At 73.0% G+C, this 57,186-nt stretch carries 56 protein-coding genes (2 of these 56 running past the window's edge); 25 read left to right on the forward strand and 31 right to left on the reverse strand.

Features of this window, described 5'->3' with window-relative positions; genetic code table 11:
* The 14 genes from ACFQ46_RS11695 to ACFQ46_RS11760 form a co-directional block, all read left to right on the forward strand.
* Positions 1–926, forward strand: partial view of a zinc-binding dehydrogenase gene (locus tag ACFQ46_RS11695; RefSeq protein WP_380259660.1) — the 3' portion only. 103 nt of this gene lie to the left of the window's left edge; the window shows 926 of its 1,029 coding nt (coding positions 104–1,029); the start codon falls outside the window, past its left edge; it ends in the stop codon at positions 924–926.
* Positions 923–2,452 carry a sugar ABC transporter ATP-binding protein gene (locus ACFQ46_RS11700; protein WP_380259661.1) on the forward strand — a complete coding sequence of 510 codons (1,530 nt, stop codon included), beginning with the start codon at positions 923–925 and terminating at the stop codon, positions 2,450–2,452. The genes ACFQ46_RS11695 and ACFQ46_RS11700 overlap by 4 nt, the downstream gene beginning before the upstream one ends.
* Positions 2,452–3,450, forward strand: coding sequence for an ABC transporter permease (locus tag ACFQ46_RS11705; protein ID WP_380259662.1), 999 nt, complete (start codon positions 2,452–2,454; stop codon positions 3,448–3,450). Before ACFQ46_RS11700 ends, ACFQ46_RS11705 begins: the two co-directional genes overlap by 1 nt.
* A gap of 32 nt (positions 3,451–3,482) precedes the next feature.
* Positions 3,483–4,568, forward strand: coding sequence for a substrate-binding domain-containing protein (locus ACFQ46_RS11710; protein ID WP_380259663.1), 1,086 nt, complete (start codon positions 3,483–3,485; stop codon positions 4,566–4,568).
* 24 nt (positions 4,569–4,592) lie between these two features.
* Positions 4,593–5,678, forward strand: coding sequence for a substrate-binding domain-containing protein (locus tag ACFQ46_RS11715; RefSeq protein ID WP_380259664.1), 1,086 nt, complete (start codon positions 4,593–4,595; stop codon positions 5,676–5,678).
* Between the two features lie 17 nt (positions 5,679–5,695).
* Positions 5,696–6,379: a GolD/DthD family dehydrogenase gene (locus ACFQ46_RS11720; RefSeq protein WP_380259665.1), complete on the forward strand. Its 684-nt coding sequence runs from the start codon at positions 5,696–5,698 to the stop codon at positions 6,377–6,379.
* Positions 6,376–6,972 (forward strand): SIS domain-containing protein, encoded by a 597-nt coding sequence (locus ACFQ46_RS11725; protein WP_380259666.1) that lies wholly within the window; start codon positions 6,376–6,378, stop codon positions 6,970–6,972. Before ACFQ46_RS11720 ends, ACFQ46_RS11725 begins: the two co-directional genes overlap by 4 nt.
* Positions 6,969–7,613, forward strand: coding sequence for a hypothetical protein (locus ACFQ46_RS11730; RefSeq protein ID WP_380259667.1), 645 nt, complete (start codon positions 6,969–6,971; stop codon positions 7,611–7,613). Before ACFQ46_RS11725 ends, ACFQ46_RS11730 begins: the two co-directional genes overlap by 4 nt.
* Positions 7,610–8,650 (forward strand): NAD(P)-dependent alcohol dehydrogenase, encoded by a 1,041-nt coding sequence (locus ACFQ46_RS11735; RefSeq protein WP_380259668.1) that lies wholly within the window; start codon positions 7,610–7,612, stop codon positions 8,648–8,650. The genes ACFQ46_RS11730 and ACFQ46_RS11735 overlap by 4 nt, the downstream gene beginning before the upstream one ends.
* Positions 8,651–8,659: 9 nt before the next feature.
* Positions 8,660–9,430 (forward strand): SDR family NAD(P)-dependent oxidoreductase, encoded by a 771-nt coding sequence (locus ACFQ46_RS11740; RefSeq protein ID WP_380259669.1) that lies wholly within the window; start codon positions 8,660–8,662, stop codon positions 9,428–9,430.
* Between the two features lie 41 nt (positions 9,431–9,471).
* Positions 9,472–11,418 (forward strand): TPM domain-containing protein, encoded by a 1,947-nt coding sequence (locus tag ACFQ46_RS11745; protein ID WP_380259670.1) that lies wholly within the window; start codon positions 9,472–9,474, stop codon positions 11,416–11,418.
* A gap of 66 nt (positions 11,419–11,484) precedes the next feature.
* Positions 11,485–13,413: a 1-deoxy-D-xylulose-5-phosphate synthase gene (gene dxs, locus ACFQ46_RS11750; RefSeq protein WP_380259671.1), complete on the forward strand. Its 1,929-nt coding sequence runs from the start codon at positions 11,485–11,487 to the stop codon at positions 13,411–13,413.
* Positions 13,406–14,131: a PspA/IM30 family protein gene (locus tag ACFQ46_RS11755; protein WP_380259672.1), complete on the forward strand. Its 726-nt coding sequence runs from the start codon at positions 13,406–13,408 to the stop codon at positions 14,129–14,131. Before dxs ends, ACFQ46_RS11755 begins: the two co-directional genes overlap by 8 nt.
* A 52-nt stretch (positions 14,132–14,183) precedes the next feature.
* Positions 14,184–14,414 carry a hypothetical protein gene (locus ACFQ46_RS11760; RefSeq protein WP_380259673.1) on the forward strand — a complete coding sequence of 77 codons (231 nt, stop codon included), beginning with the start codon at positions 14,184–14,186 and terminating at the stop codon, positions 14,412–14,414.
* Positions 14,415–14,433: 19 nt separating this feature from the next.
* Here ACFQ46_RS11760 and truB read toward each other — a convergent pair whose 3' ends face one another.
* Positions 14,434–15,336 carry a tRNA pseudouridine(55) synthase TruB gene (truB, locus tag ACFQ46_RS11765; protein ID WP_380259674.1) on the reverse strand — a complete coding sequence of 301 codons (903 nt, stop codon included), beginning with the start codon at positions 15,334–15,336 and terminating at the stop codon, positions 14,434–14,436.
* On the reverse strand, positions 15,333–15,911 hold the full coding sequence (locus ACFQ46_RS11770) for a TetR/AcrR family transcriptional regulator (protein WP_380259675.1): 579 nt from the start codon (positions 15,909–15,911) through the stop codon (positions 15,333–15,335). Before ACFQ46_RS11770 ends, truB begins: the two co-directional genes overlap by 4 nt.
* Before the next feature lie 66 nt (positions 15,912–15,977).
* Between ACFQ46_RS11770 and ACFQ46_RS11775 the strand changes: the two genes are divergently transcribed.
* The gene (locus tag ACFQ46_RS11775; RefSeq protein ID WP_380259676.1) at positions 15,978–17,423 is read left to right on the forward strand and encodes a DHA2 family efflux MFS transporter permease subunit; all 1,446 of its coding nucleotides are present in this window, start codon (positions 15,978–15,980) and stop codon (positions 17,421–17,423) included.
* Here ACFQ46_RS11775 and ACFQ46_RS11780 read toward each other — a convergent pair.
* The 7 genes from ACFQ46_RS11780 to ACFQ46_RS11810 form a co-directional block, all read right to left on the reverse strand.
* The gene (locus tag ACFQ46_RS11780; protein WP_328292026.1) at positions 17,420–17,929 is read right to left on the reverse strand and encodes a DUF3592 domain-containing protein; all 510 of its coding nucleotides are present in this window, start codon (positions 17,927–17,929) and stop codon (positions 17,420–17,422) included. The genes ACFQ46_RS11775 and ACFQ46_RS11780 overlap by 4 nt on opposite strands.
* A 21-nt stretch (positions 17,930–17,950) precedes the next feature.
* Positions 17,951–18,454, reverse strand: a complete 504-nt coding sequence (gene rbfA, locus ACFQ46_RS11785; protein ID WP_380259677.1) for a 30S ribosome-binding factor RbfA — start codon at positions 18,452–18,454, stop codon at positions 17,951–17,953.
* A gap of 25 nt (positions 18,455–18,479) precedes the next feature.
* Entirely contained in the window at positions 18,480–18,773 is a 294-nt protein-coding gene (locus ACFQ46_RS11790; protein WP_328292028.1) for a DUF503 domain-containing protein, read from the reverse strand.
* A 75-nt stretch (positions 18,774–18,848) separates the two neighbouring features.
* Positions 18,849–22,004, reverse strand: a complete 3,156-nt coding sequence (infB, locus tag ACFQ46_RS11795; RefSeq protein WP_380259678.1) for a translation initiation factor IF-2 — start codon at positions 22,002–22,004, stop codon at positions 18,849–18,851.
* Positions 22,005–22,096: 92 nt separating this feature from the next.
* Positions 22,097–22,396, reverse strand: coding sequence for a YlxR family protein (locus ACFQ46_RS11800; protein WP_380259679.1), 300 nt, complete (start codon positions 22,394–22,396; stop codon positions 22,097–22,099).
* A gap of 101 nt (positions 22,397–22,497) precedes the next feature.
* Positions 22,498–23,520: a transcription termination factor NusA gene (gene nusA / locus ACFQ46_RS11805; protein ID WP_380259680.1), complete on the reverse strand. Its 1,023-nt coding sequence runs from the start codon at positions 23,518–23,520 to the stop codon at positions 22,498–22,500.
* Positions 23,517–24,152, reverse strand: coding sequence for a ribosome maturation factor RimP (locus ACFQ46_RS11810; protein ID WP_380259681.1), 636 nt, complete (start codon positions 24,150–24,152; stop codon positions 23,517–23,519). Before ACFQ46_RS11810 ends, nusA begins: the two co-directional genes overlap by 4 nt.
* Before the next feature lie 126 nt (positions 24,153–24,278).
* Here ACFQ46_RS11810 and ACFQ46_RS11815 point away from each other — a divergent pair, with 126 nt between their 5' ends.
* Together ACFQ46_RS11815 and ACFQ46_RS11820 are read left to right on the forward strand one after the other, a co-directional pair.
* Positions 24,279–25,346, forward strand: coding sequence for a ferritin-like domain-containing protein (locus tag ACFQ46_RS11815; protein ID WP_380259682.1), 1,068 nt, complete (start codon positions 24,279–24,281; stop codon positions 25,344–25,346).
* A 38-nt stretch (positions 25,347–25,384) separates the two neighbouring features.
* Positions 25,385–26,260: an endonuclease/exonuclease/phosphatase family protein gene (locus tag ACFQ46_RS11820; RefSeq protein WP_380259683.1), complete on the forward strand. Its 876-nt coding sequence runs from the start codon at positions 25,385–25,387 to the stop codon at positions 26,258–26,260.
* A 2-nt stretch (positions 26,261–26,262) separates the two neighbouring features.
* On the opposite strand, the gene ACFQ46_RS11825 is transcribed toward ACFQ46_RS11820, so the two are convergent.
* Genes ACFQ46_RS11825 through ACFQ46_RS11835 form a run of 3 tightly spaced genes read right to left on the reverse strand, consistent with a single transcriptional unit; the run spans position 26,263 to position 29,003 of the window.
* Positions 26,263–26,922: an NUDIX domain-containing protein gene (locus ACFQ46_RS11825; RefSeq protein WP_380259684.1), complete on the reverse strand. Its 660-nt coding sequence runs from the start codon at positions 26,920–26,922 to the stop codon at positions 26,263–26,265.
* Positions 26,903–27,664, reverse strand: coding sequence for a GntR family transcriptional regulator (locus tag ACFQ46_RS11830; RefSeq protein WP_380259685.1), 762 nt, complete (start codon positions 27,662–27,664; stop codon positions 26,903–26,905). Before ACFQ46_RS11830 ends, ACFQ46_RS11825 begins: the two co-directional genes overlap by 20 nt.
* Positions 27,665–27,668: 4 nt before the next feature.
* Positions 27,669–29,003 carry an aspartate aminotransferase family protein gene (locus ACFQ46_RS11835; RefSeq protein WP_380259829.1) on the reverse strand — a complete coding sequence of 445 codons (1,335 nt, stop codon included), beginning with the start codon at positions 29,001–29,003 and terminating at the stop codon, positions 27,669–27,671.
* A 276-nt stretch (positions 29,004–29,279) separates the two neighbouring features.
* Here ACFQ46_RS11835 and ACFQ46_RS11840 point away from each other — a divergent pair, with 276 nt between their 5' ends.
* The gene (locus tag ACFQ46_RS11840) at positions 29,280–30,344 is read left to right on the forward strand and encodes a phosphotransferase enzyme family protein (RefSeq protein ID WP_380259686.1); all 1,065 of its coding nucleotides are present in this window, start codon (positions 29,280–29,282) and stop codon (positions 30,342–30,344) included.
* A gap of 35 nt (positions 30,345–30,379) precedes the next feature.
* On the forward strand, positions 30,380–31,186 hold the full coding sequence (locus ACFQ46_RS11845; RefSeq protein WP_380259687.1) for a tryptophan-rich sensory protein: 807 nt from the start codon (positions 30,380–30,382) through the stop codon (positions 31,184–31,186).
* A gap of 48 nt (positions 31,187–31,234) precedes the next feature.
* On the opposite strand, the gene ACFQ46_RS11850 is transcribed toward ACFQ46_RS11845, so the two are convergent.
* The 5 genes from ACFQ46_RS11850 to dxr form a co-directional block, all read right to left on the reverse strand.
* Complete coding sequence (locus ACFQ46_RS11850; protein WP_380259688.1) at positions 31,235–32,995, reverse strand: proline--tRNA ligase; 1,761 nt, start codon at positions 32,993–32,995, stop codon at positions 31,235–31,237.
* A gap of 216 nt (positions 32,996–33,211) precedes the next feature.
* Positions 33,212–34,102, reverse strand: a complete 891-nt coding sequence (locus tag ACFQ46_RS11855) for a GNAT family N-acetyltransferase (protein ID WP_380259689.1) — start codon at positions 34,100–34,102, stop codon at positions 33,212–33,214.
* Between the two features lie 45 nt (positions 34,103–34,147).
* Positions 34,148–35,308 carry a flavodoxin-dependent (E)-4-hydroxy-3-methylbut-2-enyl-diphosphate synthase gene (gene ispG / locus ACFQ46_RS11860; RefSeq protein ID WP_380259690.1) on the reverse strand — a complete coding sequence of 387 codons (1,161 nt, stop codon included), beginning with the start codon at positions 35,306–35,308 and terminating at the stop codon, positions 34,148–34,150.
* Positions 35,309–35,382: 74 nt separating this feature from the next.
* Positions 35,383–36,705, reverse strand: coding sequence for a M50 family metallopeptidase (locus ACFQ46_RS11865; RefSeq protein ID WP_380259691.1), 1,323 nt, complete (start codon positions 36,703–36,705; stop codon positions 35,383–35,385).
* Complete coding sequence (gene dxr / locus ACFQ46_RS11870) at positions 36,702–37,895, reverse strand: 1-deoxy-D-xylulose-5-phosphate reductoisomerase (protein WP_380259692.1); 1,194 nt, start codon at positions 37,893–37,895, stop codon at positions 36,702–36,704. The genes ACFQ46_RS11865 and dxr overlap by 4 nt, the downstream gene beginning before the upstream one ends.
* A 119-nt stretch (positions 37,896–38,014) precedes the next feature.
* Here dxr and ACFQ46_RS11875 point away from each other — a divergent pair, with 119 nt between their 5' ends.
* Positions 38,015–39,091 carry a trypsin-like serine peptidase gene (locus tag ACFQ46_RS11875; protein WP_380259693.1) on the forward strand — a complete coding sequence of 359 codons (1,077 nt, stop codon included), beginning with the start codon at positions 38,015–38,017 and terminating at the stop codon, positions 39,089–39,091.
* Positions 39,092–39,164: 73 nt separating this feature from the next.
* On the opposite strand, the gene ACFQ46_RS11880 is transcribed toward ACFQ46_RS11875, so the two are convergent.
* Positions 39,165–40,631 (reverse strand): NAD-dependent succinate-semialdehyde dehydrogenase, encoded by a 1,467-nt coding sequence (locus tag ACFQ46_RS11880; protein ID WP_380259694.1) that lies wholly within the window; start codon positions 40,629–40,631, stop codon positions 39,165–39,167.
* Between the two features lie 26 nt (positions 40,632–40,657).
* A complete protein-coding gene (gabT, locus tag ACFQ46_RS11885; protein ID WP_380259695.1) occupies positions 40,658–42,013 on the reverse strand; it encodes a 4-aminobutyrate--2-oxoglutarate transaminase in 1,356 nt (451 codons plus the stop codon).
* Positions 42,014–42,098: 85 nt separating this feature from the next.
* Between gabT and ACFQ46_RS11890 the strand changes: the two genes are divergently transcribed.
* Positions 42,099–43,508, forward strand: coding sequence for a PucR family transcriptional regulator (locus ACFQ46_RS11890; protein ID WP_380259696.1), 1,410 nt, complete (start codon positions 42,099–42,101; stop codon positions 43,506–43,508).
* Positions 43,499–43,894 carry a PPOX class F420-dependent oxidoreductase gene (locus tag ACFQ46_RS11895; RefSeq protein WP_380259697.1) on the forward strand — a complete coding sequence of 132 codons (396 nt, stop codon included), beginning with the start codon at positions 43,499–43,501 and terminating at the stop codon, positions 43,892–43,894. Before ACFQ46_RS11890 ends, ACFQ46_RS11895 begins: the two co-directional genes overlap by 10 nt.
* 3 nt (positions 43,895–43,897) lie before the next feature.
* On the opposite strand, the gene ACFQ46_RS11900 is transcribed toward ACFQ46_RS11895, so the two are convergent.
* From ACFQ46_RS11900 to rpsB, 7 genes are all read right to left on the reverse strand, one after another.
* Positions 43,898–44,482, reverse strand: coding sequence for a DivIVA domain-containing protein (locus tag ACFQ46_RS11900; RefSeq protein WP_380259698.1), 585 nt, complete (start codon positions 44,480–44,482; stop codon positions 43,898–43,900).
* Entirely contained in the window at positions 44,479–45,654 is a 1,176-nt protein-coding gene (gene rlmN, locus ACFQ46_RS11905; RefSeq protein ID WP_328292051.1) for a 23S rRNA (adenine(2503)-C(2))-methyltransferase RlmN, read from the reverse strand. The genes ACFQ46_RS11900 and rlmN overlap by 4 nt, the downstream gene beginning before the upstream one ends.
* A 43-nt stretch (positions 45,655–45,697) precedes the next feature.
* On the reverse strand, positions 45,698–46,588 hold the full coding sequence (locus ACFQ46_RS11910; protein WP_380259699.1) for a phosphatidate cytidylyltransferase: 891 nt from the start codon (positions 46,586–46,588) through the stop codon (positions 45,698–45,700).
* Between the two features lie 23 nt (positions 46,589–46,611).
* Positions 46,612–47,169, reverse strand: coding sequence for a ribosome recycling factor (frr, locus tag ACFQ46_RS11915; protein WP_328292053.1), 558 nt, complete (start codon positions 47,167–47,169; stop codon positions 46,612–46,614).
* 70 nt (positions 47,170–47,239) lie between these two features.
* Positions 47,240–48,001, reverse strand: coding sequence for a UMP kinase (gene pyrH / locus ACFQ46_RS11920; RefSeq protein WP_380259700.1), 762 nt, complete (start codon positions 47,999–48,001; stop codon positions 47,240–47,242).
* Positions 48,002–48,187: 186 nt separating this feature from the next.
* Entirely contained in the window at positions 48,188–49,015 is an 828-nt protein-coding gene (gene tsf, locus ACFQ46_RS11925) for a translation elongation factor Ts (protein WP_328292054.1), read from the reverse strand.
* Between the two features lie 113 nt (positions 49,016–49,128).
* Entirely contained in the window at positions 49,129–50,088 is a 960-nt protein-coding gene (rpsB, locus tag ACFQ46_RS11930; RefSeq protein ID WP_380259701.1) for a 30S ribosomal protein S2, read from the reverse strand.
* Positions 50,089–50,341: 253 nt separating this feature from the next.
* Here rpsB and ACFQ46_RS11935 point away from each other — a divergent pair, with 253 nt between their 5' ends.
* The 3 genes from ACFQ46_RS11935 to ACFQ46_RS11945 all read left to right on the forward strand — a co-directional run bounded on the left by ACFQ46_RS11935 (position 50,342) and on the right by ACFQ46_RS11945 (position 52,550).
* Complete coding sequence (locus tag ACFQ46_RS11935; protein WP_380259702.1) at positions 50,342–51,595, forward strand: pyridoxal phosphate-dependent aminotransferase; 1,254 nt, start codon at positions 50,342–50,344, stop codon at positions 51,593–51,595.
* Positions 51,592–51,930 carry a TraR/DksA family transcriptional regulator gene (locus ACFQ46_RS11940; protein ID WP_380259703.1) on the forward strand — a complete coding sequence of 113 codons (339 nt, stop codon included), beginning with the start codon at positions 51,592–51,594 and terminating at the stop codon, positions 51,928–51,930. Before ACFQ46_RS11935 ends, ACFQ46_RS11940 begins: the two co-directional genes overlap by 4 nt.
* A 95-nt stretch (positions 51,931–52,025) precedes the next feature.
* Positions 52,026–52,550, forward strand: coding sequence for a murein hydrolase activator EnvC family protein (locus ACFQ46_RS11945; RefSeq protein WP_380259704.1), 525 nt, complete (start codon positions 52,026–52,028; stop codon positions 52,548–52,550).
* 14 nt (positions 52,551–52,564) lie between these two features.
* On the opposite strand, the gene whiG is transcribed toward ACFQ46_RS11945, so the two are convergent.
* The 5 genes from whiG to ACFQ46_RS11970 all read right to left on the reverse strand — a co-directional run.
* Positions 52,565–53,602: an RNA polymerase sigma factor WhiG gene (gene whiG, locus ACFQ46_RS11950; RefSeq protein ID WP_380259705.1), complete on the reverse strand. Its 1,038-nt coding sequence runs from the start codon at positions 53,600–53,602 to the stop codon at positions 52,565–52,567.
* A 20-nt stretch (positions 53,603–53,622) separates the two neighbouring features.
* Positions 53,623–54,564: a tyrosine recombinase XerC gene (locus tag ACFQ46_RS11955; protein WP_380259706.1), complete on the reverse strand. Its 942-nt coding sequence runs from the start codon at positions 54,562–54,564 to the stop codon at positions 53,623–53,625.
* Between the two features lie 67 nt (positions 54,565–54,631).
* Positions 54,632–55,801 carry an RtcB family protein gene (locus tag ACFQ46_RS11960; RefSeq protein ID WP_380259707.1) on the reverse strand — a complete coding sequence of 390 codons (1,170 nt, stop codon included), beginning with the start codon at positions 55,799–55,801 and terminating at the stop codon, positions 54,632–54,634.
* Between the two features lie 109 nt (positions 55,802–55,910).
* Positions 55,911–57,098: a DNA-processing protein DprA gene (gene dprA / locus ACFQ46_RS11965; protein WP_380259708.1), complete on the reverse strand. Its 1,188-nt coding sequence runs from the start codon at positions 57,096–57,098 to the stop codon at positions 55,911–55,913.
* Positions 57,095–57,186 carry the 3' portion of a YifB family Mg chelatase-like AAA ATPase gene (locus tag ACFQ46_RS11970; protein WP_380259709.1) on the reverse strand. It continues 1,462 nt past the right edge of the window, so 92 of the gene's 1,554 nt are visible here — the last part of the coding sequence; its start codon lies beyond the right edge, outside the window; its stop codon occupies positions 57,095–57,097. Before ACFQ46_RS11970 ends, dprA begins: the two co-directional genes overlap by 4 nt.

Here is a 57,186-nt window from a genome sequence, read left to right on the forward strand (position 1 = left end):
CTCTCGTCGGGATCTGCGGTTCCGACCTGCACGCCGCCCGCGGCGTGCACCCGTTCATCTCCCTGCCCTACCGCCCCGGCCACGAGGTCGTCGGCCGCGTCGCCGAGGTCGGTGCCGGCGTGGACCTCCCGCTGGGTTCCCGGGTCGTCCTCGAACCGAACCTGGCCTGCGGGGAGTGCGCCCCGTGCCGGGAGGGCCGCTACAACATCTGCGACGTCCTCGACGTCATCGGCTGCCAGACCCCCGGCGGCATGACCGACGCGTTCGTGGTCCCGGGCCACCGGCTGCACCTGTTGCCCGACGACCTCGACGACACCGCCGCCGTGCTGGTGGAACCGCTGTCGACACCGTTGCGCGCCGTCCGCCGGGCCGGTGACCTCACCGGCAAGCGGGTCCTGGTCATCGGGGCCGGGCCCATCGGGTTGTTCATCCTGCTGGGTGCGCTGCGGGCCGGCGCCCGGGCGGTCGTCTCCGCCGATCTCGTGGCCACCAAGCGCGACCGGGCCGTGGAGTTCGGTGCGATCGGTGCCGTCGACGCGGGTTCGTCCGACGCGGTGGACCGGGCCCGGGAGCTCCTGGGCGCTCCGGCCGACGTCGTGTTCGACTGCGTCTCCCGCGAGAGCTCGGTGCGCCAGGGGATCGACCTGCTCCGCAAGGGCGGGACGTTCGTGACCGTCGGTGTCGCGGCGGGCCCCACCACGATCCCGCTCGACCTCGTGCAGGACCGCGAGCTCGACCTGCTCGGTTGTCTGATGTTCGTCCGCGAGGACGTGGAGGAGGCCATCACCATGTTGCGCGAGGGCGGCGTCCCCGTCGCCGAGGTCATCACCGCGGAGTTCGCGGTCGAGGACGCGGGGGCGGCCTACGCGGCCTCCGCGGACCCCGAACAGGTCAAGGTCGTCGTGCGCGTCCGGGAGTCCTCGTGAGCGCCGTGCTGGAGTGCCGCGAACTGCGGAAGTCCTTCGGCGGGGTGCCCGTCCTCAAGGGCGTGTCGATCGGCCTCGAACTCGGGACGGTCACCGCTCTGGCCGGTGAGAACGGCGCCGGGAAGTCCACGATGATGAAGATCGCCGCCGGCCAGTACCGCGCCGACGAGGGATCCGTCCTCGTGCGCGGTGAGGAGCTGCAGGCGGGCAGCATCCGAGACTCCCACCGTCTCGGGGTGGCGATCGTCCCGCAGGAACTCGCCTCCATCGCCCACATGACGGTCTACGAGAACCTCTTCGTCGGCCGCGAGCTGAAGACGAAGCTCGGAACCCTGGACCGTCGCCGCATGGCCTCGGAGTCGGCGACGCTGCTCGAGGTGTTCGGCGTCGCGATCGATCCCGGCGCCCGCATGGGCACGCTCCCCGTCGGCCTGCAGCAGATCGTCGAGATCGTCAAGAACTCCAGCCGCGGCGCCGAGGTCGTGCTGTTGGACGAGCCGAGCTCGGCCATCTCCGAGCGCGAGGTCGAGGGCCTCTACCGGGTCGTGCGGCAGCTGCGCGACTCCGGGGTCGCCATCATGTTCACCACCCACAAGATGGCCGAGATCCGCGAACTCGCCGACCGTGTCGTCGTCCTGCGCGACGGTGGTCTCGTCCTCGACGAGGCCATGACCGACGTCTCCGACGACGACATCGTCACGGCGATGATCGGCCGCGAACTGGAGGACCTGTTCCCCCGGGTCCGGACGGTCCCCGCCGAGGCCGAAACCGTCCTCGACGTGCGCGACCTCGCGGTGGTGGGCCAGGCCGGGACGGTCAGCCTCCAGGTGCGGCGCGGGGAGATCCTCGGACTCGCCGGTCTCGTCGGGGCGGGACGCACGGAACTCCTCGAGGGGATCTTCGGGGTCCGGGCCACGACCGCCGGTCACATCTCGGTCGCCGGTCGCGAGGTGAAGCGCAAGAACCCCGCCGCGGCGATCACCGCCGGGATGGCGTTGGTCCCCGAGGACCGCAAGCACGCCGGTGCGGTCATGGGCCTCTCGGTGCTGGACAACGGGACCCTGCCGCGCCTGGCCAAGTTCTCGGTCGCCGGCTGGCTCAAGGGCGCCTCCCGTCGCTCTGCCGTCGGGGAGGCCATGGACTCCGTCCGGTTGCGCAGCCGCGGCCTCTCCCAGGACGTGGGGACCCTCTCCGGAGGGAACCAGCAGAAGGTCGTGCTGGCCCGCTGGCTCACCGAGCACGTCGACGTCCTGCTGCTGGACGAACCGACCCGCGGCGTCGACGTCGGCGCCCGCTCGGAGATCTACCGCATCATCGCCGACCTCGCGGCCGCGGGCATGGCCGTCGTCATGGCCTCCTCGGACATGACGGAGGTGCTCGGGCTCAGCCACCGTGCCCTCGTCCTGCGCGACGGCGGCGTCGTCAGCGAACTCACCCGCGACCAGCTGGACTCCCCCGACGTCCAGGAACTCATCTTCCGGCTCAGCTCCGGACTCGCCCCCCGTGACAACCCGAAGGACCACTGATGGCGACCACCCAGCTCGACCCGACCCCGGCCCCCGTGCAGCGACGACGGTTCTCCCGGGAGTGGATCGTCGCCCAGCTGATCCGCCGCGCGATGCTCATCGTGATGCTGCTGGTCATCGCGTTCTTCAGCTACCGCAGCCTGCGGTTCTCCTCTCCCGAGAACCTGCAGAACATCCTCATCGCCGCGGCGCCGTTCGCGCTCATCGCCCTGGGGCAGACCCTCGTCATCCTCACCGGCGGGATCGACCTCTCCGTCGGTTCGGTCATCGCGGTCGCCGCGATGACCTCGGCCGCGGTGGCCAAGGCCCACCCCGGACAGGTCTGGCTCACGGTCCTCTCCGCCATGGCCGTCGGCCTGCTCGCCGGCACCGTGAACGGACTGCTCGTCTCCCGGGTCGACGTACCACCGTTCATCGCCACCCTCGGCATGCTGACCGCCGGGTCCGGCATCGCCTACGTCATCGGCGGCGGCGCCCCCATCAACGGCCTCCCGGCCGAGTTCGGCAGCATCGCCAACACCAAGGTCCTCGGCCTGCAGATCCCGGTCATCGTCATGATCGTCGGGATCGTCCTGCTCGGGATCGTGATGCGCCGCACCTCCTACGGGATGCGCGTCTACGCCGTGGGCGGCAACCGCGTCGCGGCGGAGATCGCCGGCGTCAACGCCCGACGGACCCTGTTCAGCGTCTACGCCCTCTCCGGCGTGCTCGCCGGGTTGTCCGGGGTCATGCTCGCCTCCCGCGTCATCTCCGGTCCGCCGAACCTCGGTCAGGGCTACGAGCTCGACGCCATCGCCGCCGTGGTCATCGGTGGCGCCAGCCTCATGGGTGGCCGCGGCACGGTCTGGGGTACCGCCCTCGGCCTGCTGCTCATCCAGACCCTCAACAACGGTCTCGACCTGCTGCTCGTCCCCGCCTACTGGCAGGACGTCATCAAGGGCGTCCTCATCGTCGCCGCCGTCGCGGTCGACGTGTGGTCCGTCAAACGCCGCGCCTGACCCGAACCTCTCCCGTTCCCAGGAGGAACCCCGTGACCCAGTCCCCGTTCTCCCGTCGCTCCCTCCTCACCGGGGCCTTCGGCGCCGGCACCCTCGCCCTCGCCCTGACCGCGTGCGGCGCCGGTGACCCCACCGCCGACAGCGGTTCGGACTCCACCGCCTCCGGTGGCGCGAAGAAGCTGCGCATCGGCGTCAGCGTGTACGACATGAGCTCGTTCATCACGGCCGGCAAGGAGGGCATGCAGTCCTACGCCGACGCCAACGACATCGAACTGCTCTGGAACTCCGCCAGCCTCGACGTCAACACCCAGGCCTCCCAGGTCGACCAGTACGTCAACGCCGGCGTCGACGCGATCATCGTCGTCCCCGTCCAGGCCGACTCCCTGCAGCCCCAGGTCGCCGCGGCCAAGGCCGCCGGGATCCCGCTGCTGGCGGTCAACGCGTCCCTGAACTCCACCGACATCGCCGGCAACGTCCAGCCCGACGACGTCGCCGCCGGGGCGCAGGAGATGCAGATGATGGCCGACCACCTCGGCGGCAAGGGCAACATCGTCATCCTGCAGGGCCCCCTCGGCGGGTCCGGGGAGATCAACCGCGGCAAGGGCATCGACCAGGTCCTGGCGAAGTACCCCGAGATCGAGGTGCTGGCCAAGGACACCGCGAACTGGAAGCGCGACGAAGCCGTCAACAAGGTCAAGAACTGGATCTCCGCCTTCGGCGGTGACCTCAACGGCATCGTCTCGCAGAACGACGACATGGGCCTCGGTGCCCTGCAGGCCCTCAAGGAGTCCGGACTCAACCTGCCCGTCGTCGGCATCGACGGCATCGAGGACGGACTGAACGCGGTCAAGAGCGGCGAGTTCATCGGCACCTCGCTGCAGAACGGGACGGTCGAACTGTCCGCCGGTCTGGCCGTCGCGGCCAAGATCGCCCGCAAGGAGGACGTGAAGACCGACCCGGTGTACACCATGCCGGCCATCACCAAGGAGAACGTCGACGTCGCCATCCAGCACGTCGTCACCGACCGGGCCGCGTTCCTCAAGCAGATCCCCGATCTGACGGAGAAGAACCTGAGCTCCGGCGACATCGCAGCCGAAGGCATTCCCGGTCAGAGCTGACCGGCCACCCCCACGGAGGACCCCATGGCACACGAACCAACCCTCGGCCGTCGTCACCTGCTCACCGGCTCCTTCGGGATCACCGCGCTGGGTCTCGCCCTGGCCGCCTGCGGCGCCGGTGACCCGACGGCCGACGACAACGCGTCCGGTGACGCGTCCGGCGGGAAGAAGAAGCTCCGCATCGGCGTCAGCGTCTACGACATGAGCTCGTTCATCACCGCCGGCAAGGAGGGCATGGAGGCCTACGCGAAGGCCGAGGGCATCGAACTCCTCTGGAACTCCGCGAGCCTCGACGTCAACACCCAGGCCTCGCAGGTCGACCAGTACGTCAACGCCGGCGTCGACGCGATCATCGTCGTCCCCGTCCAGGCCGACTCCCTGCAACCGCAGGTCGCCGCGGCCAAGGCGGCGGGGATCCCGATCATCCCCGTCAACGCGGAGCTGAACTCCACCGACATCTCCGGCAACGTGCAGCCGGACGACGTCGCGGCGGGCGAGGCGGAGATGCAGATGATGGCGGACGCGCTGGGCGGGAAGGGTGGCATCGTCGTGCTGCAGGGTCCGCTGGGCCAGTCCGGCGAGCTCTACCGCACCCAGGGCATCGAGAACGTCCTGAAGAAGTACCCCGACATCACGGTCCTGGCCAAGGACACCGCGAACTGGAAGCGCGACGAGGCCGTCAACAAGGTCAAGAACTGGATCTCGGCGTTCGGTTCCCAGTTGACCGGGATCGTGTCCGAGAACGACGACATGGGGCTCGGCGCGCTGCAGGCCCTCAAGGAGGCCGGGATGACCCTGCCCGTCGTCGGGATCGACGGCATCGAGGACGGCCTGAACGCCGTCAAGAGCGGTGAGTTCATCGGGACGATGCTGCAGAACGGGACGGTGGAACTGTCCGCCGGCCTGGCCGTCGCCGCGGCGATCGCGGCGGGGCAGGACGTCGACACGAAACCCGTGTACAACATGCCGAAGATCACCAAGGAGAACGTCGACGTCGCCATCCAGCACGTCGTCACCGACCGGGCGGCGTTCCTGGAGCAGCTCCCGGACATGACGGCGAAGAACCTGGCCTCCGGCGACATCGCGGCCGAGGGGATCCCGGGCCAGTGACCTCCAGAGTGGCGTTGGTGACGGGGGGTGCCAGCGGCATCGGCACGGCGATCGTGGCCGCGTTCGAGGCCGACGGCACCCGGGTCGCCGTCCTCGACCGGGAGGCGACCACGCTCGGGTCGTGGCAGGTGACGGCGGACGTCACCGACCCGACACAGGTGGGTGCGGCGGTGGCCGAGGTGGTGGCCCGCGCCGGGCGGCTCGACGTCCTGGTGAACTGCGCCGGGGTCGCCACCATCGCCCCGGCCCTGGACATCGACCCGGCCGGCTGGAACCGCACCGTCGGGGTGAACCTGACGGGCAGCTTCGTCGTGTCGCAGGCCGTCGCCCGCCACCTCGCCACCCACGGCGGCGGGCGGATCGTCACGATCGCGTCCCAGGCCGCGACCGTGGGGCTGGCGGGTCACGTCGCCTACGCCGCCTCCAAGGCGGGGTTGCTGGGCATGACCCGCACGCTGGCCCTGGAGTGGGGACCCCTGGGGATCACCGTGAACACGGTGTCGCCCACCGTCGTCCTCACCCCGCTGGCCCGGCCGAACTGGGAGAACCCCGCCGGGGACGCGCTGAAGGCGCAGATCCCGGTGGGGCGGTTCGCGGAACCCGAGGAGGTCGCCGCGGCGGTGCTGTTCCTGGCGGGCCCCGGCGCGGCGATGGTCAACGGCCACGACCTCGTCGTCGACGGCGGGTACACGGTCCGGTGACCCCCGAGGAACTCGTCGACGCCGGTCGTCGGCAGATCGACCGCCAGGCGCAGGCGCTGGCGGGGCTGGCGGCCCAGCTCGACACGGGTTTCGCCGACCTCGTGGGCGAGGTGCTCGCGGTGCGGGGCAAGGTCGTCACCACCGGTTCGGGCACGTCGGGCATCGTCGCGGAACGGCTGGCACACCTGCTCTCGGTGTGCGGGACCCCCGCGTTCGCGTTGTCGGCGGCGGACGCCCTGCACGGCCGGGCGGGGGCGGTGACCCCCGACGACCTCGTCCTGGCCTTCTCCAAGGGTGGGCGCTCCGCCGAGCTCACCGAACTCGTCGGCCTGCTGCGCCGGCGCGGGATTCGGGTCGTGGCCGTCACCGAGGCGCCCGACTCACCGTTCGCCACCGCGGCCGACACGGTGGTCGCGATCCGCACCGAACCCGCCGACGCCGACCTCGACGGGCTCGTCGCCACCGGCAGCACCCTCGTCGCCTCCGCCTGGGGGGACGCGCTGACCGCGGTCCTCAAGGACCTGCGGGGCCACTCCGCGGCGGACGTCGTCGCGGTGCACCCCGCGGGCGTCGTCGGGCAGGGGCGAGCGTGACCGGGCCGCTGGACCTGTCCGGGTGGTCCTGGGGCGGTTCCGCCGCAGGCTCGCTCTACGCCGTGCCCGCCGAGGAGCGGCTCGCGGCGGCGCACCAGCTCGACGGCGCGGGGTGGTGGGTCCACGTCGACCTCGTCCTCGACCCGTCCGGGGTCTCGACGGGTGTCTCGGTGGAGACGCTGCAACTGGTCCGCGAGAGCCTGCCGCAGACCCGCCTCGAGGTGCACGTCATCGATCTCGGCCCCGTGCCGACCCCCTTGGACGTCGTCCTCGCGGCGCAGCCGGACCGGGTCGTGCTCTCGGCGGGAAGGTGCCGTCGCGAGGGCGAGGAGGTCAGGGCCGCGGGGGCCCAGGTGTGGGTCGAGCACGCAGGCTCGCCGCTCCCGCCCGACCTCGTCGTCGACGGCGCGCTCGTCATGCTCATCGACCCGGGCACGACCCAGCCGATCGACCTCGCCCGCCTCGACGCGGTCGCGAGTCTGCCCCCCGGGCTCCCGGTGGGCGTCGACGGCGGGGTGGGACGCGCGCACGTCCAGGCCCTCACCGACGCCGGGGTGCAGCACCTCGTGTCCGGACGGGCACTCTTGTCCCAGCAGCACCAGCACATCCGCCCCCGGGCCACTGAGGAGAGTCGACGATGACCAGCGTTCCCACCACCATGCGGGCCAGCGTCCTGCTGAAGCAGGGCGTCATCGAGATGCAGGAACGACCCGTGCCCACCCCCGCCGACGGCGAGGTGCTGGTGAGGGTCGGTTCCGTCGGCGTCTGCGGGTCCGACGTCCACTACTACAAGCACGGCCGCATCGGCGACATGGTCGTCACCGCGCCGATCGTCCTGGGCCACGAGGTCTCCGGGACCGTCGTCGGCCTCGGGCGCGGAGTTCCCGAGGAACGCCTCGGTGACCGGGTCGCGATCGACCCGCAGGTCCCGTGCCGGACGTGCCGGCAGTGCAAGACCGGTCGCTCGAACCTGTGCCCGTTCATGGAGTTCTACGCCACGCCCCCCTTCGACGGGACGTTCTGCGACTACGTGACCGCACCCGCGGACCAGGCCTACACCGTGCCGGACAGCTTGTCGGACGAGTCCGCGGCGCTGCTGGAACCCCTGAGCGTCGGGCTCTGGGCCGCGCACAAGGCGAACGTCGGCCCGGGCGACCAGGTGCTGATCGCCGGGGCCGGCCCGATCGGGGCGATGGCCGCGCAGGCCGTCCGCGCCCGGGGCGCCACCGACGTGGTCGTCACCGACTTCGTCGACTCCCGCCGGGAACGGATCACCGGGTTCGGGGCGACCCGCGCGCTGCACCCCGTCCAGGACGCCGCCGAGATCGCGGAGATCCGCGCCGACGCGTTCATCGACTGCTCGGGGGCGACCCCCGCGGTGATCTCCGGGATCAACAGCACCCGGGGCGGCGGGACCGTCGTCCTCGTCGGTCTGGGCGCGGAGGAGATGCCGATCCCGGTGCAGCTCATCGCGACCCGCGAGATCAACCTCACCGGCGTCTTCCGCTACATCGACACCTGGCCCCGGGGCATCGAACTCACCACCTCCGGCGCCGTCCACCTCGACGACATGGTGACGGCCCGGTACCCGCTGGAGCAGGTCGAGGACGCGTTGAACGCCGACTCCGACCCGCTGAGCATGAAGGCCGTCGTCGTCGTCAACCCCGCCGAGAAGTAGGAGCCCCCGTTGTCCGTTCTGCAGAAGTTCTCCCTCGAGGGCAAGGTCGCCCTCGTCACCGGTGGTTACAAGGGCCTCGGCCGTGGTTTCGCGCAGGCCCTGGCCGAAGCCGGTGCCGACGTCGTCGTCGCGGCCCGCGACGAGGCCGCGTCCGTCGCCGCGGCGGAGGAGATCGCCGCCTCGACCGGGCGCCGGACCCTCGGCCTGCGCCTCGACGTCACCTCCCGCCCGGAGGTCGAGGCGGCCGTCGCCCGCGTGACCGAGCAGTTCGGCCGCTTCGACGTGCTGGTCAACAACGCCGGCACCTGCGTGCACCGCCCCGCGCTCGAGGTGACCGACGACGAGTACGACGACGTCATCACCACCAACGTCAAGGGCGTCTGGCTGCCCAGCGTCGTCACCGCGAAGTGGATGGCGCAGAACGGCGGTGGGGCCATCGTCAACGTCGGCTCGATCAGCGCGCAGATCGTGAACCGCCCGCAGCTGCAGCCGGTCTACAACGCCTCCAAGGCTGCGGTGCACCAGCTCACGAAGTCGCTCGCGGCGGAGTGGGCGCCGCTGGGCATCCGGGTCAACGCGATCGCCCCCGGGTACGTCAAGACCGAGATGGCCCCCGTCGACAAACCCGAGTTCCGCCGCATGTGGATCGAGGACGCGCCGATGCAGCGCTACTCCACCCCCGAGGAGATCGCCGCGACGGTCGTCTACCTGGCCTCCGACGCGTCGAGCTTCTCCACCGGGGCCGTCGTCGTCACCGACGGCGGGTACACGCTGTTCTGATCGCCTGCCCCCGCCTCCCCGAGGTGCGACACACTGCACCGGTGTCGTCTCGCCGTCTCGCTGCCGTCGCCGGTCTCCTGCTGAGCGGCGGTCTGCTGCTCGCCCCCGCGGCGCCTGCCTCGGCCGTGCCTCCGTTCCGGCTGGCCGGGCAGGTGACCGACCAGGTCGGGGCGCTGGACGGTCGCGACGGGGAGGTGCAGGGGGCGCTCTCGTCGCTGCGCTCCGACACCGGCGTGCAGCTCTGGGTCGTCTACGTGGACTCCTTCGACGGGGCGGACGGGCAGACCTGGGCCGAGGAGACGGCGACGACGTCGGGGCTGGGCCAGGACGACGTCCTGCTGGCCGTCGCCACCGGCGACCGCTCCTACGCCTACTTCGTCGACAGCGCGTCCCGCCTCGACGACGCGGACCTCCAGGCGGTGGCCCGCGACACCGAGACCGAGCTCGCCGACGGCGACTGGGCCGGAGCCGCCGTCGCGGGCGCCGACTCCCTCGACACCCACCTCAGCCCCTCGCACACCGTCTGGTGGGTGCTGGGGTTCCTCGCCCTCGCCGGGGTCGTCGTCATCGCCGTCGTGGCCCTGGTGCGGCGGCACCGGTCGCGGCCGGCGGTCTCCACGGCGGACCTGCAGACCCAGGCCGACACGCTGCTGGTGCAGGCCGACGACGCCGTCCGCGCGGCCGCGGAGGAACTCCAGTTCGCGGCGGCGGAGTTCGGGACGGCGTCGACCGCGGAGTTCTCCAGCGTCCTGGAACGTTCCCGCACCGCACTGCGGCAGGCGTTCACGGCCCGGCAGTCGCTCGACGACTCCGTCCCCGAGACCGACGCGGAACGGCGCCGGATCCTCACCGAGGTGATCGAGTCCTGCCGCACCACGGGGAAGACCCTCGACGAGGCCTCCGACGCGGTCGACGCGCTGCGCGACCTCGTCCAGCGCGCCCCCGCGGTCCTCACCGAGGTCGAGGCGAAGCTGCCCGGGTTGCGGGCGGGCGTCGAACCGGCCCGGGCGCTGCTCTCGACCCTGGCCGCGGAGTTCGGGGAGACCGCCCTGACCTCCGTCGCCGACACCGTCGCCCAGGCCCGGGACCGGATCGGTCTGGCGGAACGGTCGTGCGCAGCGGGCCGCGCGGCGCTGGCCGACGTGACCCGCTCGGGTGAGGTCGTCGACGCCGTCCGGACCGCGGAAGCGGCGGCCGCCCAGGCCGAGAAGCTCCTGAGCGGGGTGTCGAGGACCGAGCAGGGCCTGCGTCAGGCGGTGCAGGAGGTCCCGGTGGCGATCGCCCGGCTGCGGGCCGACGCCCGGACGCCCGTCGAGGCGGCCACCGGAGTGCCCACGGCGGACTTCGCGGCGGCCTCGGCCGCGGCGCTCGCCGTGGTGGAGGCGAGCGCCCGCCAGGCCTCGAGCGATCCGCTGGGCGCGCTGCACCGGCTCGTCGAGGCGGAGCGGACGCTGGACGCGGCCCGGGACGCCGTCGAGGAGGCCACGTCCGCGCGCCGGTCCACCGAGGCCGCCCTGGAGCAGGCCCTGGTCGCGGCCCGTTCCGAGATCGCGGCCGCCGACGACTTCGTCTCCGCACGACGGGGTGCCGTCGGGTCGGCGGCCCGCACCCACCTCGGCGAGGCGCAGCGACACCTCGACCAGGCGCTCGCGCTCGCGTCCCAGGACCCGGCGGCGGCGCTGGAGCACGCCCGCCAGGCGGACTCCCTCGCGGAACGCGCCAGTTCCCGCGCCCGCAGCGACGTGGACTCCTGGTCGGGCGGTGGGGGCGGCGCCTCCGACGACCTCGGGGCGGTGCTGGGCGGGATCCTCCTCGGGGGTGGGTCGCCGCGGCGGCGGGGCGGAGGCTTCGGTGGCGGTTTCGGTGGAGGTGGGTTCGGCGGGGGCTTCGGCGGCGGGGGCTTCGGCGGCGGCGGCTTCGGCGGTGGGAGCTCCGGCGGTGGGGGTCGTTCCTCCGGCGGTGGGCGCAGTGCGGGTGGCCGGTTCTGAGGTCGGACCTGCGCTTGCGGGCCACAGGCCTAAGCTGACCTGGCCCTGGCCCGAGAGGAAGTGTTCGTGACCCTGCTCGATTCGATCCGGTCCCCCCAGGACCTCAAGCGCCTCTCGCACGCCCAGACGGTGCAGCTCGCCGCCGAGATCCGTCGCTTCCTCGTCGCCGAGGTCGCGAAGACCGGCGGGCACCTCGGCCCCAACCTCGGGGTCGTGGAGCTGACGCTGGCGATGCACCGGGTCTTCGACTCGCCGAAGGACCCCTTCGTCTTCGACACCGGCCACCAGTCCTACGTGCACAAGCTCGTCACCGGCCGGCAGGACTTCTCGCACCTGCGCGAACGGGGCGGCCTCGCCGGCTACCCGCAACGGAGCGAGTCCGAGCACGACATCGTCGAGTCTTCGCACGCCTCCTCCTCGTTGTCCTGGGCGGACGGCATCTCGCGCGGCTTCCAGCTCAACGGGCAGTCCCACCGGACCGTGGTGGCCGTCGTCGGCGACGGCGCCCTCACCGGGGGCATGACGTGGGAGGCGCTGAACAACATCTCCCACGACAACGACCGCCGGCTGATCATCATCGTCAACGACAACGGACGGTCCTACGGGGCCACGATCGGCGGGATGGCGCGCTTCCTCAGCACCGTCCGCACCCGCCGCGAGTACCGCCGGCTGCACGAGAAGAGCCAGGCCGCGGCCGACCGCTTCGGCACCCCCGGGCGGGCCGTGTACCGGGGGCTGCGCGGCGGCATGCGCGGGTTCCTGGCCCGGCTCACCGACAACGAGGCGCTGTACTCCAACCTCGACATCAAGTACGTCGGTCCCGTCGACGGGCACGACCAGCAGGCGATGGAGGAGGCGCTGCGCCAGGCCCGTGACTACGGGACCCCGGTCCTCGTGCACGCCATCACGGAGAAGGGCCACGGCTTCGAGCCCGCCCTGCGCGACCAGGCCGACCAGTTCCACGCCGTCGGCAAGATCGACCCGACGACGGGCGAACCCCTGGAGACCTCCAGCGCCCAGGGCTGGACGTCGGTGTTCGCCGACGAGCTCGCCGACCTCGGCGACCGGCACCCCAAGCTCGTCGCCATCACCGCGGCCATGTTGCGTCCCACCGGGTTGCACCGCTTCCAGGAACGCCACCCCGACCGCGTCTTCGACGTCGGCATCGCCGAGCAGCACGCCGTCACCAGCGCCGCGGGCCTCGCCTACGCGGGGTTGCACCCGGTGGTGGCGCTCTACGCGACCTTCGTGAACCGCGCGTTCGACCAGGTCCTGATGGACGTCGCGCTGCACAAGGCGGGGGTCACGTTCGTCCTCGACCGGGCCGGGGTGACGGGACCCGACGGTCCCAGCCACCACGGCATGTGGGACCTCGCGCTGCTGCAGGTCGTGCCCGGCATCCGCATCGCCGCCCCCCGCGACGCGGGGACCCTGCGGGAGGAACTGGGTGAGGCCGTCCTCGTCGACGACGGGCCCACCGTGCTGCGCTTCCCCCGGGGTTCGGTGGCCGCGGACGTGCCGGCGCTGGAGCGGCTGGCGGACGGGGTGGACGTCCTGCACCAGCCCGGCGAAGGCTCCCGCGACGTGCTGCTCGTGGCCGTCGGGTCGATGGCCGGCATGGCGCTGGAGGCCGCGGCCCTGCTGGAGGCCCAGGGCATCGGCGCCACCGTCGTCGACCCGCGCTGGGTCGTGCCGATCGCGACGTCGCTCGTCGAGCTCTCCCGCGAGCACCGCCTCGTCGTCACCATCGAGGACGGGGTGCGGGTCGGCGGGATCGGTACCCGGCTGCGTCAGGACCTGCGGGCGGCGGGCGTCGACACCGGCGTCAACGAGCTCGGACTGCCCGACGAGTTCCTCGACCACGCGTCCCGGGGCGAGATCCTCCAGGACGCCGGGCTCACCGCCCAGACCGTCGCGCGCGACATCATCGACCAGGTCATCGGGACCAAGCTCCCGCAGGCCCGTCCGGTGCGGGAGGATCAGCGGCATGGCTGAGAAGCAGACGATCCTGGGCCGCATCGCGCAGTTGGCGCGCGCGAACGTCAACGCGTTGATCGACTCCGCGGAGGACCCCGCCAAGATGCTGGACCAGATGGTCCGCGACTACACCAGCAACATCTCCGAGGCGGAGGCGGCGATCGCGCAGACGATCGGCAACCTGCGTCTGGCCGAGGCCGACCGCGACGACGACGTCGCCGCCGTGAGCGAGTGGGGCCGCAAGGCCGCTGCCGCGTCCGCGAAGGCCGACAGCCTGCGCGCCGCGGGCCAGGCCCCGGAGGCCGACCGCTTCGACGAGCTGGCCAAGGTGGCGCTGAAGCGGCAGATCACCTTCGAGCAGGAGGTCGCCGACGCCGCTCCCCAGATCGCGGCGCAGACCGAGGTCGTGGTCAAGCTCAAGTTCGGCCTGACCGCGATGAAGGAGAAGCTGAGCGAGCTGAGGACCAAGCGCGACCAGCTCGTCGCGCGCGCGGCGGCCGCGAAGGCCCAGTCGCAGGTGCAGTCGGCGATCGGGTCCCTCAACGTCCTCGACCCCACCTCCGAGCTGTCCCGCTTCGAGGACCGGGTGCGCCGCGAGGAGGCCCGGGTCGCGGGCCAGGCCGAACTGCAGGCCGACTCCCTCGACGCGCAGTTCGCCTCGCTGGAGGACGCCTCCACCGACCTCGACGTCGAGGCCCGCCTCGCCGCCCTGAAGTCCGGCGGACCCGCCGCCTGAGGCGCGACACGCACCGGCCCGCGGTCGCGACGACCGCGGGCCACCATGTGGTGTGCCGGCGCGCAACTCACTGGAGCGGTGGTGGGGGGAACTGGACGAGTTCACCCGCCACCGGGTGTTGCGGCTGCGACCGGCCGACCTGCTGCCCCCCGACCTGGCGGCAGACCTGCTGCGCCACGGTGTCCACGTGACGCGGTTGCGCTCCTCGGCCACCGGGGACGACGCCTGGGCCCAACCCGAGCAGCTCCTGGAGCTCATCGGCCGCGGCGGGCCCGGCCCGTAGAGCTCCCGGACAGGGGAGGTCAGCTCGCCGGGGTCAGCACCAGGAGGGGTTTCGCGCCGCGGGCGGTGTCGCCGAGGAGGGCGACGAGCGTCCCGTCGGGGGCGAAGGCGCCGACCGGCCCGGGATCGCCGCCGGCCGGGAGGAACCCCCCGTTGGAGACCTTGGCCACGTCCTGCGCGTCGAGGTCGCGGACCGGGAACAGGCGCCGGGCGACGTCGGCGAGGGACTGCACGACGGGATCCGCCTCGACCTGCTCGAGGGTGAACGCCTCCTCGAGCGTGAACGGACCGGACCGGGTGCGGCGCAACGCGGTCAGGTGCCCCCCGACGCCGAGGGCGGTGCCGAGGTCGCGGGCCAGCGCGCGGACGTAGGTGCCGCTGGTGACCTCCACGACGACGTCGAGGTCGAGGAACCCCCCGACGGGGCGGCGGTCGAGGACCTCGAAGCGGGAGACGGTGACGGGGCGGGCGGGCAGGTCGACCTCCTGTCCCCCCCGGACCCGGGCGTAGCTGCGCTGCCCGTCGACCTTGATGGCGCTCACCGAGCTCGGGACCTGCTGGATGTCCCCCGTCAGCGCGTCGACGGCGTGCGCGACCGCGTGCTCCGCGAGGCCCGTGGCGTCGACGGGGGCGCCGACCGGTTCACCTTCGGCGTCGTCGGTGACGGTGGCGACGCCGAGCCGGATCGTCGCGGTGTAGGCCTTGTCGTGGGCGACGAGGTGGGTGAGGAACTTCGTCCCCCGGTTGGCCCCGAGCACGAGCACACCCGTCGCGGCCGGGTCGAGGGTGCCGGCGTGGCCGACACGGCGCGTGCCGAGGAGGCGACGACAGCGGCCGACGACGTCGTGGCTGGTCCAGCCGGCGGGCTTGTCGACGACGAGGATGCCGTCACCGACGCCGGGTCGCGTGGTCCGCTCGCTCACCGGCCCTGCCCCTTCGCCACCAGCTCGGCGGCCGAGGCGGCCGTCGTCGCGAGCGCGGTGAGGTCCGGCAGGTCGGGGTGGTTCCAGGAGTCCAGGCAGAGCAGCACGTTGAGCAGCATGCCCTGTGCGACGAAGTCCGCCGCACGGGCGTCGCTGCCGAGGCGTTCGCGACAGATCCGCTGAACCGCGTCCACGCAGCCGCGCACGGTGTCGCCGATGACCGGTTCGGACCCGGCGGCGGTGAACCCGTGCATGAGCAGCAGCAGGACGTCACGGTCCTCGACGAGGCGCAGGTAGGCCTGCCCCAGGCACTCCGCGGCGTCGCCCTGCGCGGGGGCGTTCTCGAAGGCCGCGACGACGCGGTCGGACACCCGCTGGAAGAGCGCGTCGAGCAGCGGTTGCTTGCCCCCGAAGGTGCGCACCACGTAGGGCTGCGAGACGCCGGCCTCGGCCGCGATGACGTCGGTGCTGGCCCCGGCCAGCCCCACCCGGGCGACGACGTGGGCCGCGGCGTCGAGGATCTGCTCGCGCCGGTCGTCCTTGGACATCCGCTTCGGACTGGTCTCGGGGCTCACGTTGACAAGATATCAGTCGATGCCTACCGTCTAGTAATCATCCGATGCCTTCTCCGGAGGTCCCCCGTGTCCACCCACACCGCACCCCGCCGGGTGCACCCGGCGCTGGCGATCGTCGCCGCGTCGCTGCCCGTGTTCATGGCCACCCTCGACAACCTCGTGGTGACCGGCGCCCTGCCCGTCCTGCACCGCGACCTCGGCGCCTCCCTGGGCCAGCTGCAGTGGGTGGTGAACGCCTTCACCCTCACCTTCGCCGCACTGATGCTCGGCGCCGCCACCGCCGGGGACCGCTGGGGCCGGCGCCGGGTCTTCCTCCTCGGGCTGGTCGTCTTCACCCTCGGCTCGATCGCCGCGGCGCTCTCCGGGTCTCCCGAGACCCTCATCGCCGCCCGCGCGGTGCAGGGGGTCGGAGCGGCCGCCATCACCCCGCTGTCCCTGGCCCTGGTCGCCGCCGCCGTCCCGCCGGAACGCCGCGCCGCGGCCATCGGCATCTGGGGCGGGGTCACCGGTCTCGGCGTCGCGCTCGGGCCGGTCATCGGCGGGGCCGTCATCGACGGCCTCAGCTGGCAGTGGATCTTCTGGGTCAACGTCCCCGTCGCCGTGATCGCCCTGCCGCTCATCCTCTGGGCCCTGCCCGAGTCCCGTGGTCGTCGCGTCCCCGTCGACGTGGCCGGCACCGTCCTCGGCGCCGCAGCCGTCGTCGGGATCGTCTGGGCCGTCGTGCACGCCGACGCCGACGGCTGGGGATCCACCGCGGTCCTGCTGCCACTGGCCCTCGGCGTCCTGGCGCTGCTCGCCTTCCTGGTGCGCCAGCGCACCGCGCGCTTCCCGCTGCTGCCCCTGCGGCTGTTCCGCTCCCGCAGCTTCACCGCGGCCAACGGCCTGATGTTCCTCTTCCAGCTCGGCGCGATGGGGTCGGTCTTCCTGCTGACCCAGGAGCTGCAGATCGCCATGGGCTACACACCGCTGCAGGCCGGGATCCGCACGCTGCCCTGGACCGCGCTGCCGATGCTCGTCGCGCCGGTCGCGGGGATCCTCGCCGGCCGGATCGGACCGCGGCCGCTGCTGGTGGGCGGGCTCGTCCTCACCACCGCCGGCCTCGGCTGGATCGCGGCGCACATCACCCCCGACACCGTCTACCTCGACCTCGTGCCCGGCCTCGTGCTCGCCGGGTTCGGGACGGCGCTGGTCTTCGCGCCCTCCGCGACGGCCGTCCTGCACGGTCTCGACGGCGCCGACCACGCGACGGCCAGCTCCGCCAACACGACACTGCGCGAGATCGGTCTCGCCCTCGGTGTCGCCGTGCTCACCCTGGTCTTCCAGGACGCCGGCGGATCGCTCACGCCCACGGGTTTCGTCGCGGGTGCCCCGACGGCCGTCTGGGCGGGTGCGGGGGCCGTCGCGCTGGCCGCGGTCGTCGCGCTCTTCGTCCCCGGACGGGCGGGGTTCGTCTCGGCCCCGCGGGGAGAGGTGCAGGTCGCGCCGGTCGCCGTCGCCGGGCGGTACAGCTAGAAGACGGAGCGCACCACGTTCGCCATCACCGCGACGAGCACCAGGAACGCGATCCCGAAGACGGCGAGGAACACCCCGCTCGTCCCGCCCCCGAAGACGCTGCCGCCCTCGGCCCGCACGTGGGCGCGGTCGGGGGCGGCAGGGTCGTAGAGGACCTCGGCGGGGCGGCCGGTGACGAAGGACCGGTTCCAGCGCTGGTCCCCCACCACGACGACCTCCCGGCCGTCGGCCTCGAAGCGCACAACCGGGGCGAAGGTCATCCGGTGCTCGTGGTGGCTGTGGACCTGGTTGTCGATGACGACGCCGGTGGCCTTGCGGCCCTCCGTCCTCAGCCGGGTCGCGTCCGCCGAGCGCCGGCGGGCGCGGACGGTCATCACGATCCCGCCCACGACGACCGCGACCCCGACCAGGGCGATGACCGCCAGGCCGACGCCGAAGAACGTCGGGAACGCGCCGAAGAACCCGTCGGAGGTCTGGTCGAGGTCGGGGAACGACGGCTGGTCCATCACCTCAGCGTGCCACGCACGTCAGGCTCGCGGGTCGGCTTCCGCGACGTCGTCGTCCTCGGTCTCGTCGTCGGTCTCGTCGTCGTCGTCCCACTCGTCGTCGACGGCGACGGGCTTCTTGTACGGGTCGGCCTCACCGGCGGGCTGGGCGCTCGCGGCCAGGGCGGCGACACGGGCGTCCTGCTCGGCCGCGACCTTCAGCAGGTCCTGGATCTGCGTCGCCGTCTCCGGGATCTCGTCCAAGGTGAAGGTGAGCGTCGGGGTCAGCCGGATGCCGGTGCGCTTGCCGACCTCGGAGCGCAGCACGCCCTTGGCCGACTCCAGCGCCAGCGCGGTGCCCTGCTTCTCCTCGTCGCTGCCGAAGACGGTGTAGAACAGCGTCGCGTGCTGCAGGTCGTTGGTGACGCGGGCGTCGGTGATGGTGAGGAACCCCAGACGAGGGTCCTTCACGCGCTTCTCGAGCGCGTCCGCCACGATGACCTTGATGCGGTCGGCGAGCTTGCGGGCGCGGGTGGGGTCCGCCACGGGGAACTCCTGAACGTTCGGGGTGTCAGTCGTCCGACGACAGGAACTGCCGGCGGGCGGAGAGGATCTGGAACTCGGGGTGGGCGGCGATCAGCCGTTCGCACCGGTCGAGGACGTCGGTGCAGTGGGCGGCGTCCGGCGCCACCACGGCGAGCGCGACCTCGGCCCGACGGTGCAGGTCGAGGTGCCCGGTCTCCGCGGCCGCGACCTCGAAGGAGCGGCGCAGTTCGGCCACCAGCGGGCGCACGATGCTGCGCTTGCCCTTGAGGGAGTGGACGTCGCCCAGCAGCAGGTCGACGGTGAGCGTTGCAGTGAACATGACTCTCTGGGGGTGACAGCCGGGGCGGAACCCGAAGGGGTTCCGCCCCGGCCACCGGGTAGAGCGCGTGGCCGATCAGCCGCGCGGCTTCTCCTGCATCTCGTACGTCTCGATGACGTCGTCGATCTGGAGGTCGTTGTACGAGCCCAGGCCGATACCGCACTCGTAGCCCTCGCGGACCTCGGTGGCGTCGTCCTTGAACCGTCGCAGCGACTCGATCGTCAGGTTGTCCCCGTGCACGACCCCCTTGCGCAGGACACGCGCCTTGGAGTTGCGTCGGATCAGACCCGAGCGGACCAACGTACCCGCGATGTTGCCGAACTTGGACGAGCGGAAGATCTCGCGGATCTCCGCCGTACCGAGCTGGACCTCTTCGTACTCGGGCTTGAGCAGACCCTTCAAGGACGCCTCGACGTCCTCGATGGCCGCGTAGATCACCGAGTAGAAGCGGATGTCGACGCCCTCGCGGTCGGCGTACTCCTTGGTCTGCTGCTCCGGCCGCACGTTGAAGCCGATGATGATCGCGTTCGAGGCGACGGCGAGGTTGACGTTGTTCTTCGTCACCGCACCGACACCACGGTCGATCACCCGCAGTTCGACCTCTTCGCCGACGTCGATCTTGTACAGCGCGTCCTCGAGGGCTTCGACCGAACCCGCACCGTCACCCTTGAGGATGAGGTTGAGGCTCTCGACCTTGCCCCGCTGCAGCGCGGCGGTGAAGTCCTCCAGCGAGATGCGCTTGCGCGCCTTCGCCAGAGCCGCGTTGCGCTCCTGCGCCTCGCGCTTCTCCGCGATCTGACGGGCCGTGCGGTCGTCCGGAGCCACCAGGAAGGTGTCGCCGGCGCCGGGGACCGAGGTCAGGCCGAGCACCTGGACCGGACGCGACGGGGTCGCCTCCGACACGGCGTCGCCGTTCTCGTCGAGCATCGCGCGGACTCGGCCGTAGCCGGTCCCCGCGACGATCGCGTCACCGACGTGCAGCGTCCCGGACTGGACCAGGACGGTGGCGACGGGGCCGCGGCCCTTGTCGAGGTTGCCCTCGATCGCCACACCGCGAGCGTCCTTCTCGGCGTTCGCCCGCAGGTCCAGCGAGGCGTCGGCGGTGAGCAGGACGGCCTCGAGGAGGCTGTCCAGACCCATGCCCTGCTTCGCGGACACGTTGACGAACATCGTGTCGCCGCCGTACTCCTCGGCCACCAGGTTGTACTCGGTCAGCTGCTGACGGACCTTGTCCGGGTTCGCGCCGTCCTTGTCGACCTTGTTGACCGCGACGACGATCGGGACGTCGGCCGCCTGGGCGTGGTTGAGCGCCTCGATGGTCTGGGGCATCACACCGTCGTCGGCCGCCACCACGAGGATCGCGATGTCGGTGACCTTGGCACCACGGGCACGCATGGCCGTGAAGGCCTCGTGACCCGGGGTGTCGATGAAGGTGATCGGACGTTCGATCCCCTCGTGCTCCTTGACGACCTGGTAGGCGCCGATGTGCTGGGTGATGCCACCGGCCTCCTTCGCCACGACGTCGGAGGAGCGGATGGCGTCGAGCAGCTTCGTCTTGCCGTGGTCGACGTGACCCATGACGGTGACGACCGGCGGACGCGCCGACAGGTCGTCGTCACCCTCGGCCTCGAGTTCGGCGTCGAGGTCGATGGAGAAGCCCGCGAGCAGCTCGCGCTCCTCGTCCTCGGGGGAGACGACCTCGACGACGTAGCCGAGCTCGTTGCCGAGCAGCTGGAACGTGTCCTCGTCCAGGGAGGCGGTCGCGGTGACCATCTCGCCCAGGTGGAAGAGGATCGTCACCAGCGCCGCGGGGTCGGCGTCGATGCGCTCGGCGAAGTCGCTGACCGAGGCGCCGCGACGGATGCGCAGGACCGTGGTCCCGTCACCGTGACGGACGGACACACCGCCGACGGCGGGCGCCTGCATCGCTTCGTACTCCTGGCGCTTCGCCCGCTTGGACTTGCGCCCACGGACGGGACGACCACCGGCGCGACCGAACGCACCCTGGGTGCCGCCGCGGTTGCCGCGAGGACCACCACTGCCACCACCGGGACGACCGGCGAAACCGCCGCCACCGGCACCGGGACCGCCGGGACGACCGGCGAAACCGCCGCCGCCCGCACCACCACGAGCGCCACCGGGGCCGCCGCGACCGGGCGCACCCGGACGACCGGCACCCGCACCCGGACGGCCGACCGTCGGGCGCGCCGGCATCATGCCGGGGTTGGGACGGGGACCACCGGGACGGGGGCCACCGGGACCGGCCGGGCTGGGACGGGGCCCACCCTGGGGACGGGGCATGCCCTGGTTGGACGCGAACGGGTTGTTGCCCGGACGCGGCGCACCGCCGGGACCGCCCTGGCCACCGGGACCGCCCTGACTGCGGGGCATGCCCTGGCTGGGCGCGAAGGGGTTGTTGCCCGGACGCGGTGCACCCGCGCCGGGACGCGGAGCGCCACCGGGCGCGCCCGGACGACCGGGACGGTCACCCTGGGGACGGTCGCCCTGCTGGCGGTCACCCTGCGGACGCTCACCCTGCGGGCGGTCGCTGCGGGGACGGTCGCCCTGCGGACGCTCACCACGCTCGGGTCGGTCGCCCTGCGGACGGTCGCTGCGCTCGGGACGGTCGCCCGGACCCGGACGACGCGCACCGGGGCCACCCGCGCCGGGAGCACCCGGACGCGCGCCGGGGCCACCGGGACCCGCGGGACGGGCACCCGGACGGGGACCCTGACCGGGACCACCCGCGGCCGGCGGGGTCGAGGGACGACCGGCCGGGGCGGGACGCTGCGGAGCCGGAGCGGACGGACGCTGCGCGGCGGCAGCGGCGGGACGCTCGGCGGGAACGGCGGGCGGCGCCTGGAACGCCGGCTGCGGGATCGAGGGAGCGGGGCTCGCCTCGGTGCTTGGTGCCGGAGCAGCCGGGCTGGGCGTCGGCGCGACCTCGGCGGCCGGAGCCGGCTGCGAGGGAGCCGGCGCCTGGGGACGCGCGGCGGGACCCGGACGGGCGCCCGGGGGCATGCGCGGACCCGGCTTCACCGCCGGGGCCGGACGAGCGGCGGCAGCGCCACCCTCGGTGGGGAACTTGTCCTTCAACCGCCGGATGACCGGCGGCTCGACGGTCGAGCTCGCAGAACGCACGAACTCGCCCATCTCCTTGAGCGTGGCCAGAACGACCTTGCTCTCGACTCCGAACTCCTTGGCGAGCTCGTAGACCCGGACCTTTGCCACTTCACTCCTGTTCTTGGTCCGGGCTCGTCTCTACCGGGCGCGGACCGTCATCAGTCGGGGGGATTCATCGGTGGAGACTCATCGGGTGCTCATCAGCTGTTCGACCCGCTCTCATCGGTGGTGGTGGAGACGACGGCTCCGTGCGAGCACGAGTCCAGGTAGGACCGTACGCCAGAGACCTCGAGGGGAGCCGGACGGCGCAGCGCACGGGGCAGGGCCCGTCGCTTCTCCGCCTGCTCCAGGCACGCGCTGCTCAGGTGCAACCACGCGCCCCGGCCCGGGAGCCGGCGCCGCACGTCGACGAGGAGGTTCCCCACCTCGTCCGGTGCCACGACGACCCTCAGCAGCGTCGACCGGGAGTCCCGTTGACGGCACCCCACGCAGGTACGCACCGGGCCTGGAGCCTCGGGCGTCGCGGAGCGCCGGCCAACACCCGAAACGGGACGACCGGTCGTAGGCAGTGTAACGATGGCGCCAGTGTAGCCCTTCCTGCTCAGGCCTCGTCCGCGGACGGGGCCTTCGCGGACGGCTCGGTGTCGGCGACCGTGTCGGGGCGGATGTCGATGCGCCAGCCGGTCAGCTTCGCGGCGAGACGGGCGTTCTGGCCCTCCTTGCCGATCGCGAGCGACAGCTGGTAGTCGGGGACGATCACCCGGGCGGAGCGGGCCGCGAGGTCGACCACCTCGACGGAGCTCACCCGGGCCGGCGAGAGCGCGTTGCCGACGAACTCCGCCGGATCGTCGGAGTGGTCGACGATGTCGACCTTCTCGCCGTGCAGTTCCGCCATCACGGCGCGCACGCGCTGACCCATCGGGCCGATGCAGGCACCCTTGGCGTTGATCCCCGACCGCATGGCGCGGACGGCCATCTTTGAGCGGTGACCGGCCTCGCGCGAGAGCGCGGTGATCTGCACGGTGCCGTCGGCGATCTCGGGGACCTCGAGGGCGAACAACTTGCGGACCAGCATCGGGTGGGACCGGCTGAGCACGACCTGCGGCCCCTTGGGCCCCTTCTTCACGCTGACCACGAAGCAGCGGATGCGGCTGCCGTGCTCGTACTTCTCACCGGGCACCTGCTCCTGCGGGGGCAGCACGCCCTCGAGGGTGCCGAGGTCGACCTGGACGACCCGCGGGTCGCGACCCTGCTGGATCACCCCGGAGACGATCTCGCCCTCGGTGTCGGCGTACTCGCCGAGCACCGCGTCGTCCTCCGCGTCGCGCAGGCGCTGCAGGATCACCTGACGGGCGGTCGTCGCGGCGATCCGGCCGAAGCCCGAGGGGGTGTCGTCGAACTCACCCGTGACCAGGCCCTCGTCGTCGCGGTCCTTGGCCAGGACGCGGACCTCACCGCTGGCGCGGTCGAGCTCGACGCGGGCGTCGGGGTGGGCCTTGTGGTCCTCGTGCTCGGTCCGGTGGTAGGCCACGAGCAGGGCCTGCTCGATCGCCCGCACGAGGGTCTCGAACGGGATCTCCCTCTCCCGCTCCAGCATCCGCAGCGCGGCCATGTCGATGTTCACTGCTCGTCCTCGGTTCCCTCGTCGTCAAAGTCGTCCGCGTCGTCCGCGTCGTCGTCCTCGTCCTCGTCCGGCTGGTCGGGGTCGGCCACCAGGTCCTCGACGTCCTCGTCGTGGCGGCGGAACTCGACCTGCACCTCACCGCGCACCAGCTCGGCCCAGGTGAGGTGGCGCAGGGCCCCCACGTCCTTGGCCCGCGGCGGCTTGCCCTTCACCATCTGGGGTTCCCCGACGGTGTGCACCCCGGCCTCGTCGACCGAGTCGACCCGCACCATCAGCGTGGACCCGTCCGCGAGCACCGCGAGGACCAGGCGGCCCCGGGCGCGCGACCAGTGCCGCGGCGTCGTCAGCGGCCGGTCGACCCCGGGCGAGGAGACCTCGAGCGTGTAGGGCACCTCGCCCAGCACGTCGGAGTCGTCGAGGGCCTGCGAGACGGCGGTGGAGGCGGCGGCGACGGCGTCCATGTCCAGGTCGCCGGGTTCGTCACCGGCGCGGTCCACGACCACCCGCACCACCTGGCGGCGGCCCGCGGTCGTGACGCTCACCTCGTCGAGGGCCAGTTCGGCACCGATCTCGGTCCCGGTGGCGAACACCGGGGTCAGCACCGCGGTCACGGCCTCGTCGAGCGTCGGCACGACCGCTCCCTCCCCTGCTCTCGAGTTGTCCTGGCGTGCCGACCCACCGGGCCGGGCACGACGGGTCAGCCTAGCCGCTGCGGGGGCCGTCCCGGACCGGTCGCGGACGGTGGGACGATCGCGGGCGTGCTCGTCCCACCCCGCCACCCCGTGCAGCCCCTGACCCGCCGAACGGCGTTGCGCGGGGCCGTGTCCGGGCTCGGTGCGGGCCTGGCCGTCCTGGGCCTCGGCGGCTGCGACGTCCGCTGGGTCAGCGGCGCGGAGACCACCCCGACGGCGCAGCGGGGCCCCGACGACGACGCCCGGGACGCGGCGGTCGCGGACACCCGCGACCTGCTCGGACTGCTGCTGCCCACCGCCCGGGCCGCCGAACCCCTGGGCAGCGTGGCGACCCTCGCGGTGCAGGCCTGCGAGGCCCACCTGCGGGCGCTGGGCGAGGAGCAGTTCGGCGTGACCAGCTCGGGCGGGACGGCGGCGGTGGACGCCGCCGCGGTCCTGGACCGCCTCGCGGTGACCACCGCCTCCGCCCTGACCGCCGCGAGCCGCACCGACCGCGCACCGAGCGCCGGGATGGCGCGGCTGCTCGCCGCGGTCGGCGCCTCCCGCGCCGTCCTCCTCGACGACGTCAGCGCCGCGACCGGGGTGGCCGCCCCCGCGGTGGCGCTGCCGGCCGCCGCCCCGGCGCCCGCCACGCCGACCCCCACCCCCTCCGAACCCGAGGACCGGGCGGGGACCGCCGCGCTGCAGGCGGCCCTGGCCGGTGAGCACGCCGCGGTGTTCGGCTTCGCCCTCGTCGAGGGGCGACTCCCCGATCCCCGCCGCGCCGAGGCCGCGGCCGACCTCGCCGCCCACCGCGTCGCCCGCGACGACCTCGTCGACGTGCTCGTCTCCCGCGGTGGCGACCCGGCGCAGGCCGCGGTCGGCTACGACGCCGCCGTGCCCACGGCCGAGGCCGCGACCGCGCTGGCCGCCACGATGACCGAGCGGCTGACCGGCGCCTACGCCGACGTCGTCGCGACGAGCGCCCCCGACCGGCCCCTCGCGGTCTCGGCCCTGGTGCGCAACGCCCGGGCGGCCCGGCGCTGGGGGTCGACGGTGACGAGCTTCCCCGGGATGGCCGAGCTCGCCGAGGACGGGACCAGCGTCCCGAGGGCCACCAGCAGCGCCACCGCGACCGCGACGAGCACCCCCTGAGGCGCCGGGGCGAGCGGGTTGGAAGACTGCACGACGAGATGAGCACGCCACCGGAGCACCCCGCCACGGCCCTGCGGGTCATGACCTGGAACGTCTGGTGGCGTTTCGGGGACTGGCGCACCCGCCGGGAATCGATCCTCGCCGTGCTCGAGCAGGAGCGCCCCGACGTCCTGGGCCTGCAGGAGGTCTGGGCCGACGCCGACGAGAACCTCGCGCACTGGCTCGGGGAACGCCTCGGGATGCACGTCGCGTGGTCGCCCTCCCCCGCCCCCGAGCGCTGGCGGCGCCGGCTGGTCTGGAACGGCGAGGACCCCGAGCGCGCCGACACCTTCCAGTTCGGCAACGCCGTGCTCAGCCGCTACCCGTTCCTGGCCGAGGACGTCGCGGAACTGCCCGCCGGCGGTCACGAGGACGAGGGCCGCACCGCGCTGCGGGTGCTCGTCGACACCCCGCGGCGGCCGTTGCCCTTCACCACGACCCACCTGAACTCCTCCCCCGCCGAGTCCGCGGTCCGCCTCGCCCAGGTCGGCGTGCTCGTGCCGTTCGTGGCGGACGGGTTCCGGCGCGGCGAGCACTACCCCCCGGTGCTGACCGGCGACTTCAACGCCGTCGCGGAGTCCGACGAACTCCGGCTCGCCGCGGGCTACCTCACGGCGGGACCCGTCCCGGGGTTCGTGCTCGTCGACGCGTGGCGGTTCGCCGAGGCCGGTGACCCGGGGTTCACCTGGGACCGGCGCAACCCCTTCGTCGCCCGCGTGCACCAGCCCAGCGCGCGCATCGACCACGTCCTCGTCGGGCTGTCCCCGTTCACCGGTGAGGGGTCGGTCCGCACCGTGCGACTGGTGGCCACCGAACCCGTCGACGGCGTCTGGGCCAGCGACCACGCCGCCGTGGTCGTCGACCTGGAACCCTGACCTCAGCGGGCGAACGGCCCGCTCAGGACGGCCCACTGCAGCAGCAGGACGGTCTTGGCGTCGACGATGCCGGTGCCGATCCGCGACACCGCGTCGTCGACGTCGAGTTCCAGCACCTCGATGTCCTCGCCCTCGTGGCGGACCCCGGTGCGCGAGCCCGCCACCACGTCGCCGTGGGCGTAGGGCGCGGCGAAGAAGTGCAGGCGTTCGGTCACGGAGCCGGGACTGGTCCACAGGTCGAAGAGGTGGGTGACCTCCCCGACGGGGTGGCCGAGTTCCTCCTCGGTCTCGCGCCGGACCGCCGTCTCCGCGTCCTCGGCGTCCAGCAGGCCCGCGGCGGTCTCGACGAGCATCCCGTCGGGGTGGCCGTTGACGTAGGCGGGGAGGCGGAACTGCCGCGTCAGCAGGATCGTCCGGGCCGCCACGTCGTAGAGCAGGATCGTGGCTCCGTCGCCGCGGTCGTAGGTCTCGCGCTCCTCCGTCGACCACGACCCGTCGGAGTGCTGGACGTCGAACGTCGTCGTCCGGGTCACGAACCAGTTCGAGGTGAGCACGCGCACGTCGCGGATCCGCACCCGCGGGTTGCCCGTGAGGTCGCGGCCCACCTGGTCGAGACCGGTACGGCCGCGGCGGTCGGGTACGTCAACGCCCGGTCGAGTCACCCCTGGATCGTCGCACGGTCCGCTTCCAGTTGGTCCCGAGCTCCCGCAGGTGCACGCGGGTGCGGTCGGCCCGGAAGAAGTCGTGGGCGTACTCGACGGGTGAACCGTCGACCTGGTGGGCCACCCGCCGGATCTCCAGCAACGGCGACCCGGGCGGGACCTCGAGGAGCCCGGCCCGTTCCCCGTCGGCCGGGACGGCCTCGACCGTCTCGTCGGCGTGGTCGAGTTCCAGGCCGTACTCGCCGGTCAGCACCGCGTACAGCGAACCGGTGAGGTCGTGGTGCAGCAGTCCCGGGTAGCGACGCGACGGCAGCACCGAGGTGTCCAGCGACCACGGCACACCCTCGACCAGGCGGAGCCGCACGACGCAGACGACGGGTTCGTCGGGGGCGAGCCGCAGGTTGCGGACCTCGTCGGGCCAGGCGAGGCCCAGGGTCGCGCCGAGCACCCGCGTCGCCACCTGCAGACCCTGACGGCGGACCATCTCGGGAACCCCGAGCGTGGTGTTGAGGTGCCGTTCCAGCCGGCCGTCGTGGGCGAAGACGCCACCGTGGCGGCCCAGGGACCGCCGGAGCACCCCCTCGTCCTCGAGACGTTCCAGCGCCTGCCTCAGGACGGTCCGGCCGACGCCGAGACGTTCGGCCAGAGCGCGTTCGCTGCCGAGGGACTCCCCGGGGTGGAACCGTTCCTCGCGCAGCAGCCGCCGCAGCGCCACGCAGGCCCGGTCCGCCGGAGTGTCCACACGGTCAGCGTCCCAGAGCCGTGAGCGAGGCGTCGAGGGCGCCCACCAGCCAGTCGGTGTCCGCGGCCTGGAAGGCCAGTGGCGGGCGGAGCTTCAAGACGTTGCCGTGCGGCCCGGCCACGGAGGTGAGGACCCCGCGGTCGCGCAGTTCCTCGAGCACCGCGAGCGCGAGGTCGCGGTCGGGTTCGCGCGTCGCCGGGTCGGTGACGAGTTCCAGCCCGGTGAACAACCCGGCGCCGCGCACGTCACCCACGGCGTCGTGCCGCTCCTTGAGCCCGTCGAGTTCCGAGCGCATCGCACTGCCCACCGCCCGGGCGTGCGCCTGCAGTCCCTCGGCCCGCACCGTCGTCAGGACGGCCTGCGCGGCGGCCATCGAGACCGGGTTCCCCCCGAAGGTGTTGAAGTAGGGGATCCGGTCGCTGAACGCGGCGAGCACCTCGTCGCGCGCGACCATCCCCGACACCGGGATGCCGTTGCCCATGGGTTTCCCGAGGGTCACCAGGTCGGGGACGATCCCGTGCCGGGCGAAACCCCAGAACTCCTCCCCGGTGCGGGCGAAACCCGGCTGCACCTCGTCGGCGATGAACACCCCACCGGCGGCACGGACGACGTCGACGGCCTCGGCGAGGTAGCCGGCCGGTGCCGGCAGCACGCCGTCGGAGGAGAAGACCGAGTCGGCGATGAAGGCGGCGAGCTTCGTCCCGCGCGCCTCGAGGTCGCCGATCGCGGCGCGCACCCGGTCCGCGAACCAGGCCCCGATCCGGGCGGGGTCGATGCCGGTGCGGTAGACGTCCGGGGCGGGGACGAGACGGGCGGTGGGGGCGATCGGCTGCCCCGAACCCAGCGCCGGTGAGACTCCCGAGGTGAGTTCACTGGTGCCGTGGTACGCCTCGGTGGTGGCGATGAAACCCTCGCCACCGCTCCAGGCCTTCGCGACCCGCAGCGCGAGGTCGTTGGCCTCCGAGCCGGTGCACATGTACATCGCCTTCCACTCCCCCGTCGGCAGGGCGGGGAACGTGGTGAGCAGGTCGTCGGTGTAGTCGAGGATCCCCTCGTGCAGGTAGCGGGTGTGGGTGTTGAGCAGTTGCATCTGCCGGGTCACGGCCTCGACGACCGCGGGGTGGCAGTGCCCGAGGCTCGCGACGTTGTTGTACATGTCCAGGTACTTCGTGCCGTCGGCGTCGAACAGGTACTGCCCCTCGCCCCGGACCAGGTGCACCGGACGGCGGTAGAACAACCGGTAGGAGCCGCCGAGCACCGCGGACCGGCGTTCGGTGAGGGCCCGCGTCGCCGGGTCCAGGCCGTCCGCGTGCTCGGGCCGGAAGCTGTTCGTGTCCATGATCGTCGAGCGGGTCACCGGGTCACCTCTGGTTCGGCTGGTCCTGTCCTGCGTCTGTTCCGCACCGCGTCGGCGCCCAAGCCCTCACGACGGAACTGCTCGACGTCGATCCTGGCGCGACGCGTCGGCCCGCACAGCCCATCCGTGTTTCGTCCAGGTCAACTCCTCGGGTCCCGTGTGAACGGTTTGTTGCGCAGGACACGGGGGTTCCCGGCGCGGACCGGCCGTGCCACACTCGTCGCGGCGCCCAGCCCTCCTCGCAGCCCGAGGAGAACCGTGACCACCACGCCCGACGCCCCACCGTTCGCCGCGTTCGCCGCGTTGCGCCGCGGCGATCCCGCCCCGGACTGGATCGCCGGCTCGGTGCGCACCGCCTGGGACCTGCCCACGAGCAGTTCCCTCACCCTCATCGCGGTGTCCGAGAACGCGACGTTCCGGATCGACGTCGACGGCCTCCCGACCGCGGTCCTGCGGGTCCACCGGCCCGGTTACGTCGCCGACCCGACGCAGATCGCCGCGGAACTCACCTGGGTCAGGGCCATCGCCGCGGAGACCTCCGTCCGGGTCCCCGACGTCCTGCCCCTCGCGGACGGTTCCCTCGTCCACGAGGTCCTCGACGGCGCGGGCGCCCGCTGGTTCGCCGTGGCGTTCGCGTTCGTCCGGGGCGAGATCCTCGAGGACACCCTCGCCGGTGCGGGTCTGGAGGACGCCACCCTGCGCCGCACCTACGCCGAGATCGGCGCCACCACGGCCGCCCTGCACGACCACGTCGCCGGGTGGACGCCCCCCGCCGGGTTCAGCCGGTTCGGGTGGGGCCTCGACGATGCGCTGGGGGCGGGGAGCCGCTGGGGCGACTGGCGCGGCGCGGCGTTGTCCTCGGAGCAGCTCGCCGTCTGCGAACGGGCCGAGACCGCCGCGCGGGAGGTCCTCGCCGGGGTCGCGGAGTCACCCGCGTCGAGCGGGCTCGTGCACGCTGACCTGCGGCCCTCGAACATCATGGTCGACAGCACGGGCCGGTTGACCGTCATCGACTTCGACGACTGCGGGACGTCGCGGTTGCTGTGGGACTTCGCCGCGGCGCTGAGCTTCATCGAGCACGAACCGTTCGCCCCCACCATCGCCGCGGCCTGGCTGGAGGGGTACCGCTCCGTGCGCGCGGTCTCCGAGGATGACCTGGCCGTCGCGACGGCGCTGTCGACGGTGCGCCGGTTGCAGATGCTCGGCTGGACCACGACCCACCGCGAGGACGCCTTGCCGCCGGCGGTCTGGGCCGCGCAGGTGCCGGGGACCGCGGAGGTCGCGCAGCGCTACCTGGACCGCCCGGACTGGCTGCTGCACTGACGTGCGCAGCGCCCGTCCAGCCGCGAGGATCGGGCGTGACCAGCGACGCGGTGTCCAGCAGCGGTTCCTCCGACACCCTGCGTCAGGTGGCGGTCGTCACCAGCGCCGTGCTCGGCATCGCCGGGGCGACGGTGGGGTCGGGGGCCTTCGGGGGCACGCCGATCGCTTCGGCCGCAGGCGGTGCGCTCTCCGCCGACGCGACCCTCGTGGCCCCGGCCGGCCCGGCGTTCGCGATCTGGAGCGTCGTCTACACGGGGCTGGTGGGGCTGACGGTGTGGCAGGCGCTGCCCGCGCACCGCGACGACGCCCGACAGCGCTCCACGGGGTGGCTCACCGCCGCCTCGCTGGTGCTCAACGCGGTCTGGGTCGGGACGGTGCAGGCCGGGCAGGTCGAACTCTCCGTGCTGGTCATCGTCGTGCTGCTGGTGGTCCTGGTGGCGACCTTCGGTCGGCTGCTGCGGGAGCGGCCGGCGTCGCGCGTCGAGGCCGTGCTGGTCGACGGGACGACGGGGTTGTACCTGGGCTGGGTGTCGATCGCGACCGTCGCGAACGTGGCCGCGGTCCTGCGCGACCAGGGCCTCACGTCGGCGGAACCGGCCTGGGCGGTCGGGGTGCTGACGGTGGCGGCCGGGGTGGGGGTCCTCACCGCTGTCCGCGGCCGCGGACGCCTCGCCTTCGGGGCGGGCCTGACGTGGGGACTGGGCTGGGTCGCGGCGGCCCGCGGAGGCGCCGAAGCGAACACGTCGACGACGGTGGCCGTCGCGGCCGGAGCGGCGGCCGTCGTCGTCGTCGCGGGGGCGACGGTGCTGGCGCGCCGGCGGGGACGCACGCTCCGCGGCTGACCGTCCCCCCGCGCCGCTCCCGTCGAGCGGGAGCGGCGGGGACGAGGCTCAGCTCCTGACGGTCCGCACCACGGTCGCGACGGCGTCCGCGAGGGCGATCTGCTCGGAGTCGCCGCTGCGGCGGTCCTTGAGCTCGACCTGCCCCTCGGCGAGGCCCTTGCCGACGACGAGGATGGTCGGGACCCCGACGAGCTCGGCGTCCTTGAACTTCACGCCGGGCGAGACCTTGGGACGGTCGTCGTAGAGGACGTCGACGCCCTGCGCCTCGAGCTCCCCGGCGAGGCGCTCCGCGGTCGCGAAGATCTCCGGGTCCTTGCCGGTCGCGACCACGTGGACGTCGTAGGGCGCGAGGGCCCGCGGCCAGACGAGGCCCTTGTCGTCGTGGTTGCCCTCGGCGACGCACGCCATGGCGCGGGTGACACCGACGCCGTAGGACCCCATGGTGACGACGACCTGCTTGCCGTTCTCGTCGAGCACCTTCAGGTCCAGGGCCTGCGCGAAGCGGCGACCCAGGGCGAAGATGTGCGCGATCTCGATGCCGCGGGCCAGTTCCAGCGGCCCGGAACCGTCGGGGGCGGGGTCGCCCGCCTTGACCTCGGCGGCCTCGACGACGCCGTCGGGGGTGAAGTCGCGGCCCGCGACGAGGTCGAAGACGTGCTTGCCGTCGACGTCGGCCCCGGTGATCCAGGCGGACCCGTCGACGACGCGGGGGTCGAGGAGGTAGCGGATCCCGCTGGCGTTCTCGGCACCGAGGACACCGGGCCCGATGTAGCCCTTGACCAGCGCGGGGTTCTTCGCGAAGTCGGCCGCCTCGAAGGCCTCGACCTCGGCGGGCGACACGGCCGCCTCGAGGCGCTTGGTGTCGACCTCGCGGTCACCGGGGACGCCGACGGCCAGCGGTTCCCGGGTGCCGTCGGGGTGCTTGAGCACGACGATGACGTTCTTCAGCGTGTCCGCCGCCGTCCAGGGCCGGTCGGCGCGGGGGTGCTTCTCGTTGGCGACGGCGACGAGGGTGTCGATCGTCGGGGTGTCGGGGGTGTCCTCGACGTGGCTGGCGGGCAGACCGTCGAAGGGGACGGCGGGCGGCGCGAGCGTGGTCACGGCCTCGGCGTTCGCGGCGTAGCCGCCGGGCGAGCGGACGAAGGTGTCCTCACCGATGGGCGTGGGGTGCAGGAACTCCTCGCTGCGCGAACCGCCCATGGCCCCCGACACCGCCGAGACGATGACGAACTCCAGCCCGAGGCGGGCGAAGATCTTGATGTAGGCCTCGCGGTGCTGTTCGTAGGACCTCTCGAGCCCGGCGTCGTCGACGTCGAAGCTGTAGGAGTCCTTCATGACGAACTCGCGGCCGCGGATGATGCCCGCGCGGGGACGTGCCTCGTCGCGGTACTTCGTCTGGATCTGGTAGATCGAGAGCGGCAGGTCCTTGTACGAGGAGTACAGGTCCTTGACCAGGAGCGTGAACATCTCCTCGTGCGTGGGCGCGAGCAGGTAGTCGGCGCCCTTGCGGTCCTTCAGCTTGAAGATGCCGTCGCCGTAGTCCGTCCAGCGGTTCGTCGCCTCGTAGGGCTCACGCGGCAGCAGCGCGGGGAAGTGGACCTCCTGCGCGCCGGAGGCGTTCATCTCCTCGCGGACGACGTCCTCGATCTTGCGCAGGACCCGCAGCCCCAGCGGCAGCCAGGTGTAGATGCCCGGCGCGGCCCGCCGGATGTAGCCCGCCCGCACCAGCAGCCTGTGGCTGGCCACCTCGGCCTCGACGGGGTCCTCCCGCAGGGTCCGCAGGAACAGGGTCGACATCCGCATCAGCACGACCCCAGCGTATCGGCGCGGCTCCGCGGGCTTCACCACCGTCGTCGGCGTCCGGGCCGGTCCCCACGGCCTCACCCATCGGTGTCACCACGTGGAGTGAACCGTCGGTGCGACGATCCCGGCGCCAGGGCACCGATTTCGTCGCACCGACAGCTCTCCCCATCGACCGGTGATGCCCTCGACCTCGCCCACGAGAGCGTCGAGCCGCCGCACGGGTCAGAACAGGACGGTGGCGAACGAACCCACCTCGCGGAACCCGACGCGGCGGTAGGCGGCGAGCGCCTTGGCGTTGTAGTCGTTGACGTACAACGACACCGAGGTGACCCCGTCGGCGAAGGCGGCTTCGCAGACGGCGGCCATGCCGGGTTCGGAGAGCCCTTCGCCGCGACGGTGCGGGGGGACCCAGACCCCTTGCACCTGGACGACCCTCGGCGACACCGCGCCGAGTTCGGCCTTGAACACGACCTCGGGGCCGGAGCGGCCGACGTCGATGCGGACGAAGCTGCGCCCCGTGGAGACGAGTTCGGCGATGCGGGCCCGGTAGGCGCCGCCGCCGTCGGGCGGGGCGGGGGCGTACCCGATCTCCTCGGTGAACATCGCGACGCAGGCGGGGACGACGAGGTCGAGTTCGCGCAGCGTCGCCCTGCGCACGGCCGGGTCGGGCTCCACCAGGGGCGCGGAGTCGCAGACCATCAGCGGCTGGTTGGCGCGGACCTCGCGGACCCCGCGCCAGTGCGGTTCGAGGCGCTGCCACAGGGCCAGGACGGGTTCCGCCGGCCCGACGAGGGAGGAACAGCGTCGGCCCTCGGCGCGGGCGTGCGCGGCGAACGCGTCGAGGGCCGCGGGGGTCGCCTCGACCGGCACGAGGTTCGCCCCGGCCCAGCAGGCCGAGACGAGCCGCCCGTCCTCGAACCAGCCCCAGACCTGCCCGCCGAGGTCGCTGCCCGGACGGGCCACCAGCCCCAGCAGGCGGGCGGAAACGAAGAGGTTCGCGACGGGATCGCGCTCGCACAGCCGCAGCAGGGCCGGAGCGTCGGCCCCCCCGAGCACGCGCAGGGTCCCGGACGCCGAGGTGCCGCGCGCGGCGGCGGAGTTGGTCAGGGACACTCCCGCATCCTGCCCGCTCGAGCCCGGATGGTCGAGACGGGGGGCTCAGCTGACGGAGACGACCGGGGCCCCGGCGCTCGCGTCGTCCTCGGGCTCGCCCATCTCGGCGGCCAGTCGGTTGGCCTCCTCGATGAGGGTCGCGACGATGTCGTGCTCGGGGACGGTCTTGATGACCTCGCCCCGCACGAAGATCTGACCCTTGCCGTTGCCGCTGGCCACACCGAGGTCGGCCTCGCGGGCCTCCCCCGGGCCGTTGACGACGCAGCCCATGACCGCCACGCGCAGCGGGACGGTCATGCCCTCGAGGCCCTCGCTCACCGCGTCGGCCAGGGAGTACACGTCGACCTGGGCCCGCCCGCAGGAGGGGCAGGAGACGATCTCGAGCTTGCGGGGGCGCAGGTTCAGCGACTGCAGGATCTGGATCCCGACCTTGACCTCCTCGACCGGCGGGGCCGAGAGGGAGACGCGGATGGTGTCTCCGATGCCCCGGGACAGCAGCGCCCCGAAGGCGGTCGCGGACTTGATGGTGCCCTGGAAGGCGGGGCCGGCCTCGGTCACCCCGAGGTGCAGCGGCCAGTCGCCGCGCTCGGCGAGGAGTTCGTAGGCCCGGACCATGATGACCGGGTCGTTGTGCTTGACCGAGATCTTGAAGTCGTGGAAGTCGTGCTCCTCGAAGAGGGACGCCTCCCAGACGGCGGACTCGACGAGCGCCTCGGGCGTCGCCTTGCCGTACTTCGCGAGCAGGCGCGGGTCGAGGGACCCGGCGTTGACCCCGATGCGGATCGAGACGCCCGCGTCCTTGGCGGCCTTCGCGATGTCCTTGACCTGGTCGTCGAACTTGCGGATGTTGCCCGGGTTCACGCGCACCGCGCCGCAGCCGGCGTCGATGGCCGCGAAGACGTACTTCGGCTGGAAGTGGATGTCGGCGATGACCGGGATCTGCGACTTCTTCGCGATGATCGGCAACGCCTCGGCGTCCTCGTTGGTCGGGCAGGCGACCCGGACGATGTCGCAGCCGGACGCGGTCAGCTCGGCGATCTGCTGCAGCGTGGCGTTGATGTTCGTCGTCGGGGTGGTGGTCATCGACTGCACCGAGACGGGCGAGTCGCTGCCGACGCCCACCTTGCCCACCTGGATCTGGCGCGTCTTGCGACGGGGGGCCAGGACGGGGGGCGGGAGGGCGGGGAGACCGAGGCTGACGCTCACCCCGCCAGTATCAACCCGCACCGACGCGACCACGACCAGGGGTCACGGTCTTCACCCGGGGTTCACCGGTCCCGTCACTGGTTGAGGGTGACCGGGCGGACGATGTCGGCGTAGAGCAGCAGGACGCTCATCCCCACCAGGACGATCGACACCCCGTAGGCCAGCGGCATCGCCTTGGCGACGTCGACGGGGCCCGGGTCAGGACGGCGGCGCAGCCGGAAGATCGCCCTCTTCACGACCTCCCACAGCGCTCCCGCGATGTGCCCGCCGTCGAAGGGCAGCAGCGGGATCATGTTGAAGACGAAGAGCGCGACGTTCAGGCCCGCCAGCAGCGACACGATGCGCGAGGTCCGCTCGGCGAGCTCGTCCCCGGGGATGATCGCGGGCTGGGCGTTGAGCTCCCCCGCGAGGCGGCCGATGCCGACGACGCCGATGGGGCCGTTCGGGTCGCGCGGGGCGGAACCGAACGCGGCCTGGGCGACGTCGTAGAGCCGCTGCGGCAGGCGGACGACGATGGTGGCGACACCCTCGATCTGCGTGCCGACGACGCCGGGGACCTCGCTGAGCGGCGTCCGCACGACGGCGATGCTGGGTGAGACCCCGAGGAAGCCGACCCGCTCGGTCTCCCCCGTGGCCTTCCCGGTGGCGTTCGTCACGGCGCGTTCGGTGAGGACGGGCGTCGCCGTGATCGGGACCCGCTGCCCGTCGCGCAGCACGACGAGGTCCACGGCCCGGCCGCCGTCGGCGCGGATCTGCGCCGACAGCGCGTTCCAGTCCTGCACGGGCTTCCCGCCGAACTCGACGATCTCGTCCCCGGGCCGCAGACCGGCCACCGCACCGGGGGCGGCGGGGTCGGAGGCGCCGCACGTGGTCGCGGTGCTGCCCGCCGGCAGGACGCACTCGGAGACGGCGGACAGCGTCGGGACGTAGCCGGGCTGGCCGATGGCGCTGGCGGCGACGGCGGTGAGGACCAGCGCCAGGACGAGGTTGACGAAGGGGCCCCCGAACATGATGACGATCCGCTGCCACACGGGACGGCGGTAGAACGTCCGGTGCTCCTCGCCGGGTTCGATCTCGACGAAGCTCGCCTGCCGGGCCTCCTCGGCCATCAGCGCCCAGCGGCCCGTGGTCGAGGCGCGGACGCGACCGTCCTCGCCGGGCGGGAACATCCCGATCATCCGGATGTAGCCCCCGAGCGGGATGGCCTTGACGCCGTACTCGGTCTCCCCGCGCCGGCGGGAGAACAGGGTCGGGCCGAAACCCACCATGTACTGGACGACCTTGACCCCGAACTTCTTGGCGGGCAGCAGGTGTCCCACCTCGTGCAGGGCGATCGAGAGGGCGACGCCGATCGCGGCGGCCAGGATCCCCACGACCCACAGCAGCACCGTGGTCATGCGACGAGCTCGTTGGCGCGGGCCCGGGCCCAGTCCTCGGCGGCCAGCACGTCCTCGACGTCGCGCGGGTCACCGCCCGGGCGGTGCTCGCCGACGACGCGGGCGAGGGTGTCGACGATCCCCAGGAACGGCAGCCGGCCGGCGTGGAAGGCGGCGACGCACTCCTCGTTGGCGGCGTTGAACACCGCGGGGACGGTGGAGCCCCGCCGGCCCGCCTCGCGGGCCAGGTCGACGGCGGGGAACGCCTCCGCGTCGAGGGGTTCGAAGGTCCAGGACGCGGCCCGCGTCCAGTCGATGCCGGTGGTCGCCCCGGGGACGCGGTCGGGCCAGGCGATCCCCAGCGCGATGGGCAGGCGCATGTCCGGCGGGGAGCACTGCGCCAGCGTGGAGCCGTCGGTGAACTCGACCATGGAGTGCACGACGGACTGCGGGTGCACGACGACGTCGATCCGGTCGTAGCCGATCCCGAACAGCAGCGAGGCCTCGATGACCTCGAGCCCCTTGTTGACCAGGGTCGCGGAGTTCGTGGTGACGACCGGTCCCATCGTCCACGTGGGGTGGGCCAGCGCCTGCTGCGGGGTGACCTCGGTGAGCTCCTCGCGCCGGCGGCCCCGGAAGGGGCCGCCGCTGGCCGTCACGACCAGGCGGGCGACCTCGTCGGCGCTCCCGCCGCGCAGGGCCTGGGCCAGGGCGGAGTGCTCGGAGTCGACGGGGACGATCTGGCCGGGCTTCGCGGCGGCGGTGACCAGCGGCCCCCCGGCGACGAGCGACTCCTTGTTGGCGAGCGCGAGCGTGCGCCCGGTCGCCAGCGCGGCCAGCGTCGGGCGCAGGCCCACCGAGCCGGTCATGCCGTTGAGGACGACGTCGCAGGGGCGGGTCGCGACCTCGCTCGCGGCCTCCGGGCCGGCGACGACGCGGGGCAGCGGCCGCCCGGCCGCCTGCACGCGCAACGCCTCCTGCAGGGCCGGCAGCGCCTCGCTGCGAGCCACCCCGACGAGGTCGACGCCGTGGTCGAGGGCCTGGCGGGCCAGCAGCTGCACGTCGGCACCGCCGGCGGCCAGCGCGACGACGCGGAAGGCTCCCGGGGCGGCCGCGACGACGTCGAGGGCCTGGGTGCCGATGGAGCCGGTGCTGCCGAGGAGCACCACCTCGCGGGGGGTTCCGCCGGGCGTCTCAGGGGTCGGGCTCACCCACCCATCATGACCGGTCGGGAGCCTCCGCCACGCCCCGTGACCGGCGCACTGGGGCGAATCCTCACCGGATCCGCAAGGATGACCCCAGCACCACCGGCACCGGAAGGACACCCGTCATGCGAAGACTCGTCCGAGCGAGCTCCGCCGGCGCACTCGCGCTGGCCTCCTCCCTCGTCCTCAGCCTCAGCGGGGGCAGCGCCCAGGCGGTCGAGGTGACCGGGACCGGGAGCACCTCGGTGTCGCTGCTCTCCACCACCGACGCGACCGTGCAGCAGGTGGCCACGGAGTACTGGACCCCCGAGCGCATGGCCTCCGCCCAGCCCGCGGACCGGGTCGTCGCCCCGGGTGGTCCAGCCGCCCGCCCGGCCACCCCCGAGGCTGCGCCGTCACCGTCGTCGCCGTCGACGCGTTCGACCCTCGCCGTGGGCGACGCGGCCGTGGTGGGGCGCAGCACCCGCCGCGCCTCCGGGACGGCTCCCGCCTCCACCGTCGCCACGAGCACTCCGTGGGCGGGACCGGCCGCGGTGGCGCGCAAGGTCGGCCGGTTGTTCTTCACCCAGGGGCGCGGCAACTACGAGTGCAGCGCCAGCAGCGTCGCCTCGGTCGCGGGCGACGTCATCGTCACCGCCGGGCACTGCCTGACCGAGAACGGCGTGGTCTCGACCAACGTCGTCTTCGTGCCGGGCCTGCACGGGACGAGCGCCCCCTACGGGACCTTCCCCGCGACGAAGCTGTTCACCACCACCCAGTGGCGCCAGGGCGACCAGTCGAAGGCCGAGGCCCTGAACTTCGACGTCGGGTTCGCCGTCGTGCAGTCGGTCGGTGGCCGCTCGTTGGCCGATACCGTCGGCTCCTTCGCCATCGACTTCACCCCCGCCCTGGACCCGGTGACCGTCTTCGGCTACCCCGGACGCGGCGCCGCGGCCGACGGGACCACCCTGCAGTTCTGCACCGGCACCCGGTTCACCGACGTCACCTCCACCAACGACCCCACGACCGACCGGGCCACCCTGTGCACCATGGCCGGTGGTTCCAGCGGCGGACCGTGGCTGAGCGGTTTCGACCCCGCCAAGGGCACCGGCACGGTCACCTCGGTCGTGAGCTTCAGCTACAACGACGCCACCGAGGTCCTCTACGGACCGCTGTTCGGTGACGTCGTGGCAGCCGTCTACCACGAGGCCGCGGGGAACTGACCCGCACCACCCGCAGGAGCACGAACGGCCGGTGACCCCGCGGGGTCACCGGCCGTTCGTCGTCGCCCCGTCCTCAGAGGGGGAAGTTCACGTACTTCGTCTCGAGGTACTCCTCGATCCCCTCGGCCCCGCCCTCGCGGCCGAACCCGCTGGCCTTGACCCCGCCGAACGGCGCGGCGGCGTTGGAGATGACCCCGGCGTTGAGGCCGACCATGCCGGTCTCGAGCGCCTCGGCGACGCGCATCCCCCGGTCGAGCCCCTGGGTGTAGGCGTAACCGATGAGGCCGTACTCGGTGTCGTTGGCCAACGCGACGCCCTCGGACTCCTCGTCGAAGACGACGATCGGGGCGACCGGCCCGAACGTCTCCTCGGTGAGCAGGCGGGAACCGAGCGGCACGTCGGTGAGGACGGTCGGGGCGTAGAAGTACCCGCTCTCCCCCACCGTCGACCCACCGACGACGACCTTCGCTCCCGCGTCGACGGCCTCGGAGACCCGCTGCGCCACACCGTCACGGGCGCGGGCGTCGATGAGCGGTCCGACCTGGACGCCGTCCTGCGTCCCCCGGCCGACGGTCAGCGAACCCATCCGTTCCGCGAGGCGGCGGGAGAACTCCTCCGCGACACCGCGCTGGACGTAGAACCGGTTGGCCGCGGTGCAGGCCTCCCCGGTGTTGCGCATCTTCGCGAGCATCGCCCCGTCGACCGCCTCGTCCAGGTCGGCGTCGTCGAACACCAGGAACGGGGCGTTGCCGCCGAGTTCCATCGACACCCGCAGCAGCCGCTGCGCGGACTGCTCGACGAGCTTGCGACCGACCGCGGTGGAACCGGTGAACGTCAGCTTCCGCAGCCGGGGGTCCCGCACGAGGGGTTCGACGACCTCCGCCGTCGACGTCGTCGTGACGACGTTGACGACCCCGTCGGGGACGCCGGCCTCGGCCAGCACCTGGGCCAGCAGCAGCGTCGTGAGCGGGGTCTGCGTCGCGGGCTTCACGACGATGGTGCACCCGGCGGCGAGCGCCGGGGCGATCTTGCGGGTCCCCATGGCGAGCGGGAAGTTCCACGGCAGGATCGCGAGGACCGGCCCGACGGGTTGCTTGAGGGTGAGCAGCCGGGAACCTCCGACGGGGTTCTGGGCGTAGCGGCCGGAGATCCGCGGCGCCTCCTCGGAGAACCAGCGGAAGAACTCCGCGCCGTAGGTCACCTCACCGCGGGCCTCGGCCAGGGGTTTGCCCATCTCGAGGGTCATGAGCAGGGCGAAGTCGTCGGCGCGGGCGGTGATGAGGTCGAAGGCGCGGCGCAGGACCTCGGCGCGTTCGCGGGTCGGGGTGGCGGCCCAGCCGGGGAAGGCCGCGACGGCGGCGTCGAGGGCCGCGGTGCCGTCGGCCACGCTCGCGTCGGAGACCGCGACGAGGACCTGCCCGGTCGAGGGGTCCTCGACGTCGACGGTGCGCCCACCCTCGGCGGGGCGCCAGGCGCCACCGACGAAGAGTCCGGTGGGGACCTCGCTCAGGAGTTCCTTCTCGCGCTGTTCGGTGCTCATGGCTCGATCCTGCCTGTCGGAGGGGTTCAGTGCGCGTTCTCGAAGACGGTCCCGAGCACGTCCAGGGCCTGTTCCAGCAGGGCGTCGGGGATGCTCAGCGGCGGCAGGAAGCGCAGGACGTTGCCGTCGGTACCGCAGGTCAGGACGATGACGCCGTGCTGGGCGGCGTCGGTGGCGATCCGCTTGGCCAGCGCCGCGTCCGGGGTGGTGGTCCCGGGTTCGACGAGCTCGACGGCGACCATCGCACCGCGGCCGCGGACGTCGCCGATGCGTGGGTCCCGGGCGGCCAGGGCGCGCAGCCGGGCGAAGAGGATGCCCTCGACCCGGCGGGCCCGGGCCGGCAGGTCCTCCCGCTCCAGGGTGTCCAGGGTGGCGATCGCGGCGGCGCAGGCGGCGGGGTTCCCGCCGTAGGTGCCGCCGAGGCCGCCGAGGACCGGCGCGTCCATGATCTCGGCGCGGCCGGTGACGGCCGCGAGCGGCAGACCACCGGCGACGCCCTTGGCGATGGTCACCAGGTCGGGTTCGATCCCTTCGAGGTGGCTGGCGAAGGCCGCGCCGGTGCGGGCGATCCCGGTCTGGACCTCGTCGGCGACGAAGACGACGCCGTTCTCCTTCGCCCAGGTGGCGATGGCGGGCAGGAAGCCGGGGGCCGGGACGATGAAGCCCCCCTCACCCTGGATCGGCTCGAGCACGACGGCGGCGAGGTTCGCGGCGCCGACCTGCTTCTCGATGGTGTGGATGGCGCGGGCGGCGGCGGTCGGGCCGTCGAGGCCGTCGCGGAAGGGGTAGCTCAGCGGGGCCCGGTAGACCTCGGGGGCGAAGGGGCCGAAGCCGTTCTTGTAGGGCATGTTCTTGGCGGTCATCGCCATCGTGAGGTTGGTGCGGCCGTGGTAGGCGTGGTCGAAGACGACCACGGCCTGGCGGCCGGTGTGGGCCCGGGCGACCTTCACGGCGTTCTCGACGGCCTCGGCCCCGGTGGAGAACAGGGCGGTCTTCTTCGCAAAGTCACCGGGGGTCAGGGCGTTGAGCCGCTCGGCGACCTCGACGTAGGAGTCGTAGGGCGTGATCATGAAGCAGGTGTGGGTGAACCGCGCCACCTGCTCGGCCACGGCCGCGGCGACGGCGGGGTCGGCGTTGCCGACGGTGGTGACGGCGATGCCGGAGCCGAGGTCGGCGTAGGAGTTCCCGTCGACGTCGACGACGACCCCGCCGCCGGCGGTGGCGGCGTAGAACGGCATCGACGACCCGACGGCGGCGCTCACGGCGGCGCTGCGGCGGGCGGCGAGCTCGCGCGAGAGCGGGCCCGGCACCTCGGTCCGCAACCGGATCTCCTGCGGGAGGGTGGGGCCGCCGGTGCTCACGTCCTGGCTGAGGGTCGTCATGGCCCGAACCTAGGCGCGTCGCCCCCTCGACGTCAGTGTCAGGAGTGCACTGTCGGCACCGGTCGCGCAGTGCGAGACTGCCACCGTGGTGACCCTGGCCGACCTGGTGGCGACCCCCTCGCTGGCGCTGCGCCTGGTCGGCGGCGATCCCGGCGCCCCCGTGCGCTGGGTGGCGACCAGCGAGCTGGACGACCCCACGGCGTTCCTGGAGGGCGGGGAGCTGCTGCTCACCACGGGGTTGCGGACCCCGCGCGCCGGCTGGGCGGGCTGGGTGGACCGCCTCGTCGACGCCGGGGTCGCGGGGACCGGTTTCGGGGTGGGCCTGAGCCACCGCTCGGTGCCGCGCGCCCTCGTCGCCGCCACGGCCGCCCGCGGTCTGCCGCTGCTCGAGGTCCCGCAACCGACCCCGTTCATCGCGATCTCCCGTCGTCTGGCGGACCTGTTGCGGCGCAGCGAGAACGACGCCGAGGCCGCCGCCGCCCGCACCCAGCGCGAGCTGGCCGTCGACGCCGCCGGACCGCAGGGCGTCGACGCCGTGCTGCGGCGGGTGGCCCGCAGCGTGCGCGGTCAGGCCTGGTCGCTGGCCCCCGGCGGCGGGGTCCGCGCCGCCACGACGAGGACCCCGCCCCCCGCCGAGGCCGTCGCCGGACTGCACCGGATCCAGGGTCAGGGGGCGCGGGCGAGCTGGACCGACGTGTCCCCGACCCGGTCGCTGCTGCTGCGGGCCACCGGGTCCGACGGGACGGGCTGGCTGCTCGTCTCCCTCGCCCCCGACACCCCACGGGCCGCGCACGCGACGATCGGCACGGCGGCGGCCCTGCTGGGGTTGCTCACGGCCCGCTCGTTCATCCCCCCGGGGATGGCGAGCGCCGTCGTCGACCTGGTGCTGAGCGACCGGCCCGCGGTCGCCGCCCGGCTGGCGGAGGGGGTCGGGCACCCGCTGCCCGACCCGCTCGTCGTGCTCCGCTGGAGCGGGACGCCGCCGCCGGTGGTCTGGCGGGGCGAGGACCACGCCGTTCTGCCCCCGGACGCCGTCGGGACCCCGCCGCCCGGGGCGCGCTGGGGCGTGAGTCGCCCCGTGCCCCTCGACCGGGCCGCGGAGGGGGTCCGCTCGGCCGACGCCGCCCACGCGCGCACCGGAGCGCACCGGCCCCTGGCCGCGGCGGGGTCACTGGACGACGTCCTCGACGCCGACGCGGTCGGGCCCTGGGCCCGGCAGCGGCTGGCGCCCGTGCTGGACAGCGCCGACGCGGACGTCCTCCTCGCGAGCGCCCGCGCGTTCCTGGAGCACCACGGGGCGCGGCAGTCCACGGCCGACGCCCTCGGGGTGCACCGCAACACCGTCCGGCAGCGGATCGCGCGCCTCGAAGGGCTGCTGGGCTCCTCGATGGACTCCGCGGCGGACCGGGCCGAGCTGTGGCTCGCGCTGGGTGCCCTCGGCGCCTCCCCGGGGAGGGCCGAGCCCCCGGCTGCGAAACTCGGGACATGGCCCTGAACCCTGACGACCTGCCCGCGAGCGCGCTGGAGTTCCTGACGGAGCGTCACCTGGCGACGGTGACCACGTTGCGCGCCGACGGGTCCCCGCACGTCGTCCCCGTCGGGTTCACCTTCGACGCGGGGACGGTGCGGATCATCACGTCGGGGACGTCGCGCAAGGCCGTGCACGCGCGGCGCGGTTCCCGGGTCGTCGTCGCGCAGGTCGACGGCCGGCGCTGGCTGGCGCTGGAGGGTGTCGGGTACGTGCTGGACGACGCGGAGTCGGTCGCCGACGCCGAGGGGCGCTACGCCGCCCGCTACCGCACGCCGCGCCCCAACCCGGCGCGGGTCGTCGTCGCGTTCACGGTGGACCGGGTGCTGGGGTCCGTCCCGCCCTGGGGGTGACCCTCAGCGTTCGAAGGTCACCATGAGCTCGACGACGCGGTCGAGGAACGCGTCGACGGGGGCCTCGCGGTAGCCGCGGCGGCCCCGGCGGGGACGGAACAGCGCCGTGCGGACCTCGTCGGCGCTGAGCTTCGTCGTGCCCCGGAAGTGGTCGGCGAGCAGTTCGCACAGCGCGTCGACGTCGCCCGGCCGGTAGCCGCGGCGCAGACCGCGGGCGCGGGGGAAGCGCTCCCCGCGCGGTTCCTTCAGACGTCCCGAGACCGCCGCGCCGAGGGCGGCCTGCCGCTCGGTGAAGGGTCGCTGGTCGCTCTGGGCCAGCGAGCGCTGACGTTCCCGACGGGCCAGGCCGTCCTCGATCTCGGCGAGCAGGGCGTCGGTGTCGGCGACGTCGTAGCCGCCGAACTGCGAGCCGAAGCCGACGGCCCGGACCTGCCCCGAGGCGACGCGCCCGGCCGGGACGGCCTGGGCGATGTGGTCGAAGAACACGTCGACGTCCTCGACGCGGTAGCCGCGTCGCAGACCCTTGAGGCGCGAGGGCCGCTCCTGCAGCAGCTGCGACAGGGGCAGGCCCTCGACGCTCTGGGTCATGCCTTCGGCTGTTCCGGGCCGATCGCGGCGAGCTGCCCGCAGGCCCCGTCGATCTCGCTGCCGCGGGTGTCGCGCACGGTCGTCGGGATGCCGCGGTTCTCCAGGGCGGCGACGAACGCCTTCTCCACGGCCGGGTCGCTGGCGGTCCACTTCGATCCCGGGGTCGGGTTCAGCGGGATCGGGTTGACGTGCACCCAGCCGCGGCCCCGGGCGTTGAGCAGCTTGCCGAGGCGGTCCGCACGCCACGCCTGGTCGTTGATGTCGCGGATCAGCGCGTACTCGATGCTGACCCGGCGGCCCGTCGCCTCGAAGTAGCGGCGCGCGGCGTCGAGGGCCTCCGCGACGTTCCAGCGCTGGTTGATCGGGACGAGGTCGTTGCGCAGTTCGTCGTCGGGGGCGTGCAGGCTCAGCGCCAGCGTCGCCGCGATCCCCTCCTGGGCGAACTTGTCGATCGCCGGGACGAGGCCGACCGTCGACATCGTGATGCCGCGGGCGGAGATCCCGAGGCCGTCCGGGGCGGGCTGGACCAGGCGGCGCACGGCGGCGACGGCCGACTTGTAGTTGGCCAGCGCCTCGCCCATGCCCATGAAGACGACGTTGTTGACGCGACCGGGACCGCCGGGGACCTCGTCGCGCGCCAGGGCACGGGAGGCCGCGGTGACCTGCTCCACGATCTCGGCCGTGGAGAGGTTGCGGGTCAGACCCGCCTGACCGGTGGCGCAGAACGGGCAGTTCATCCCGCAGCCGGCCTGGCTGGAGATGCAGATGGTGTCGCGGTTCTTGTAGCGCATGAGGACGGACTCGACGAGCGCACCGTCGTGCATCCGGTAGAGCGACTTGATCGTCTTGCCGGCGTCGGCGGTGAGCGTGCGGATCGGCGTCAGCACCGTCGGCAGCAGCGCCGCCGCGATCCGGTCGCGGCTCGCGGCCGGGAGGTCCGTCATCTTCGCCGGGTCGTCCTCGAGGCGCTCGAACCACTGCGTGGCGAGCTGCTTGCCGCGGAACGCCTTCTCCCCCAGCTCCACCATCGCCGGGCCGCGTTCCTCGGGTTCGAGGTCGACGAAGTGGCGCGGCGGCTTGCCGCGGCGGGGGGCGGCCATCACCAGCTTGCCGGGGCCGGCAGGCGCCAGGGGCAGCGGTTCGCGGGTGGGGGCATCCGGAGGAGTCGTCATCGTGACTCCATGGTAAGGGCCCGCGGAAGTGGCCGACGCGCGGTCAGGAGGGGACGAGCCAGAGCAGCAGCAGGTAGACCACCGGCGCCGCGGGCAGCAGCGAGTCGAGGCGGTCCATGACCCCGCCGTGGCCGGGCAGCAGCGTGCCCATATCCTTGATGCCGAGGTCGCGCTTGAGCATCGACTCGGACAGGTCGCCGAGGATCGCGACCACGACGGTGACGACTCCGAGCAGGACCCCGCCCCACCACGGTCCACCCAGCGCCAACGGCAGGGCGATCGCCCCGGCGAGGGCACCGACGACGACGGAGCCGGCCGTCCCCTCCCACGACTTCTTCGGGCTCACCGACGGCGCCATGGGGTGCTTGCCCCACAGGACCCCCGCCGCGTAGCCACCGACGTCGCTGGCCACCACGAGGATGACGAAGACGAGGACCCGCCAGGGTCCCTGGTCGGCGGCCAGCATGAGCATCGCGAAACCGGCCAGCAGCGGGCCGTAGCTGACGATGAAGATGCCGCCGGCGACGTCGCGCACGGCCGGGACGGTGGTCTCCGCCCCGTGGTCGCCGCCGTCACCGAGGAGGCGGTAGACGATGACGGCGAAGACCGTGAGCGCGTAGGCCACGAACAACGTCTCGCCACTGCCGAGGTAGGCCCCCGGCACCATGGCCAGGGTGCCCGCCACGGGGGGCAGGACCGGGACCCGCAGGTGGCGCGCGCGGAACGCCCGCACCACCTCGACGCAGCCGTAGAGCACCGCGACGCTGGTGAAGACGACGAACGCCTCACGCCGGATGAACAGGCTGGCCACGACGACGGCACCGAGGCCGACGCCGATGCCGATGGCGGCGGGCAGGTTGCGGCCCGCCCGCCGGGGAGCCCTGGGAGGGTGGGGGGTTCCCGTCGTCGGGGTCCCCGTCGTCTCGCCCGTCACGTCGCGCCTCGCGTCCCCGTCGCTCAGACGGCGAGCAGTTCGGCTTCCTTGTTCTTCAGCAGGTCGTCGACGGCGTCGACGTGCCGCTTGGTGACCGACTCGAGTTCCTTCTCCGCCCGCGCGACCTCGTCCTCACCGGCCTCACCGTCCTTGACGATGCGGTCCAGCTCCTCCTTGGCGCGACGGCGCACGTTGCGCAGCGAGACGCGGGCGTCCTCGGCCTTGGTGCGCGCGATCTTGATGTAGTCCTTGCGGCGTTCCTCGGTCAGCTGCGGCAGCACGATCCGGATGACGTTGCCGTCGTTGCCCGGGTTCACCCCGAGGTCGGAGTTGCGCAGGGCCTTCTCGATCTCCGTCATCGCCGCCCGGTCGAAGGGGGTGATGAGCACCGAGCGCGCCTCGGGGATCTGGAAGCTGGCCAGCTGCTGCAGCGGGGTCGGCGCACCGTAGTAGTCGACCATGATCTTGTGGAACATCGCCGCGTTGGCCCGGCCCGTCCGGATGGCACCGAAGTCGCCCTTGGCGACCTCGATCGCCTTTTCCATCTTCTCCTCGGCCTCGAGGAGCGTGTCGTCGATCACGGGTGGTCCCTTTCGTCCTGCGTCCGGCGCGTGCTGTCCGCCTGTGGTGCCGTCGATCCGCGCGGTGGGCTCAGTCGGCGATCACCTGCGTGCCGATCCTCTCACCCCGGAGTGCCCGAGCCACGCCCTGGCCCTCCATCCCGAAGACCATCATCGGGAGGCGGTTGTCCATGCAGAGGCTGAAGGCCGTCTGGTCGATGACGCGCAGGTTCTTCCGCATCGCCTCGGCGTAGCTGATCGTGTCGATCTTGGTGGCGTGCGGGTCGGTGCGCGGGTCGCCCGTGTAGACGCCGTCGACACCGTTCTTCGCCATGAGGACCACGTCGGCGCGGACCTCCAGCGCCCGTTGGGCGGCGACGGTGTCGGTGGAGAAGTACGGCATGCCGGCGCCGGCGCCGAAGATCACGACGCGACCCTTCTCCATGTGCCGGATCGCGCGCCGCGGGATGTACGGCTCGGCGACCTGACCCATCGTGATGGCCGTCTGGACGCGCGTGGAGACGTCCTGCTGCTCGAGGAAGTCCTGCAGGGCCAGGGCGTTCATCACGGTGCCGAGCATGCCCATGTAGTCGGCGCGGCTGCGTTCCATCCCGCGCTGGGACAGCTCCGCACCGCGGAAGAAGTTGCCGCCGCCGACGACGATGGCGACCTGCACCCCCTGCTTGACGGGCCCGGCGATCTCGCGGGCCACCTCGGAGATGACGTCGGGGTCGACACCGACCTGACCGTTGCCGAAGAACTCGCCCGAGAGCTTGAGGAGCACCCGTCGGTAGGCCGGGCGCGGTTGCACGGTGCCGGCTTCGAGGTCGACGGTCAGGCTCGGCTCGCTCACGCGGTGGCTCCTCGGGGGGTGCAGGGGTCGGTCGGCGGTGTCGGGGCAGTCTGCCCCAGACGAGGTGCGCGGGTCACGCTCAGTGACCCGCCACTGGTCCGGACGGGACGCCCGGACGCGCGAACGGGGCGGGGAGACCCGACTCTCGTCGGGCTCCCCGCCCCGTCCACGTCACTGCGGTGGTGCTCAGGCGCCGGCGCGGAAGCGCGCGAACGACGTGACGTTCACGCCCGCCGCGGCCAGCAGCTTGGTGATCGTCGTCTTCGGGTCCTTCGCGAACGGCTGCTCCAGCAGGACGTTGTCCTTGAAGAAGCTGTTCACGCGACCCTCGATGATCTTCGGCAGGGCGGCCTCGGGCTTGTTCTCCGCCCGCGAGGTCTCCTCGGCGATGCGGCGCTCGCTCTCGACCTTCTCGGCCGGGACCTCGTCGCGGGTGAGGTAGACCGGGCTCATGGCCGCGGCGTGCATCGCCACGTCCTTGCCGACCTCCTCGTTGGCCCCGTCGAGGGCCACGAGCACACCGATCGTCGGCGGCAGGTCGCTCGCCGTGCGGTGCAGGTAGGCGGAGACGTGCGTGCCCTCCACGCGGGCCACGCGGGCCAGGACGATCTTCTCGCCCATCGTCGCGTTGGCCTCGTCGAGGACCACCTGCACGCTCTTGCCGTCCAGCTCCGAGGCCAGCAGCGACTCGGCGTCGGTGGCCTTGACGGCCACGGCCTGGTCGAGCACCTGCTGGGCGAGGGCGACGAAGCCGGCGCTCTTGGCGACGAAGTCCGTCTCGCAGTTGAGCTGGACCATGACGCCGAGACCGGTCTCGGTGTGCACGACGACCAGACCGTTGGAGGCGTCGCGGTCCTCGCGCTTGGCGACGCCCTTCTGGCCCTTGATGCGGAGCAGCTCGATGGCCTTCTCGACGTCGCCCTCGGACTCCACGAGCGCGTTCTTGCAGTCGAGCATGCCCGCGCCGGTCTTCTCGCGCAGCGCCTTGACGTCAGCGGCGGTGTACGCAGCCACGGTCGTTCCTCTCGTCGTCCATCGGGGTTCTCGGGTGGAGCGGACGCGCGGACGCCCCGGGCCTCACGGCCCGGGGCGTCACCACAGGCGTCCTGTGTCAGGTGCTGCGGGCCTCAGGCCTGGGCAGCGGCTTCGGCGGGCTCGGCCGCAGCGTCGGCCTCGGGGGCAGCGTCGGTCCCGGGGGCAGCGTCGACCTCGGGCGCTTCGGCAGCGACCTCGGCCGGCTGGCCCTCGGCGGCTTCGGCCTCGGCGGCCTCCGGCGCGGTGGAGGCCTCGGCGGTGGCCGTGGACTCGGAGCCACCGGACTGCTCACCCTCGCTGCCTGCGAGCAGGTCCTGCTCCCAGGCCGCGAGCGGCTCGGTGTCGGACTCCGACTTGCCACCGTGGCGGACCTGGAGGCCCGCGGCGACGGCGTCGGCGATGACGCGGGTCAGCAGCGTGACGGAGCGGATCGCGTCGTCGTTGCCAGGGATGCGGTAGTCGACGTCGTCGGGGTCGCAGTTGGAGTCGAGGATCGCGACGACGGGGATGTTCAGCTTCTTCGCCTCGTCGACGGCGAGGTGCTCCTTGTTGGTGTCGACGATCCACACCGCGGAGGGGACCTTGGTCATGTCGCGGATGCCGCCGAGGGTCTTGGTCAGCTTGGCGTACTCGCGGCTCAGGACCAGCAGTTCCTTCTTCGTGAGGCCGGAGGCGGCCACGTCGTCGAAGTCGACCTCTTCGAGCTCACGCATGCGCGCGATCCGCTTGGAGACGGTCTGGAAGTTGGTCAGCATCCCGCCGAGCCAACGCTGGTTCACGAAGGGCATGCCCACGCGGGCGGCCTGCTCCGCGATGGACTCCTGAGCCTGCTTCTTGGTGCCGATGAAGAGGATGGAACCGCCGTGGGCGACGGTCTCCTTCACGAAGTCGTAGGCGCGGTCGATGAACGACAGCGACTGCTGCAGGTCGATGATGTAGATGCCGTTGCGCTCCGTGAAGAGGAAGCGCTTCATCTTGGGGTTCCAGCGGCGGGTCTGGTGTCCGAAGTGCACACCGGACTCGAGCAGCTGGCGCATCGTCACGACGGCCATGGGTGGTCCTCCTCGTGTCGGCCCCGCTCGGGGCCGATCGGTTCTTCCGCAGCGTGCCGGTCGGCTCGCCGCGCCTGGTCCTCGTGGCGCACCCCACCACCCGGTGGACCGGGTGGACCGAAAGGGTGCTTCCCCCCTGCGTCGGAGCAGGGAGCGGGGACGCGATGTCACCCTGGACGCAGCTCCGAGGTCGGGAGTCCGAGGACTCCGCTGCCACGGAGCGCGTACCGGGTGCCCCCGTAGTCTACGACGCGTGAGCACTGGTCTCGACCGCGGCGCGTCGGCGCCCTCCCCGGCCCCCACGACGACTCCCGCGACGACTCCGGCGGGGAGTCCCGTGGTCTCCCGCATGCGACGTTTCGGGCCGACGATCTTCGCCGAGATGTCCGCGCTCGCGGTGCGCACCGGGGCGGTCAACCTGGGGCAGGGCTTCCCCGACTCCGACGGCCCCGCCTCGATCCTCGACGACGCCGTCACCGCGATCCGCTCGGGCCACAACCAGTACCCGCCGGGCATCGGCGTCCCCGCGCTGCTCGAGGCGGTCGCCGAGCACCAGCACCGCTTCTACGGGCTCCCCCTCGACCCCACGACGGAGGTCCTGGTCACCGCCGGGGCCACCGAGGCGGTCGCCGCGAGCCTGCTGGCGCTGTGCGAACCCGGCGACGAGGTCGTGGTGCTCGAACCGACCTACGACTCCTACGCCGCCGTCATCGCCCTCGCCGGGGCCGTGCAGCGCTCGGTGCCCCTCCTCCCCGGCCCCGACGGGTTCGTCCTCGACCGCGACGGGCTGCGGTCGGCGTTCTCCGAGCGCACGAGGGTCGTCCTGCTGAACACCCCGCACAACCCGACCGGGGCGGTGCTCTCCGCCGAGGAGGTCGCGGCCGTCGCCGCCCTGGCCGTCGAGTTCGACGCCGTCGTCGTGACCGACGAGGTGTACGAGCACCTGGTCTTCGACGGCCGCGCCCACGTCCCCGTGGCGACCCTGCCGGGGATGGCCGATCGGACGCTGACGGTGTCCTCGGCGGGGAAGACGTTCTCCGTGACGGGCTGGAAGGTCGGCTGGGTCAGCGGCCCGGCGCCGCTGGTCGCCGCGGTCCGCACCGTCAAGCAGTTCCTCACCTACGTCAACGCCGGCCCGTTCCAGCCGGCGGTCGCGGCGGCGCTGGCGCTGCCGGACTCCTTCTACTCCGAGCTCGCCGGCGACCTGCAACGGCGACGCGACCTGCTCGTCGCGGGGCTGCGCTCGGCCGGGTTCGCGGTGTCCGTCCCGGCCGGGACGTACTTCGTCGTCGCCGACCCGCGACCCCTCGGCCACTCCGACGGCACCGCGCTGTGCCGCGAACTCCCCCACCTGGCCGGGGTCGTGGGGGTCCCCGTGTCGGCGTTCTGCGAACCGGGGAGCGTTGCCGCGCAAGCCGTCGAGCCGCTGGTCCGGTTCACGTTCTGCAAGTCCGACGCGGTGCTGGAGGAGGCCTGCGACCGGCTGCAGGCCCTGCGCTCGCGGTGAGCCTGCGCGAGACGCTGCTGGCGGAACGGGCCGACGCCGCGGTGCGGGCGGCCGGGCTGGAGCGCGAACTCGCCAGTGCGCTGGAGGCGGCCGCCGAGGGCACGGCCGACGACGAGCACGACCCCGAGGGCTCGACGACGGCGTTCGAGCGGGCTCAGGTCGCGGCCGTGCTGCAGCAGGTGCGCGAGCGCCTCGACGCCCTCGACGACGCACTCGCACGGGTCGGGGACCCGGGGTTCGGCACCTGCGCGGTCTGCGGTCGGGCGATCGCCCCGGAACGGCTCGCGGCCCGGCCGTGGACCACGACGTGCGTGGAGTGCGCCGGGCGACGGTGACGACGACCCGTGCACAGGGTCGCGCCGTCCACAGACCACGCCCGGCCGGTCCGCCGGGGCGCTCGACGGGGTGCTCGGCGGGTGAGGCTGTCCCGGTGCTGCCCTCCGCCGTCCCGACCGGTCTCGTCGCGTTCGCCTCGGCGGTGGGGGTGGCCGGGGTGGTGGCGACCACCGTCCCCGCGCCGGCGTCCCCGCCGGCGACGCTCGCGGTCGTCGGGTCCTGGGTCTGGCCGGTGGAGCCGCCGCGGGTGCTGCGGGAGTTCGAGCACGTCGGTCGCTACGAGGCGGGTCATCGCGGGGTCGACCTCGCCGCGTCCCCCGGCCAGCCGGTCGCCGCCGTCGAGGGCGGGACGGTCACCTTCGCCGGGCCGGTGGCCGGCCGCGAGGTCGTGGTGGTGCTGCACGCCGACGGACTGCGGACGACCTACGAACCCCTCGCCCCGCTGGTGTCGAGCGGGGACGGCGTCAGGGCCGGTCAGCCGCTGGGGACGCTGTCGGGGCCGGCGCACTGCGCGACCGACTGCCTGCACCTCGGCCTGCGCGACGGCGACCGCTACCTGGACCCGCTGGGCCGGTTGCGGGCCGCCGCGCCCGTCCTGCTGCCGCTGGGTCGGCCGTGAGCTGCGGCCGTGGGCTACTCCGCGTCGGAGAGCTTGCCTCGCAGCTGCAGGACGGCCTTGGTGTGCATCTGGCAGATGCGGGACTCCGTGACCCCGAGGACGCGACCGATCTCGGCCAGGGTGAGGCCCTCGTAGTAGTAGAGGGTGACGACGATCTTCTCGCGCTCGGGCAGCTGGTTGATCGCCCGCGAGAGGAGGAACTTGGTCTCCTCCTTCTCGAAGGACTGCACCGGGTCCTCGGCCTTGGTGTCCTCGAGGGTGTCGACGAGGGAGAGCTTGTCGCCCTTCTCCCCCGAGACGCTGAGGAGTTCGTCCAGGGCCACGACGTTGACGTAGGACACCTGGCTGAAGATGTGGTGCAGGTCGCTGAGGGCGATCCCCATCCGTTCCGCCACCTCGACCTCGGTCGGGGTGCGGTGCAGCTCACCCTCGAGGGAGGCGTAGGTGCGTTCGACCTCACGGGCCTTGCTGCGCACCGAGCGCGGGATCCAGTCGATCGCGCGCAGCTCGTCGATGATCGCGCCACGGATGCGGGAGATCGCGTAGGTCTCGAACTTGATGGCGCGCTCGATGTCGAACTTCTCGATGGCGTCGATGAGCCCGAAGATGCCGTAGGAGACGAGGTCGGCCTGCTCGATGTTGGGCGGCAGCCCCACCCCGACGCGACCGGCGACGTACTTCACCAGCGGTGAGTAGTGCATGATCAGCCGTTCGCGGACCGCAGGATCGGCGCCCGACTTGAACTCCTCCCACATGGCCCGCAGCGCCGCTTCGGCCTGCTCCTGCTCGGGGGTCTGCGGACCCTTGCGGGAGGTGAAGCGCGCGTTGGCCTGCGGCCGACCGGCCGGGCGGTTCTCGTCGACCGGCGCCCCGTTGCCGGCCGCGGCGTCCGCGGCGGCCTCCACGGCCCGGTTGGTCTTCTGGTCGGCCTCGGTCGTTCCGACGGTGTCGATGGTGCGCTCCTGTCCATCCTCGACCACGCGCAGGTCGGAACCGGTGCTGTGGTCCGTCTCCTGCGTGGTGGCACGCTCGCGGCCCGCTCCTGAGTCCACCGTGGTCCTCCCCCGGACGGTCAGGCCCGGGGGTGGGCCTGACGGTGCGATCTCCGCAAGCGGTCCACGGAGACGTGCGTGTAGATCTGCGTCGTTGACAGCGTAGCGTGACCGAGCAACTCCTGTACGCTACGAAGGTCAGCTCCTCCGTCCAGCACGTGCGTCGCCGCCGCGTGCCGCAGACCGTGCGGAGAGATCGCCGAAGGCCCCGGCAACGCCGCCGTCGCCCGGTTCACCACGGCCCGCACCTGACGCTGGTCCACCCGCCGGCCCCGGCGCCCGAGGAAGACGGCCGCATCGGACTCCGGTCCCGCCAGGCCCGGCCGCCCCTCCTCCAGCCACCTGCGCACCGCGTCCCGCGCCGGTACCCCGAACGGGACGACCCGCTCGCGGTCGCCCTTGCCCAGCACGCGGGCCGTGTGCTCCCCCAGGTCGACGTCGTCCGTGTCCAGGCCCACCACCTCCGCGACCCGACAGCCCGTCGCGTACAGCAGCTCGAGCAACGCGCTGTCCCGCAGCACCAACGGATCCCGCTGCGGCGCAGCGTCGTGCGCCGCGGCAGCCGCCGCGTCCAGGACTCCCGCCACCTGGCTCGCGCCGAGCACCCGGGGCAGGTGCTGGGCCCGCTCGGGCGCCTGCAACCGCAGACCCGGGTCCCCCGGCAGGCGACCCGATCGGTGCGCCCAGGCCGTGAACGTCCGCGCCGCCGCCGACCGCCGGGCCAGCGTCGACCGCGCGTGGTCCTCGGCGGCCCCCGCCAGCCACGCCCGCAGGTCCGCCAGGCCCAGCACCGTCAGGTCGAGGGTCCCGTCGTCGTCGACCGGCACGGTCAGCTGCAGCAGGTCCCGCACGTCGGAGCAGTAGGCCCGCACGGTGTTCGCCGACGCGTTGCGCTCCGCCCGCAGGTGGGCCGCGAAGGCGTCGAGCAGCTGCTGGGGGCTCTCGGAGCGGACGGGTGACACCCCTGCACCGTCACCCGTCCGGCCGATCCGTGCAACCACGCCACGCGCGCCGGCCGCGTCGGGGGACTCAGTCCCCCTTGACGTTCACCACCTGACGCAGCGTGTGACGCACCTCCACGAGGTCTGCGGCGTCGGCCATGACCCGGTCGATGTCCTTGTAGGCGGCCGGGATCTCGTCCAGGAAGGCGTCGGTGTCGCGGTACTCGATGCCCTTCATCGCCTCCCGCAGCTCCTCGTGGGTGAACCTCCGCCGGGCCGCCGACCGGCTGAACTCCCGCCCCGCGCCGTGCGGGGAGGAGTCCAGCGAGAGCCGGTCGCCCTTGCCCACCACGACGTAGCTCGCGGTGCCCATCGATCCCGGCACCAGTCCCGGTCGTCCCGCGTCGGCCCGGATCGCCCCCTTGCGGGAGAGCCAGACCTCACGGCCGAAGTGCCGTTCCCGCTCGGTGTAGTTGTGGTGGCAGTTGATCCGTTCCTGCTCCACGACCGCCTCCCCGAGGAAGTCGGAGAGGCGGGCCGCGACCCGGTCCATCATCTCCTCGCGGTTGAGCAGGGCGAACTGCTGCGCCCAGCGCAGGTCCGCGATGTAGTCGTCGAACTCCGGGGTCCCCTCGACGAGGTAGGCGAGGTCACGGTCGGGCAGTTCGATGAACCACTGCGCGCACAGCCGCTGGGCGACGGCGATGTGGTGGGTCGCCAGCTTGTTCCCCGGACCGCGGGACCCGGAGTGCAGGAACAGCCAGACGGCGTCGGTCTCGTCGAGCGACACCTCGATGAAGTGGTTCCCCGAGCCCAGCGTGCCCAGCGCCGTCCGCCACCGGGGGGCCAGCGACTCCCGGAACTCCGCGCGGTCGGAATGCAGCGCCTCGAGCTCGGCGACCCGCGGGCGGGCGGTCGCCGAGACGTCGCGGTTCGCGGCCCCGGCCGAGAGCGGGACGCTGCCCTCGATCGCCTCGCGCAGCACCGAGAGGTCCCGGCCCGCGAGGTCGTCGGCGTGGAACTGGGTGCGGACCGCGATCATCCCGCAGCCGATGTCCACCCCGACGGCCGCCGGGATGATCGCCCCGTCCGTGGGGATGACCGAGCCGACGGTCGCCCCCTTGCCGAGGTGGGCGTCGGGCATGAGCGCGATGTGCGGGAACACGAAGGGCATCGTGGAGGCGGTCTCGGCCTGCCGGCGCGTCTTCTCCTCCAGGATCGACGCCCAGTTCACCAGTTTGCCGTTCAGCCGTTCCACGACGGTTCCTCTCCACTCCTCGTCCGGTGATGAGCCTGCGCGGCAACGGTTCCCGCGCCAGGCACGAGGATCGACGGTACCCGCCGCGCTCCGGGGTTCCCAGGGGTTTTCACCCCGCCACCCCCGAACGCCAGCCGTCGGCGTCCCGCACCGCGACCCCGGAGAGCTCGAGCCGGCCGAGGACGGACTGGACGAGCGGCAGGTCGAGGCCCGCCTCGCGCGCCAACCGCTCCAGGCCGTGGCTCCCCCGGCGCGGCAGGCACTCCGCGACCCGGAGCTCCTCGCGGTCCAGGCCGTCGAAGGCCCGTCGCTCGACGCTCGGCACGGCCACCTCCTCCCGGCCGAGCTCGCCGAGGAGTTCCGCGACCTCGTCCGCGCTGGTGACGCAGACCGCCCCGCGCTCGCGCAGCAACCGGTGGCAGCCCGCCGACGCGGGCGAGGTCACCGGCCCCGGGACGGCCCCGACGGGTCGCATCAGGCGCTCGGCCCGGTCCGCCGTCGAGAGCGCGCCGGAACGCCACGCGGCCTCGACCACGACCGTCCCGCTGGTGAGCGCCGCGATCAGCCGGTTGCGTTCCAGGAACCGCCAGCGCGTCGGGGTGGAACCCGGCGGGACCTCGCTGACGAGGGCACCGCGTTCGGCGAGACGCGCCAGCAACGCGGCGTTGCCCAGCGGGTAGCTGCGGTCCACCCCGCAGGCCAGCACCGCCACGCTGACGCCGTCGACCGCGAGCGCCGCCCGGTGGGCCGCGGCGTCGATCCCGAACGCTCCGCCGCTGACGACGGCGAAACCCCGGTCGGACACCCCCGCGGCGAGTTCGGAGGTGACGTGCTGGCCGTAGGCGGTGGCGGCGCGGGCGCCGACGAGGGCGGCGCTGCGGGCGGTGACCTCGCGCAGGTGCGCAGGTCCGCGGACCCACAGGCAGAACGGTGCACCGAGGGGTCGTTCGCCGGTTCCGTCGTGGTCGAGGTCGGCGAGGCGTTGCGGCCACTCGTCGTCACCGGGGACGAGCAGCCGTCCACCGGCCGCGCGGACGGTGGCGAGGTCGGAGGCGGGGTCGACGTCGGGCAGCCGGGTGCGCCAGCGGTCGGGTCCGCGTCCGGTGAGCACGGCCTCGAGCGCGGTGACGGCGCCGACCTCGGCGACGAGGTGGGCGGCGGCCGCGTCACCCGGTTCGGCGAGGCGGCTCCAGGTGGCGCGGGCGAGGCGTTCGTCCGCCAGGGCGGCCCGCAGGACGCTGGGCACGCGACCCGTCGCCGGGAGGGCGTCCTGCCCCGGACCGGGACGGCGGTTCACGCGCCCGCTCCGACGATCAGGGTCCCGCGCAGGGCGAGAGCGCGTCCGACGTCGTCGCGGTCGGGTGCGTCGGCCCCGCGCAGGTCCG

Source organism: Kineococcus sp. GCM10028916 (assembly GCF_042674865.1).
GTDB lineage: Bacteria > Actinomycetota > Actinomycetes > Actinomycetales > Kineococcaceae > Kineococcus.

Excerpts from the sequence above, each read along its gene's own strand:
- ACFQ46_RS11875 (WP_380259693.1), top strand. The coding sequence starts at position 38,015 with ATGCGAAGACTCGTCCGAGCGAGCTCCGCCGGCGCACTCGCGCTGGCC.
- rpsB (WP_380259701.1), bottom strand. The coding sequence starts at position 50,088 with ATGGCCGTCGTGACGATGCGCCAGCTGCTCGAGTCCGGTGTGCACTTC.
- ACFQ46_RS11895 (WP_380259697.1), top strand. The coding sequence starts at position 43,499 with ATGGCCCTGAACCCTGACGACCTGCCCGCGAGCGCGCTGGAGTTCCTG.
- ACFQ46_RS11900 (WP_380259698.1), bottom strand. The coding sequence starts at position 44,482 with ATGACCCAGAGCGTCGAGGGCCTGCCCCTGTCGCAGCTGCTGCAGGAG.
- ACFQ46_RS11865 (WP_380259691.1), bottom strand. The coding sequence starts at position 36,705 with ATGACCACGGTGCTGCTGTGGGTCGTGGGGATCCTGGCCGCCGCGATC.
- ACFQ46_RS11715 (WP_380259664.1), top strand. The coding sequence starts at position 4,593 with ATGGCACACGAACCAACCCTCGGCCGTCGTCACCTGCTCACCGGCTCC.
- ACFQ46_RS11735 (WP_380259668.1), top strand. The coding sequence starts at position 7,610 with ATGACCAGCGTTCCCACCACCATGCGGGCCAGCGTCCTGCTGAAGCAG.
- ACFQ46_RS11755 (WP_380259672.1), top strand. The coding sequence starts at position 13,406 with ATGGCTGAGAAGCAGACGATCCTGGGCCGCATCGCGCAGTTGGCGCGC.
- ACFQ46_RS11820 (WP_380259683.1), top strand. The coding sequence starts at position 25,385 with ATGAGCACGCCACCGGAGCACCCCGCCACGGCCCTGCGGGTCATGACC.
- ACFQ46_RS11880 (WP_380259694.1), bottom strand. The coding sequence starts at position 40,631 with ATGAGCACCGAACAGCGCGAGAAGGAACTCCTGAGCGAGGTCCCCACC.
- ACFQ46_RS11790 (WP_328292028.1), bottom strand. The coding sequence starts at position 18,773 with ATGTTCACTGCAACGCTCACCGTCGACCTGCTGCTGGGCGACGTCCAC.
- rlmN (WP_328292051.1), bottom strand. The coding sequence starts at position 45,654 with ATGACGACTCCTCCGGATGCCCCCACCCGCGAACCGCTGCCCCTGGCG.
- ACFQ46_RS11705 (WP_380259662.1), top strand. The coding sequence starts at position 2,452 with ATGGCGACCACCCAGCTCGACCCGACCCCGGCCCCCGTGCAGCGACGA.
- ACFQ46_RS11780 (WP_328292026.1), bottom strand. The coding sequence starts at position 17,929 with ATGGACCAGCCGTCGTTCCCCGACCTCGACCAGACCTCCGACGGGTTC.
- gabT (WP_380259695.1), bottom strand. The coding sequence starts at position 42,013 with ATGACGACCCTCAGCCAGGACGTGAGCACCGGCGGCCCCACCCTCCCG.
- ACFQ46_RS11835 (WP_380259829.1), bottom strand. The coding sequence starts at position 29,003 with ATGGACACGAACAGCTTCCGGCCCGAGCACGCGGACGGCCTGGACCCG.